Annotated in this window: 51 protein-coding genes and 1 pseudogene (1 of these 52 only partly in view); 28 read left to right on the top strand and 24 right to left on the bottom strand. The window is 74.3% G+C overall.

The annotated features are described in order from the left end of the window. Together Q7T67_RS15850 and Q7T67_RS15845 are read left to right on the top strand one after the other, a co-directional pair. Positions 1–413, top strand: the 3' portion of a protein-coding gene (locus Q7T67_RS15850; protein ID WP_304791743.1) for an ABC transporter ATP-binding protein. The gene continues 493 nt to the left of window position 1, outside the view; the window shows 413 of its 906 coding nt (coding positions 494–906); its start codon lies off the left edge, out of view; the stop codon is at positions 411–413. After that, entirely contained in the window at positions 413–1,282 is an 870-nt protein-coding gene (locus tag Q7T67_RS15845) for an ABC transporter permease (protein WP_304791740.1), read from the top strand. The genes Q7T67_RS15850 and Q7T67_RS15845 overlap by 1 nt, the downstream gene beginning before the upstream one ends. Before the next feature lie 42 nt (positions 1,283–1,324). Here Q7T67_RS15845 and asnB read toward each other — a convergent pair whose 3' ends face one another. Then, the gene (gene asnB, locus Q7T67_RS15840) at positions 1,325–2,908 is read right to left on the bottom strand and encodes an asparagine synthase (glutamine-hydrolyzing) (protein WP_304791737.1); all 1,584 of its coding nucleotides are present in this window, start codon (positions 2,906–2,908) and stop codon (positions 1,325–1,327) included. Positions 2,909–3,054: 146 nt separating this feature from the next. Then, positions 3,055–4,017, bottom strand: a complete 963-nt coding sequence (locus tag Q7T67_RS15835) for an acyl-CoA desaturase (protein WP_304791734.1) — start codon at positions 4,015–4,017, stop codon at positions 3,055–3,057. Between the two features lie 540 nt (positions 4,018–4,557). Between Q7T67_RS15835 and Q7T67_RS15830 the strand changes: the two genes are divergently transcribed. Further along, positions 4,558–5,001: a thiol-disulfide oxidoreductase DCC family protein gene (locus Q7T67_RS15830; protein ID WP_304791732.1), complete on the top strand. Its 444-nt coding sequence runs from the start codon at positions 4,558–4,560 to the stop codon at positions 4,999–5,001. Positions 5,002–5,047: 46 nt separating this feature from the next. Here Q7T67_RS15830 and Q7T67_RS15825 read toward each other — a convergent pair whose 3' ends face one another. After that, complete coding sequence (locus Q7T67_RS15825) at positions 5,048–6,046, bottom strand: hypothetical protein (protein WP_304791729.1); 999 nt, start codon at positions 6,044–6,046, stop codon at positions 5,048–5,050. Positions 6,047–6,187: 141 nt separating this feature from the next. Further along, entirely contained in the window at positions 6,188–6,880 is a 693-nt protein-coding gene (locus Q7T67_RS15820; protein WP_304791727.1) for a hypothetical protein, read from the bottom strand. Between the two features lie 418 nt (positions 6,881–7,298). Between Q7T67_RS15820 and Q7T67_RS15815 the strand changes: the two genes are divergently transcribed. From Q7T67_RS15815 to Q7T67_RS15805, 3 genes are read left to right on the top strand one after another with little or no spacing between them, the layout of a single operon-like run. Next, positions 7,299–8,303 carry a class I SAM-dependent methyltransferase gene (locus Q7T67_RS15815; protein ID WP_304791725.1) on the top strand — a complete coding sequence of 335 codons (1,005 nt, stop codon included), beginning with the start codon at positions 7,299–7,301 and terminating at the stop codon, positions 8,301–8,303. Continuing rightward, complete coding sequence (locus Q7T67_RS15810) at positions 8,300–9,088, top strand: glycosyltransferase family 2 protein (RefSeq protein WP_304791722.1); 789 nt, start codon at positions 8,300–8,302, stop codon at positions 9,086–9,088. The genes Q7T67_RS15815 and Q7T67_RS15810 overlap by 4 nt, the downstream gene beginning before the upstream one ends. 9 nt (positions 9,089–9,097) lie before the next feature. Next, the gene (locus Q7T67_RS15805) at positions 9,098–11,092 is read left to right on the top strand and encodes a hypothetical protein (RefSeq protein WP_304791719.1); all 1,995 of its coding nucleotides are present in this window, start codon (positions 9,098–9,100) and stop codon (positions 11,090–11,092) included. 432 nt (positions 11,093–11,524) lie between these two features. Here the strand turns inward: Q7T67_RS15805 and Q7T67_RS15800 are convergent, their stop codons facing one another. The 3 genes from Q7T67_RS15800 to Q7T67_RS15790 all read right to left on the bottom strand — a co-directional run bounded on the left by Q7T67_RS15800 (position 11,525) and on the right by Q7T67_RS15790 (position 15,824). After that, entirely contained in the window at positions 11,525–13,111 is a 1,587-nt protein-coding gene (locus Q7T67_RS15800) for an acyltransferase (protein ID WP_304791717.1), read from the bottom strand. Continuing rightward, complete coding sequence (locus Q7T67_RS15795) at positions 13,108–14,463, bottom strand: acyltransferase (protein ID WP_304791714.1); 1,356 nt, start codon at positions 14,461–14,463, stop codon at positions 13,108–13,110. Before Q7T67_RS15795 ends, Q7T67_RS15800 begins: the two co-directional genes overlap by 4 nt. 71 nt (positions 14,464–14,534) lie before the next feature. After that, positions 14,535–15,824 (bottom strand): TIM44-like domain-containing protein, encoded by a 1,290-nt coding sequence (locus Q7T67_RS15790; protein WP_304791711.1) that lies wholly within the window; start codon positions 15,822–15,824, stop codon positions 14,535–14,537. Positions 15,825–15,991: 167 nt separating this feature from the next. Here Q7T67_RS15790 and Q7T67_RS15785 point away from each other — a divergent pair, with 167 nt between their 5' ends. Both Q7T67_RS15785 and Q7T67_RS15780 read left to right on the top strand, forming a co-directional pair. Beyond that, a complete protein-coding gene (locus tag Q7T67_RS15785; RefSeq protein ID WP_304791708.1) occupies positions 15,992–17,143 on the top strand; it encodes an aldo/keto reductase in 1,152 nt (383 codons plus the stop codon). A 2-nt stretch (positions 17,144–17,145) separates the two neighbouring features. Next, positions 17,146–17,409 carry a DUF1653 domain-containing protein gene (locus Q7T67_RS15780; protein WP_304791705.1) on the top strand — a complete coding sequence of 88 codons (264 nt, stop codon included), beginning with the start codon at positions 17,146–17,148 and terminating at the stop codon, positions 17,407–17,409. On the opposite strand, the gene Q7T67_RS15775 is transcribed toward Q7T67_RS15780, so the two are convergent. The 6 genes from Q7T67_RS15775 to Q7T67_RS15750 form a co-directional block, all read right to left on the bottom strand. Further along, positions 17,406–17,978: a sugar O-acetyltransferase gene (locus Q7T67_RS15775; RefSeq protein ID WP_304791703.1), complete on the bottom strand. Its 573-nt coding sequence runs from the start codon at positions 17,976–17,978 to the stop codon at positions 17,406–17,408. The genes Q7T67_RS15780 and Q7T67_RS15775 overlap by 4 nt on opposite strands. Before the next feature lie 55 nt (positions 17,979–18,033). Beyond that, complete coding sequence (locus tag Q7T67_RS15770; RefSeq protein ID WP_304791700.1) at positions 18,034–18,330, bottom strand: hypothetical protein; 297 nt, start codon at positions 18,328–18,330, stop codon at positions 18,034–18,036. A 66-nt stretch (positions 18,331–18,396) separates the two neighbouring features. Next, positions 18,397–20,367, bottom strand: coding sequence for an NAD-binding protein (locus Q7T67_RS15765; RefSeq protein WP_304791698.1), 1,971 nt, complete (start codon positions 20,365–20,367; stop codon positions 18,397–18,399). A gap of 192 nt (positions 20,368–20,559) precedes the next feature. Beyond that, positions 20,560–20,898 (bottom strand): 30S ribosomal protein S18, encoded by a 339-nt coding sequence (gene rpsR, locus Q7T67_RS15760; protein WP_022929269.1) that lies wholly within the window; start codon positions 20,896–20,898, stop codon positions 20,560–20,562. A 145-nt stretch (positions 20,899–21,043) separates the two neighbouring features. Then, on the bottom strand, positions 21,044–21,607 hold the full coding sequence (locus Q7T67_RS15755) for a hypothetical protein (RefSeq protein WP_304791692.1): 564 nt from the start codon (positions 21,605–21,607) through the stop codon (positions 21,044–21,046). Further along, entirely contained in the window at positions 21,604–22,335 is a 732-nt protein-coding gene (locus tag Q7T67_RS15750) for a metallophosphoesterase (protein ID WP_304791688.1), read from the bottom strand. The genes Q7T67_RS15755 and Q7T67_RS15750 overlap by 4 nt, the downstream gene beginning before the upstream one ends. Before the next feature lie 80 nt (positions 22,336–22,415). Between Q7T67_RS15750 and Q7T67_RS15745 the strand changes: the two genes are divergently transcribed. Beyond that, complete coding sequence (locus Q7T67_RS15745; protein WP_304791686.1) at positions 22,416–23,897, top strand: ATP-binding protein; 1,482 nt, start codon at positions 22,416–22,418, stop codon at positions 23,895–23,897. After that, on the top strand, positions 23,894–24,610 hold the full coding sequence (locus tag Q7T67_RS15740; protein WP_304791683.1) for a response regulator transcription factor: 717 nt from the start codon (positions 23,894–23,896) through the stop codon (positions 24,608–24,610). The genes Q7T67_RS15745 and Q7T67_RS15740 overlap by 4 nt, the downstream gene beginning before the upstream one ends. A gap of 2 nt (positions 24,611–24,612) precedes the next feature. Here the strand turns inward: Q7T67_RS15740 and Q7T67_RS15735 are convergent, their stop codons facing one another. Together Q7T67_RS15735 and Q7T67_RS15730 are read right to left on the bottom strand one after the other, a co-directional pair. Further along, positions 24,613–25,659, bottom strand: a complete 1,047-nt coding sequence (locus Q7T67_RS15735; protein WP_304791680.1) for a hemolysin family protein — start codon at positions 25,657–25,659, stop codon at positions 24,613–24,615. Then, a complete protein-coding gene (locus Q7T67_RS15730; protein ID WP_304791677.1) occupies positions 25,656–27,017 on the bottom strand; it encodes a hemolysin family protein in 1,362 nt (453 codons plus the stop codon). Before Q7T67_RS15730 ends, Q7T67_RS15735 begins: the two co-directional genes overlap by 4 nt. A 312-nt stretch (positions 27,018–27,329) precedes the next feature. Between Q7T67_RS15730 and Q7T67_RS15725 the strand changes: the two genes are divergently transcribed. Beyond that, complete coding sequence (locus Q7T67_RS15725) at positions 27,330–28,109, top strand: HAD-IIA family hydrolase (protein ID WP_304791674.1); 780 nt, start codon at positions 27,330–27,332, stop codon at positions 28,107–28,109. A 13-nt stretch (positions 28,110–28,122) separates the two neighbouring features. Here Q7T67_RS15725 and Q7T67_RS15720 read toward each other — a convergent pair whose 3' ends face one another. Continuing rightward, the gene (locus Q7T67_RS15720) at positions 28,123–29,604 is read right to left on the bottom strand and encodes an MFS transporter (protein ID WP_304791670.1); all 1,482 of its coding nucleotides are present in this window, start codon (positions 29,602–29,604) and stop codon (positions 28,123–28,125) included. A gap of 121 nt (positions 29,605–29,725) precedes the next feature. Then, positions 29,726–30,604: an aldose 1-epimerase gene (locus Q7T67_RS15715; RefSeq protein ID WP_304791667.1), complete on the bottom strand. Its 879-nt coding sequence runs from the start codon at positions 30,602–30,604 to the stop codon at positions 29,726–29,728. A gap of 360 nt (positions 30,605–30,964) precedes the next feature. On the opposite strand from Q7T67_RS15715, the gene kdpA reads away from it, so the two are divergent. The 5 genes from kdpA to Q7T67_RS15690 all read left to right on the top strand — a co-directional run bounded on the left by kdpA (position 30,965) and on the right by Q7T67_RS15690 (position 37,786). Further along, positions 30,965–32,827 carry a potassium-transporting ATPase subunit KdpA gene (gene kdpA / locus Q7T67_RS15710; RefSeq protein WP_304791664.1) on the top strand — a complete coding sequence of 621 codons (1,863 nt, stop codon included), beginning with the start codon at positions 30,965–30,967 and terminating at the stop codon, positions 32,825–32,827. A gap of 90 nt (positions 32,828–32,917) precedes the next feature. Beyond that, positions 32,918–33,652, top strand: coding sequence for a potassium-transporting ATPase subunit C (locus Q7T67_RS15705; RefSeq protein WP_304791661.1), 735 nt, complete (start codon positions 32,918–32,920; stop codon positions 33,650–33,652). Beyond that, complete coding sequence (gene kdpB, locus Q7T67_RS15700) at positions 33,649–35,748, top strand: potassium-transporting ATPase subunit KdpB (protein ID WP_304791658.1); 2,100 nt, start codon at positions 33,649–33,651, stop codon at positions 35,746–35,748. The genes Q7T67_RS15705 and kdpB overlap by 4 nt, the downstream gene beginning before the upstream one ends. Positions 35,749–35,751: 3 nt before the next feature. Then, the gene (locus Q7T67_RS15695) at positions 35,752–37,119 is read left to right on the top strand and encodes a histidine kinase (protein ID WP_370695409.1); all 1,368 of its coding nucleotides are present in this window, start codon (positions 35,752–35,754) and stop codon (positions 37,117–37,119) included. A 28-nt stretch (positions 37,120–37,147) separates the two neighbouring features. Further along, on the top strand, positions 37,148–37,786 hold the full coding sequence (locus tag Q7T67_RS15690) for a hypothetical protein (RefSeq protein ID WP_304791655.1): 639 nt from the start codon (positions 37,148–37,150) through the stop codon (positions 37,784–37,786). Positions 37,787–37,813: 27 nt separating this feature from the next. Here the strand turns inward: Q7T67_RS15690 and Q7T67_RS15685 are convergent, their stop codons facing one another. Further along, positions 37,814–38,299, bottom strand: coding sequence for a hypothetical protein (locus tag Q7T67_RS15685; RefSeq protein WP_304791652.1), 486 nt, complete (start codon positions 38,297–38,299; stop codon positions 37,814–37,816). A 126-nt stretch (positions 38,300–38,425) separates the two neighbouring features. On the opposite strand from Q7T67_RS15685, the gene Q7T67_RS15680 reads away from it, so the two are divergent. The 9 genes from Q7T67_RS15680 (at position 38,426) to Q7T67_RS15640 (ending at position 47,281) form a co-directional block, all read left to right on the top strand. Beyond that, on the top strand, positions 38,426–39,037 hold the full coding sequence (locus Q7T67_RS15680; RefSeq protein ID WP_304791650.1) for a GNAT family N-acetyltransferase: 612 nt from the start codon (positions 38,426–38,428) through the stop codon (positions 39,035–39,037). A 185-nt stretch (positions 39,038–39,222) separates the two neighbouring features. Beyond that, complete coding sequence (locus tag Q7T67_RS15675; protein ID WP_370695411.1) at positions 39,223–40,185, top strand: ABC transporter ATP-binding protein; 963 nt, start codon at positions 39,223–39,225, stop codon at positions 40,183–40,185. A 74-nt stretch (positions 40,186–40,259) separates the two neighbouring features. Continuing rightward, positions 40,260–40,970 carry an ABC transporter permease gene (locus Q7T67_RS15670; protein ID WP_370695410.1) on the top strand — a complete coding sequence of 237 codons (711 nt, stop codon included), beginning with the start codon at positions 40,260–40,262 and terminating at the stop codon, positions 40,968–40,970. Positions 40,971–41,041: 71 nt separating this feature from the next. Continuing rightward, positions 41,042–41,785 carry a CHAD domain-containing protein gene (locus Q7T67_RS15665; RefSeq protein ID WP_304791641.1) on the top strand — a complete coding sequence of 248 codons (744 nt, stop codon included), beginning with the start codon at positions 41,042–41,044 and terminating at the stop codon, positions 41,783–41,785. Further along, on the top strand, positions 41,782–42,405 hold the full coding sequence (locus Q7T67_RS15660) for a CHAD domain-containing protein (protein ID WP_304791640.1): 624 nt from the start codon (positions 41,782–41,784) through the stop codon (positions 42,403–42,405). The genes Q7T67_RS15665 and Q7T67_RS15660 overlap by 4 nt, the downstream gene beginning before the upstream one ends. Positions 42,406–42,420: 15 nt before the next feature. Beyond that, entirely contained in the window at positions 42,421–44,622 is a 2,202-nt protein-coding gene (gene ppk1, locus Q7T67_RS15655) for a polyphosphate kinase 1 (protein WP_304791637.1), read from the top strand. A 268-nt stretch (positions 44,623–44,890) separates the two neighbouring features. After that, positions 44,891–45,475: a TetR/AcrR family transcriptional regulator gene (locus tag Q7T67_RS15650; RefSeq protein WP_304791634.1), complete on the top strand. Its 585-nt coding sequence runs from the start codon at positions 44,891–44,893 to the stop codon at positions 45,473–45,475. A gap of 173 nt (positions 45,476–45,648) precedes the next feature. Then, positions 45,649–46,641 (top strand): diiron oxygenase, encoded by a 993-nt coding sequence (locus Q7T67_RS15645; protein ID WP_304791632.1) that lies wholly within the window; start codon positions 45,649–45,651, stop codon positions 46,639–46,641. Positions 46,642–46,687: 46 nt separating this feature from the next. Then, positions 46,688–47,281: a TetR/AcrR family transcriptional regulator gene (locus tag Q7T67_RS15640; RefSeq protein ID WP_304791630.1), complete on the top strand. Its 594-nt coding sequence runs from the start codon at positions 46,688–46,690 to the stop codon at positions 47,279–47,281. Positions 47,282–47,350: 69 nt separating this feature from the next. Here the strand turns inward: Q7T67_RS15640 and Q7T67_RS15635 are convergent, their stop codons facing one another. Both Q7T67_RS15635 and Q7T67_RS15630 read right to left on the bottom strand, forming a co-directional pair. Continuing rightward, complete coding sequence (locus Q7T67_RS15635) at positions 47,351–49,333, bottom strand: SDR family oxidoreductase (protein WP_304791627.1); 1,983 nt, start codon at positions 49,331–49,333, stop codon at positions 47,351–47,353. A gap of 194 nt (positions 49,334–49,527) precedes the next feature. Beyond that, complete coding sequence (locus tag Q7T67_RS15630) at positions 49,528–49,800, bottom strand: hypothetical protein (protein ID WP_304791625.1); 273 nt, start codon at positions 49,798–49,800, stop codon at positions 49,528–49,530. Positions 49,801–49,826: 26 nt separating this feature from the next. Between Q7T67_RS15630 and Q7T67_RS15625 the strand changes: the two genes are divergently transcribed. Further along, positions 49,827–50,558 carry an enoyl-CoA hydratase/isomerase family protein gene (locus tag Q7T67_RS15625; RefSeq protein ID WP_304791622.1) on the top strand — a complete coding sequence of 244 codons (732 nt, stop codon included), beginning with the start codon at positions 49,827–49,829 and terminating at the stop codon, positions 50,556–50,558. Between the two features lie 32 nt (positions 50,559–50,590). On the opposite strand, the gene Q7T67_RS15620 is transcribed toward Q7T67_RS15625, so the two are convergent. The 4 genes from Q7T67_RS15620 to Q7T67_RS15605 form a co-directional block, all read right to left on the bottom strand. After that, positions 50,591–51,409, bottom strand: a complete 819-nt coding sequence (locus Q7T67_RS15620) for a GNAT family N-acetyltransferase (protein ID WP_304791619.1) — start codon at positions 51,407–51,409, stop codon at positions 50,591–50,593. A gap of 49 nt (positions 51,410–51,458) precedes the next feature. Continuing rightward, positions 51,459–52,106: a rhomboid family intramembrane serine protease gene (locus Q7T67_RS15615; RefSeq protein WP_304791617.1), complete on the bottom strand. Its 648-nt coding sequence runs from the start codon at positions 52,104–52,106 to the stop codon at positions 51,459–51,461. A gap of 81 nt (positions 52,107–52,187) precedes the next feature. Then, complete coding sequence (locus Q7T67_RS15610) at positions 52,188–53,306, bottom strand: YbdK family carboxylate-amine ligase (protein ID WP_304791614.1); 1,119 nt, start codon at positions 53,304–53,306, stop codon at positions 52,188–52,190. Between the two features lie 261 nt (positions 53,307–53,567). Then, positions 53,568–54,902: an RtcB family protein gene (locus tag Q7T67_RS15605; RefSeq protein ID WP_304791611.1), complete on the bottom strand. Its 1,335-nt coding sequence runs from the start codon at positions 54,900–54,902 to the stop codon at positions 53,568–53,570. Positions 54,903–55,124: 222 nt separating this feature from the next. On the opposite strand from Q7T67_RS15605, the gene Q7T67_RS15600 reads away from it, so the two are divergent. Continuing rightward, the gene (locus tag Q7T67_RS15600) at positions 55,125–55,268 is read left to right on the top strand and encodes a hypothetical protein (protein WP_304791608.1); all 144 of its coding nucleotides are present in this window, start codon (positions 55,125–55,127) and stop codon (positions 55,266–55,268) included. Positions 55,269–55,282: 14 nt separating this feature from the next. Beyond that, a pseudogene (locus Q7T67_RS15595) lies at positions 55,283–56,340 on the top strand (hypothetical protein); the annotation flags it as partial.

Raw genomic sequence — 56,340 nt, 5'->3', positions numbered from 1 at the left:
CGGTGGGACTCGATCCGCAGGTGCGCCAGGAGCTGTGGGCGCTGATCGACCGCCTTCGTTCCGAGGGGGTGTCGATCCTCATGAGCACCCACTACATCGAGGAGGCCGAGCGCCTCGCCGACACCGTCACCGTGATGGCCGAGGGACGCGCGGTCGCGACCGGCCGGCCGAAGGACCTGATCCTCGAGCACGCGGGGCGCACCGTCCTGGAGGTCTACGGTCCGCCGGAGCACCTGCGGACGGTCGAGACGGCGGCGCAGGACGCCGGCCACGACCACCGGCGCACCGGGACGAGCGTCGCGATCCTCCGGGCGGAGGGCCTGGGCGGGTCGCTCGCCGGCCACGCCGGGCACGAGCGCGCGGCCAACCTGGAGGACGTCTTCGTGGCGCTGACCGGCGAGGAGGTGGCCTGATGTCCGCCGGCCCCGAGACCCCGCCGGGCTCCGGCTCCGATCGCGACGGCGGAGCGGCCGCCGGCGCCGTGGTGCCCGCGACGGCCGGTCCCCGCAGGCGCCTGGGTCGCCTCGAGCGCCTGGCGATCGAGGGGGTGATGACGCGGGAGGTCATCAACTGGCTCTCGTTCTGGAAGAGCTCGACGTTCTCCTCGACCGTCGAGCCGACGATCTACCTGCTCGCGTTCGGCTTCGGCTTCGGCTCGATCGTCTCCGAGATCGACGGGTACGACTACGTCGACTACGTCGGCACGGGCACCGTCGCGACCTCGGTGCTGTTCGGCAGCGCGTTCTCGGCGATGTTCGGGTCGTTCGTCAAGCGGGAGTTCCAACGCACCTACGACGCGATCCTCGCCGCGCCGGTCGACGTCGAGGAGCTCGTCACCGCCGAGGCGCTGTGGATGGCGATCCGCGCGTCGGTCTACGGCTGCTTCCCGCTGCTCGTGGCCATGATCTTCGGCCTCGATCCGGCGTGGGGGATGCTGCTCGTCCCGCTGCTCTGCTTCCCGTGCGCGTTCGGCTTCGCGTCCTTCGGCCTGCTGATCTCGGCGATCGTGCGGTCGATCGACTCGTTCTCGTACTACCAGTCGCTGATCCTCACGCCCCTGTTCCTCGTCGCCGGGACGTTCTTCCCCCTCGACGGGCTGCCCCGCGGCATCCAGATCGCGTCGGAGCTCAACCCGCTGCACCACCTCGTCGAGCTCGTCCGCGGCGCGGCGTTCGGCTTCGACGGCTGGCACGACGTCGCCCGGTTCGCCGCGCTGATCGTCTTCGCGCTGGTCATGTGGCGCCTGGCGATCCGGCAGAGCACCAAGCGGCTGATCACCTGACCCACCCCGGTCCGTGGGTCGCGGCGGCGGCCGGGCGACCGCTCAGCTGCGCGCGAAGCGGCTCATCGTCTTGTCCGGCCGGACGCCGCCGAGGTGCTTGGCGTAGATCCGGTGGTAGGCGAGCTCCTCGTGGGTGCGCAGCGGCGGATCGACGATCGTGCGCTCGAGCTCGAACTCCTCCGGGGTGATCGAGCTCTCGAGCGCGCCCTGGAGCACCTCGGCGGCGCCGGACCCGTCGCCGAACTGCTCCTTCGGACGCCAGAGGATCGCCTCGGGCAGCCAGCCGTCGAACGCGTGGCGCAGGACGCGCTTCTCGAGCTGCTGGGGCTTCGTCGTATCCGACGCCTTCCAGCCGGGGGCCAGCGAGAGCGCCTGGGCGATCACCTCGCGGTCCAGGAACGGTACGCGCGCCTCCAGGCCGTGGGCCATCGTCACGCGGTCCGCGCGCTGGAGGTTCAGGTCGTGCAGGCCGCGGATCGTGCGGACGAGCTCGCCGTGGAGGTCCTCGGGCTCCGCGAAGTCGTCGTGGTAGTAGTCGTAGCCGGCGTAGAGCTCGTCGGCGCCCTCGCCGGTCAGGACGACCTTGACGTGCTGGGCGGCCAGGCGTGCGAGGAACCAGTTGGGCACGGACGACCGGACGAGCGACGGGTCGAAGGACTCGATCGACCGGATGACGTCGTCGAGCGCGGCCGCGGCGTCCTGCGCGGTGTAGAGCGCCTCGTGGTGCTCCGTGCCGAGGTGCTCGGCGACGACGCGCGCGGCGAGGATGTCGGAGGAGCCCTCGGTGCCCACGGCGAAGGTCTTCAGCGTGCGGCCGCGGGCCTTCAGGAAGTCCTGGGCCAGCGCCGCGATCAGGCTGGAGTCCAGGCCGCCGGAGAGGAAGACGCCGACGTCGACGTCGGCCATCATGTGCCGGTCGACCGAGTCGGCCAGCGTCTCCCGGGTCGAGCGGAGGATGTCCTCGGGGATCGGCGCGCCGGGCTCCTTCGGGCCCGGCAGCTTCGGGACCTGGATCGACTCCGTGGGCACCGCGTCGGCGAACCGCACGAGACCGTGCTCGGGCGTCCAGGCGCAGCCCGGGGGGAACGTCTCGACGGCCCAGCGCCAGTCCTCGTCGAACGCGCGGATCTCCGACGCGAAGCGGACCTGGCCGTCGCGCCGGGCCCAGTAGAGCGGCTTGATGCCGATCGGGTCGCGTGCGGCGAGGAACGTGATCCAGTCCGGCCTGCCCGCGGGATCGGGGTTCTCCGGGCCGGCGAGGCAGATCGCCCACATGCCGCGCAGCTCGGCGAGCGCCTCGACGCCCCGTTCGACGACCAGGTGCAGTGCGACCTCGTTGTCGGAGGCGGTGTCGAACAGCGCGCCGTCGAGGGTCTGACGGACGTCGTCGTGGTTGTAGACCTCGCCGTTGCCGACGAGCCAGAGGGTGCGGTCGCCCAGCGGCTGCCGCCCGCCGGCGAGGTCGACGATGGAGAGGCGCGTGTGCCCGAGCCAGCTCGTCTCGCCGACGGCCACCTGGCCGATGTCGTCGGGCCCGCGGTGGGTCAGGCGGGAGAGCATCCGGACCCCGGCCTCGGCGTCGACCCGGTGGTCGGTCGGGGCATAGACCGCGGCGATTCCACACATACGACGACGCTACGGCACGCGGGCGGTGTGGCGTTTGGACACCCGGCGAAGCCCGGGTCGCGGCGGACGCCCGGAACGACGAAGGCCCGCGTCGGGGACGCGGGCCTTCGGGCGGGGCGGGACCGGAGGCGCCGGTCCGGGGGAGGTCAGTCCGCGGCGACCGCGGAACTCTGGGCGGCGCGCGCGCCCACCAGCGCGGCGTCCTGCTTCTCGCGGCTGATGTAGACCGGCTTGCTCATCAGGCCGACCTTGACGAAGCCCTTGATGACGAGGGCCGAGAGGTCGACCTCGTACCAGCGCATGCCGTGGGAGGCCGAGCGCGGGAACGCGTGGTGGTTGTGGTGCCAGGACTCGCCGAGGCTCAGGATGGCGAGCGCCGGGTTGTTGCGCGAGTGGTCGTCCACGTCGAAGCGGCGGTAGCCGGAGAAGTGGCAGATGGAGTTGATGCTCCACGTGACGTGGTGGATCAGGAAGACCTTCACCAGGCCCGCCCAGATGTAGGTCTGCAGGCCGCCGGCGACGTTGCCGTAGTAGGCCCAGCCGGCGAAGAACGGGATGGCCAGTGCGACGATCGCGATGATCGGGAAGGCCTTCGAGATGCGGACGAGGCCCTTGTCGCGCAGCAGGTCCGGCGTGTGCTTGCGGGGCCAGCCGCGCTCGATCTCGGTGGACCAGAGCCAGCCGACGTGCGCGTGCCAGAGGCCGCGGAGACCCTCGCCGCCCCCGATGTGCGGGGAGTGCGGGTCGCCCTCCTGGTCGGTGTGGGCGTGGTGCTTGCGGTGGTCCGCCGCCCAGATCAGCGCGGGACCCTCGATCGCGGTGGACCCCGCGATCACGAAGGCGTAGCGGACCCACGGCTTGGCCTGTACCGCGTTGTGGGTCAGGAGCCGGTGGTAGCCGATCGTGATGCCGAACGCGGAGATGAGGTACATCCCGGCGAGCATCGCCACGTCGAACCAGGTGATCGCCGAGTTCCAGAGCAGGACGGCGGCGATGAGCAGCCCGACGAACGGGACCGTCACGGCGACGATGTTGATCCACCTCGTCGCCCGCGACATGGTCTTGTGCTCACGCACCACCTGGTTCTGGGAATCGCGCACTTCGGCCATGGCATTGAGGGTATGCGCGGAGCGCGCGGGATTCTGTCCCCCGGCGCGAGAACCGGGACGGCGTTTTTCATCACGTCGTGAGCATTCTGCGGGATCAGGCGCCGGACGCCCGCGGATCCGCACGTCGGATCCGCGCGGGGGAGGTCGCCGATCGGGGGGACCGGTCCCGTGGGCGGGTCGGGGCCGGGGTGGTCGCTGGTCGGCGGGGCGGGGGGCGGCGGTGGCCGCTCGTCGGCCGGGCCGGGGCGGGGTGGGGCGGACAGGCGTGTCGGCACGGATCCGGGTCTCGGCCCGTCGTCCGGGGCGAGACGCGGATCGGTGTCCCCGGGCGACCCCGATCGCGGTCTCGCGGGACGGTGCCCGGCGAGACCTGGATCGTGGACGGCCGCTCGCCCCGGCCCGGTAGGTGGACCGCGGCCACACGGCCCCGATCCGTGGACGCCGCCGCACGGCCTGATCCGCGGACTGCCCCCCGCGCCGGCCCGATCCGTCGACCGCGGTGGCACCGGTCCCGATCGCCGGAGCGGGTATGAAGGGGGAGTGTCCGATCCCGCCCTGATCTTCTACGACCGCGAGTGCCGGTTCTGCGTCTGGGGCGTCGTCGGGCTGGCCCGCCGGGCGCGGCCGGGGACGCTGCGGCTCGCCGCCATCCAGGGCCCGCTCGGCGACGAGCACCTGGGCCACCTCGACGAGCAGACCCGTCTGGCGACGTGGCACCTGTGGGACGGCGAGCGCCTCTTCAGCGGGGCCGACGTCCTCGACGCGCTCGGCCGGTACCTGGACCCGGCCGGCCTGCGGGCCGCCGTCGCGGTCGGCCGTGCCGTCCCCCGACCGCTGACCGCGTTCGCGTACCGGCAGATGGCCGGGCACCGGGTGCTGATCTCGCACCGCATCCCGGAGTCGCTGAAGCAGCGCTCGGCCGACGCCCTGCCCGGCTACGCGGCCGACACCGGGGCACCGGGCTCGGGCGTCCGGGACGCCTGACCCGGGGACCACCGTCGGCGATCCTTCGTCGGTCGGCGGCGGTGCTCTAGAAGACGACGAACTCGCGCGCGAGCGGGCTCAGGCGCGTCTCGAAGAGCAGGGCGAGGAGGCCCTGCTCGAACTCCTTGGCCAGGCGGCGGACGTCGCGGAAGCGCGGGTCCTCCGCGGCCGCCTCGCGGGTCAGGCCGCGCAGGTGGGCGCGGGTCTCGGCGTCGTCGAGCAGCCCGATCCAGCGGTCGTAGGCGCCGAGCGCCCGGACCCCCTCGTCGACGGCGTCGTAGCGCAGGAACGCGTGGGCCAGGCGGTCGGTGGGCGGGGCCTGGAGCGCGTCGAGGAGGAACGCGCGCTGATCGTCCTGGCGCTGCAGGTGGCAGAGCAGCACCGGGACGAGCCCGCCCGCGAAGAGGAGCTTGCGGTTCAGGCGCAGCTTCGCGTTGCGCATGCCCCACTTCTGCTCCTCCGCCCGCGCCTTGCCGGCGAAGTCCACGCAGATGGTGCGCCAGTAGCGGATCAGGTCGTTCAGGAGGAACCGCGGGGGCCGGTAGTCCTTCGCCTGTCCGGCCAGGTAGCCGTCGACGACCTGCTCCAGCGAGCGGCGGTAGGACTCGCGCCCGACGACCGGCACCGACTCCAACAGCAGCAGCATCCGCTGGGTCAGGTTGGCGTTCGTGTCGTCCTGCAGGCCGATGTGGCGGACCATCGGTCCGACGAACACCTGCTGGCCGAAGATCCCCTGCGTGCCGGGCTTGGCCTCGCCCAGGCCGAGCAGGCTCTCCAGGCGCTCCAGCTGCGGCTCGGCGTCGGGGCGGCGCTCGCCGTCGACGAGCACGAGGAAGTCGTCGTCGGACCCGGAGGTCCGCTCACGTCGGCCCCACGAGCCCATCATCACCACCGCCGTCGTCCCGTCGCGGGGGACGTCCGACAGGCGGCGGCGCAGGTCGTCGAGGTCGCGCTCGGTGCGGTCGCGCGCGGCGACGAGGTGGGGGAACCCGCTGCGGGAGTGCGCCGCGAGCTCGAGCAGCGCGTCCTGGGGGGTGTCCGTCACGCCGGGGACGCTACCGGCGGGAACCGGCACGACGGGGTGCTGCAACGGCGACCCCACCCCGGGCGGCGGTCGGCCCGGCCACGCGGGCGGCGGACCGGGCGGCGGCACCGGGGTCCTCCGGCGCCCGGGCGGCGGTGCCCGTCAGCGCCGCGGCAGGTCCGCCTCGAGGATCCACGGCACGTCGCGGCAGCGGGCCAGGACGGGGCCGAAGGCCTCCTCGTCCTCCGCCGTCAGCGGCAGGTGGTGGCAGTCCTCGTCGACGGAGGAGACGTGTACGTGGCGCAGGCGCTCGCCGAACGCGTCGAGCAGGTCGTGGGCGACGCCCATCGACGGGTCGATCGAGCCGGCGTGCGGGACGTCGAGGCAGAACCCGGCGTCGGGGAGCGCGGCGAAGTACGGCTCGAGCTCCGCCGCGGTGCGGCCGGTGCCCTTGCGGCCGTCCATGTTCTCGATGACCAGGGTGCGCCCGAGCGCCGCGAACCGCTCCGGGCGCTCCAGGACGTCGGGATGCACGACGATCGCGTCGACCACCGGGGGCAGCGCGAGCAGCAGCTCGACGAGGTCGGCCTCGGGCAGCGCCAGCTGCTTCGTCGGGGCGTGGACGCTGAGGAACCGGAACGGCAGGCCCCGGCCGGCGTCCTGGAGCCAGTCGCAGAGGCTGAGGAACTCGGGCTCCGAGAGGGCGGCCAGCTCGACCGCGAGGGTCGAGACGTCGAGCGCGCGACGGACGAGCAGGTCCCACTGGCCGCGCAGCTCCACGACGTGGCCGGTGGAGGTCCCCAGGGGGTGGTGCGCGGTGATCGAGCGGGCGTCGACGATCGCGTGGGAGACCATGGGATCCACGCTAGGGGCCGTCCCGGACGCGACGGGAACGGGCCCGGCAAGTCCCTGCAAACGGGCGGGACGGGCACCCACGGGGTGCTCCTGGTCGGTCGGTCGGTGGGCGTCGGCGGGCGGCACGGCGGTGGGGTCGGGCGGGGTGCTCGGGCACCCGGGCGGTCGCCGAGGGTGACACACGCGGCGCGGGGGCGACGGAGGTCCTCCCGCACCTTGCGGGAAACGCCGGTGGCCGGAGGCGCGCGGCCGGGGTCTTGGGCGCGCGGGGCGTCGCGGGGCCCGGACGGGGGCCTCCCGGGCCGTGCCGGGCCCCGGAGGCGCACCGAGCTCGGCGGGGCACGCCGGACGACCGCCCGCCCCGGTCGCCGCGGGACGGGGCGCGGGCGGTGGGCCCCCGCGGTCTAGGATCCGCGCCGTGCCGTCGTCCCCCCAGCACGCCGCCGCCCCGGCCTCCGCGGCCCACGGGGCGCCCACGCCCGGGAGCGGCCCCGCGGCCTGCCCGTGGTGTGCCCGATCGACCGACGACGTGGTCCCCACCGGCGCCCGCCGCGTCCGCTGCCGCGGCTGCGGGGTGCAGCTCACCTGGCCCTGGCCCGACGCCGCCGAGCTCGACCACGCATACGCCGACTGGTACCGGCCGGAGGGCGGGCGCTTCTCCGGTCCGGGCGACGCGATCCTGCGGGTCACGCGCGGGAGCACCGCCTGGACCGTCGACCGGATCGCCCCGGACGGCGTGGTCATCGACGTCGGCGCGGGCGACGGGCACCTGCTCGACGCGCTGCACCGCCGCGGCAGGGAGGCGATCGGACTGGAGCGCGACACCGACACCACCGCGCGGCCCGACCTGCGCGACGACGCGCTCGACGAGCTCGAGCGGCCCGACGGCGGCGCGGCGGCTGTCGTGCTCTGGCACGTGATCGAGCACCTGCCCGAGCCGCGCGCCGCGGTCCGCGAGGCCGCCCGGCTGCTGCGGCCCGGCGGCGTCCTCGTGCTCGCGTGCCCCAACGCCGACAGCCGCCAGGCGCGGTCGTTCGGCGACCGCTGGCTCGCGTGGGACCAGCCGCGCCACCTCGTCCACTTCACGCCCCGGGCGCTGGAGGAGGGGCTGCGCGCCGAGGGCTTCGAGATCCGCCGGCGCGGCCACCTGCGCGCCGGGCAGTCGGTGTTCTGCGCCCTCCACGGGCTCGTGGGGCGGGTGCCGTACGCGGGGGACCTCTACGATGCGATCCGTCAGCCGGACGCCCGGCAGGCCCCGCTCTCCGGGGTGCGGCGGGCGTACACCGCGCTGGTGGCGGGCGTCCTCCTGCCGGTCGCGGCGGCCGCGGCGGTGGGGGAGGCCCGGGAGGGTCGCGGGGCGAGCATCTACCTCGAGGCCGTCCGCACCGCCGTCACCCCCACGAGCGATCGCCACGCACGATGAGCAAGGCCCACCCGAACCACCGCACGATCGTCGTGATGCCCGCGCACAACGCGGCGCTGACGCTCGAGGCCACCGTCGGCGGCATCGCGAAGGACTACGTCGACGAGCTGCTGCTGGTCGACGACTCCTCGACCGACGACACCCTCGCCGTCGCCGAGCGACTGAAGATCTCCACGGTCTGGCACCCCCACAACGCGGGCTACGGCGCCAACCAGAAAACGTGCTACCTCCACGCCCTGCAGCGCGGCGCGGACATCGTCGTGATGCTCCACCCCGACGGCCAGTACACCCCGGACCTGATCCCGGACATGGTCGCGCCGATCGTCGCCGGCGACGCGGACCTCGTCCTCGGCTCGCGGATGCTGCCCAACCGGCGCAGCGCGCTCAAGGGCGGGATGCCCTGGTACAAGTGGCTCGCCAACCTGGGTCTGACGCGGATCCAGAACACGCTGATGGGCGCGCACATCACCGACGGCCACACGGGCTACCGCGCCTACAGCCGCCGCCTGCTGCTGGAGCTGCCGTGGCTGCGCAACTCGCTCGGTTTCAGCTTCGACTCCGAGGTCCTCTACCAGGCGGCGCACCTCGACTTCACGATCGCCGAGGCGGCGTGCACGACGAAGTACTTCGACGACGCGTCGTCGATCCGGCTGAAGCCGGCGACGGTCTACGCGCTCCTGACCCTGTGGACCGGGGTGCGGCTGACGTTGCACCGGGCGGGGATCAAGTCCGACCGGCGCTTCCTGCCGGCACCGCGCGTGGTCGACCCGCCCGACGGCCGGTAGGCCCCCGGCGTGTGGGTGCTGCACAGCGTCGTCGGCCTGCTGGTCGTCGCGGTCCTCGCGGCGGCGGCGTGGCGGCTCGCCTCGCGGCTGCGCACGGACGACCCCGTGGTGCGGGGGCTCGCCGCGGTCGTCTGGTGGTGGCTGGGCGTGCAGGTCTCCGGCCTGGCGACGCTGCTGCCGCTCGGGGTCGGCCCGGGGCCGGTCGGCGCCGGGGCGGCGCTCGCGCTGACGGTGCTCGTGCTGCGGTTCGTCCCGCGGGGGACGCCGACCGCGGCGCCGGACCCGGCGACCCGCACGCTGCTGGCCGTCGTCGGGGTCGGGGTGGTCGCGCTCTGCGCGGTCAGCCTGTCGGCGCCGGTCATCGGCTTCGATGGTCTGCTCTACCACCTGGCCGTCCCCGCGGCCTGGATCGGCGACGGCCACCTCGCGAGCCTGCCCGGGGTCGTCGAGGGCCTCCCCGTCGAGGCCTACCCCGTCGGCACGGAGCTGACGATCGGCTGGCTGATGACCGTCGTCGGCTCGACGGCGGTCGCGCTGCTCGTGACCCCGACGGCGCTCGGCGTCGTGGCGCTGGCGGTCTGGACGTCGGTGCGACGGCTCGGCGGGACGGCCGCCGCGGGCTGGGGCGCGGTCGCCTCGACCGCCCTGGCCCTGCCGTTCCTCGCCCAGGCCAGCCAGGTCTCGACGGACCTCGCGGGCGCGGCGATCATGGCCTGCGGGGCGACGATCGTGCTGCACGCTGCGGCAGGCCGGGGGACGGAGACCGCGACGGCGTCGGCGGGCGCAGGGCCGGGGGAAGCGACCGAGGGAGCGGAGGCGGCCGCACGGGGGCGGTCGCGTGTGTCGGCCGACGTCGCCGGGCTCCTGACCGGGCTCGTCGGCCTGCTGCTCGCCCTGGGCGTCAAGACGACGGCGGCGTGCGGCGGCCTGCTGTTCCTGCTTCTCGCCTGGCCCGCGCGCCGGGAGCTCCTCGGGCGCCTGCGGGCCGTGCCGTGGTGGGGCCTCGCGGTCGTCGTCGCCGGCGCCTGCGGTGGCGTCTGGCTGACCCGCAACCTGCTGCTGCACGGCCACCCCGCCTGGCCGCTGCTGTCGAGCCCCTCCGGCGATCCGGTGCCCGAGATCCTGCGCCCCACCGTGAGCCGGTTCGTCGACCACCCCGGCGAGGTCCTGCGCGTCGGCGGCACGACCTACCTCGACCTGGCGTGGGTGATCCTGCCGCTGTTCGCGATCGGGCTGCTCGCGATCGTCCGCGGCGGGCTCGTGCGGCTCGTCGCCGTCTGCGGCGTCCTCGGGGCCCTCGCGTGGTTCGTCGCCCCGGGCACCGGCACGACGTCCGATCCCGCCCTGGCGGCCGGGGCCACGCGGTACCTCATGCCCTGCTGGGTCCTGCTGGCCGTCGCGGGCTGGGCGACGCTGTCGCGCCTGGCCGCCGGCCGGCCCACATGGGCGCCGCGGGCGCTGGCGGGGGCCGCGGCGCTCGTCGCGGTCGCGCAGCTCGTGGTCGCCCGGCGCTACGCGGCGGACCTCCCCGAGGGGGAGCTCGTCGACCTCGACCGCCTGCCCATCGAGCACGGCCTGACCGCCGCCCTGATCGCGGTCGTCGTCCTGGTCGTCCTGGTCGTCGCCGGGAGCCGCGCGGGCCGCGTCCTGGCCCCGGTGTTCCGCCCCCGCGTGGGTGCGGGGCTCGTCGTCGTCGCGGCGGTGCTCGTCCTGGTCGCGACCCCGGGCCTCTGGGACCGCCACGCGACGACGCTCGAGACCGGCCGCCCGCCCGAGCCCGACGACGTCGTCCTGGCCCTCGGTGCGACCCCGGCGTGGGCGCTCGGGGCGCACGGTGCCCCGGGCAGCCGCCTCGTCGCGGACTGCGAGGCCCTCCGCGGCGGTCTGGCCGCCGGCCGCGTGGTGACGATCGGCCCGGGACGTCCGCAGGACGCCCGCTGCGACCTGCCGGGCGAGCCGACCGAGGTCGACGGCTTCCTGGTCTGGACGCCGCCGGGGAGCTGAGGGCGCGGCCGGGCGCGGGCGGCGGTGGTCGTCGGCGGGTGGGCGGGGCCGGTGGGCGGCCGGGCCGAAGAGCGGCTCGTGGTACGGCGGCGGCTCGTGGCGCGGCGACGGCTCGGCGCGGCGCGGCGACGGCCGGGCCGGCGGGTGGCGGGTGGCGGGCGGCTTCTCGGCGGGGTCGTGTTCCCGATTCGCGATCCGGTGGCACGCGTTCTTGGAACGCGGCAGGCGCGGTGGGTGGCGGCCGGGTCGTGTTCCCGATCGGCGATCTGGCGGCTCGCGTTCTGGGAACGCGGCAGGCCCGCGTTGCCCGGATCGCGCACTCTGGCGACGTGACTCCGGAACGCGACGGGCGTCCGTGGGGGGCGGCGGCCGCGGTACCTGGATCGCGCACTCCGGCGACGCGATTCCGGAACGGGACGACCCGGCGACGGCCTACCCGCGTCCGCCTGCCGGATGCTCCCCGCCATCGGAGGGCGGGCCATCCTGCGGCGTCGTCCCATCCGCCGCGGATACACCGCCCGCCGCGGACGCACCGCCCGCCGCGGACGCATCACCCGACACGACCGACCCGCCACCCGGCGCCGGCCCTCCCTCACGCTCGCCGGCCACCGGCCCCGCCCGATCCGGCGCGAGCTCGCCGCGCCACGCCTGCGTGACCTGCGGGCTGGGGGCGACCGAGAGCGGGCCCGGGGGGCGGCGACCGGTCAGCCGGGAGGCCAGCAGCATGCCGGGCATCTCGACGTACCGGAACAGCACGACGGTCAGGGCGAGCGAGAGCGCGAACGCCGCGAGGCCCAGGCCGATCAGGCCGAGGTAGCCCTTCTGGCCCGGCAGGACGTGCGGCATCAGCAGGCCGAGGACCGCGAAGTGGACGAGGTAGAAGCTGTAGGACCGCTCCCCGAACCACCGGGGGATCCTCCGGTCCAGGCCGAGCGGCGGCCGCCCGCCCTGCCACTCCAGCGCGATGAAGCAGAGGAGCATCCCGGTGGCCCCGACGAACTGCATCGGGATCGCGACGACCGCACCCCAGCGCAGCGCGCCGGAGACCTCCGCGCCGCGGGCGAGGATCTCGTCCTGGGTCGCGTTCGCCGGCAGCGGCACGAGGCCGAGGTTCTCGACGAGGTGGGTGATCAGGCGCGCGGAGACCGGCTCGGAGCCGCAGAGCAGCAGGAACGAGATGAGCAGCGCCCACAGGGTCGCCTTGCGGCCCCGCCGGGCGATCCACTCGCGCAGCGGGTCGTACGCCTCGACGACGGCCACGGTGAGGCCCGGGAGGAACAGCCACTGCAGGAGCCCCGGGCCGGCGAGCGCGGGGTTCGAGATCAGCCGGACCGCGAGCGTGACGGTCAGGAGCACCACGATCCCGCCGGTCAGCCCGCGGAAGCCCCAGCGCCGGGTCGCCCAGAACCAGCCCCACGCCACCAGCGGCAGCAGCGCGTAGCCGAGCACCTCGACGCGGACGGTCCACGCCGTCTCGATCGGGATCGTCCACGTGTGGTGGAACCCCGCGTCGCGCAGGCCGCCGTCGAGCAGCAGCATCGTCTTGGCGATCTCTCCCGGCGTCGTCGCGTGGTCGTCCCGCAGGACGACGAGCCACAGCAGCACCAGCGCGGTGACGACCCAGTAGGCGGGCATGATCCGCAGCACCCGGCGGACGTAGAACTTGCCCGTCGCCGGCCGCGAGGTCCGGTCGAGCGCCCAGGCGATGAACGGCCGGGCCAACAGGTACGCGGAGAAGGCGAAGAAGAGGTTGACCAGACGTGCGGGCGCGAAGAACGTCCGCCAGCCGACCTCGCCGCCGAAGAGGTCGTAGAGGTCGCGGCCGGGCAGGTCGGGGAACCCGGCGCCGCGGTAGGTCATCTCGGCCGTCGCGATGTGCGAGACGAAGACGAGCAGCGCACCGAGACCGCGGGCCCCGTCGCCGCCGAGCCACGGGCGACGCCACGCGGGGCGTTCGGGTGGGGTCGCCGGCCCGCCGGCGTCGGCGGGTGCGGTCGGCGGGACGGCGGTGGCGCTCACCGGTCGGTCCCGGCCGGGGTCGGGGTGCCGGAGGTGTCGTGGACCTCGGGCGCCGGTGGTGCCCCGGGCGCCGGCGGTGCGGACCCCGTCGGGGTCAGCGGCACGGCGCCGGCCATCGCGGGGGTCGGGGTCGTCCCGACCGTCGGGGCGCGGGAGCCGATCCGGCGGACCGGTCCGCCGCCGAACAGCGGGCGCTCCCCGCGGGCCAGGCGGGTCGAGGGCTGCTCGACCAGGGCGTAGAGGATCGCCCCGTAGAAGATCGAGACGGGGATGGCGGCGAGGACGAGGACGAGGAACTGCTTGCCGACGGTGTCCTGGTCCGAGCCGACGGACTGCAGCTGAAACAGCGCGATGCCGTGCATGAGGTAGATCGAGAACGACCGCTCGCCGACCCAGCGCGGGAACCGCCACATCATGAAGGGCCAGGTCTTCCGGCCCGTGAGCTGCCAGAGGACGAAGCCCGCGAGCATCGCGCCGGCGGCGATCGTGATGATGTTGCGCTCGCCGACGCTGCCGCCCTCGGCCAGGCTCGACTGCTTGAACGCGAGCAGCACGCCGAAGACGACGAGCCCGATCGCGACGAGCGGTGCGGGCCTCCAGCGGCCGAGGCGGTCGCCCCAGCGGACGTCGGCGACGGCGATGAGGATGCCGGGGATGAAGGTCAGCAGGCCGCCGATGACGGACTGCGACGGGACGGTCGTGGCGGGCAACCAGGTGTTGGCGAAGATCCACGCGAAGACGGCCAGCGCGGTCATCGGCAGCAGGGCGTACCAGCCGGCGAACCGGCCGCCGCGCAGGTAGATCCACGCGGACGCCGCCGCGATGACCGGCAGCGCGATGTAGAACGCCATCTCGACGTTCATCGTCCACGCCTGCAGGATGTTCTGGTTGAACGGCGCCGCGGTCCACGTCTGGCTGAAGAGGAAGACCGCCGCGATGTCGATGCTGCGCGAGCCGTCGATCCCGAACAGCGCGATCGTGATCAGGACGACGGTCCAGAACAGCGGGACGACGCGGCCGAGGCGGTGCCGGGCGTAGGTCCGCAGCTTCGGCGCCTGCCTGTCCTCATCGAACATCGCGGCGATGTACGGCCGCGCCAGCAGGTAGGCCGAGAGGGCGAAGAAGAGGAAGACGACGAGCTGTGTGGCGAGGATCGCCGCGCCGGCCTGCCGGCTGTCGAAGAGCCGCTCGAACCCCAGGTCCTGGGTCTGCTGCCGCCGCAGCAGCTCGGCCGGATCGCCGTTGAGCAGGGAGTAGAGCAGGGCGGTGGTGCCGCTGTGGCCGATGACCACGAGCAGCACGCCCCACCCGCGGATCGCGTCGCCCGCCTCCAGGTACCGCATACGGCGCATGGGCGGAAGCATGCCCGTTCGGGGCTCCCCGGTGTCCCGTCGCCCGTTCGGGGGGTGGCGCCCCGTGCCGCTCAGCCGCCGACCCGCACGAGCCGCCAGGGGTTCTCGGCGTCGTCGGTCAGGGCGAACGTCCACGAGTTGCTGCGCCGCGTCTCGGTCCGCTTGTCGCCGGAGAGGACCGCGGCGGTGTCGCGATCCTCCCGGTACCAGCGGGCGCGGTACCGCAGCCGCACGACCATCTCGCCGCGCTCCCCGGCGTCGGTCACGGCGATGATCGTCACGTCGTCGACCTGGGGGCCGCGGACGACGGTGCGGGTCTTGCCCGTCGTGTCGGGACCGTGCAGGAGCCAGCGCACGGCCTCGGGGTCCGCGAGGCGGTCGAGGTCGTCGTCGGGGCCGTCCACCGCGACGGCCCATGCGGCGACGGCGCGATCCACCGCGATCCGCAGCACGTCGGGGCTCCAGCGGTCGTCGACGAGCGCCAGGTCCAGGGCCGCCGCGCGCGCGTCGTCACGGAAGCTCGTCGAGACGAAGCCGGCGACGGAGTGGGTGGGGGCGTCCTCCGTCGCGATCTCGGTGCGGGAGGCGGCCGCCAGCTCGGGGTCCTCCGCCGGGTCGAGGATGTTCCGCGACGTCAGGTGGTGGCCGCCCTCCACGTCGCCCTCGATCGAGACGAGGCGCCACTCGTCGCGGTGCTTGGCCATCGTCCAGTACTCGGAGAGGGTGGTCGAGGGGCCCTTCTTGCCGGTGGCGTACTTCTTGCCCTCCGGGCTGTCGACCCACGCATCCATCTCGAGCGTGAGGTGGAAGACGACGCGGTCGTCGGCGTCCTCGCGGCGGTTGACCAGGGTGATGAGGCGGATCTCCGGCTCGCCGGTCAGGACGACGCGGTTGTGCCACTTCTTCTCGTCGAAGTCGTCGAGGCGCCGTACCCACTCGTCGAGCAGGTCGCCGCCGATCAGCCGGCCCAGCGCCTCGCGGTCGCGGGCGTCCCACGCGGTCTGCACGGTCACGACGAGGTCGGTGGCGGTCGCGACGAGCCCGTCGGCGTCGAAGTCCGGGTCGTCCTCGGCCGCCACCACGGCTCCGGCGCGCGCCTCGCGGTCGCGCGCCCGCTGGGCCTGGCGACGCCTCTGCACGGTCCACCACCGCAGGACCGCGCCGCCGACGACGAAGAGCAGGACGAGCACGATGATGATCAGCCCGACCGTGCCGTCGCCCTCGCCCGCTCCCGAGGAGCCGGACGATCCGCCGGAGAACCCGCCCCCTCCGCCCCCTCCGCCGCCGCCCGAGAACCCGGACGACCCGGAGCCCGCCTGGGCGACGAGCGGGTGGGTCAGCAGGGACGCGAGGACGGACACGCGGCCATCATGGCCCGCCGCTCGGCGGGAGTCGAGCCCCTCGGCAACCGGCAGCCAGGTGCGTCCCGGCCGGGGCGATCCGTCTGGCACGTCCCGACCGACGCGTCGGACCGCGACCCCGGGCGGCCCGGCGACCCCGCCCCTCCCGCGCGTCGTACCCTGACGGCATGGTCGACTTGGGACACGCGGCGCTCGGCGCCTGGAGCGGCGGGCGGTTCATGCACTACGGGCAGGAGCTGTCCGCGGACGAGCTCGTGGAGCTGCTGCGACCCGAGGGCCGGCTGCGCACGATCGTCACGGCCGACGTCTACGGCACCGGCGAGGCGGATCGTCTCGTCGCCCGGGCGATCGAGGGGGAGAAGCGCTCCGACGTGCGGATCGTCGGCGCGGTCGGCCACGACTTCGTCGACGGGGAGCGCCGCGGCGCGAAGGGCTTCCCGCGCTTCACCGACCCCGGCCTGCGCGGCCCCGACGGCTACGCGGACTACCTCCGTCGCGCGACGGAGGCCAGCCTCGAGCGCTGCGGGACCGACCGGTTCGACCTGCTGATGCTCCACAACCCCGACCACGTCGGCTACACGTCCGAGGTCGTCTGGGACGCGATGCAGGCGCTGAAGGACGACGGGCTCACGAGCGCGATCGGCGTCGCGCCGGGGCCGGCCAACGGCTTCACCCTCGACATCCTCGCCTGCCTCGACCGCTTCGGCGATCGCATCGACTGGGCGATGCTCATCCTCGGCCCGCTCGAGCCGTGGCCGGGCCGCCTGGTGCTCGAGTCCTGCGAGCAGCACGAGGTCGACGTCCTCACCCGCGTGGTCGACTACGGCGGCATCTTCTGGGGCGACCTGCGGGCCGACACGCCGATGGGCGACCACGACCACCGGCGGTACCGGCCCGACGGCTGGGTCGAGCGCGGCCTCTCGATCGTCGACAAGGTCGCGACGGTCGGCAAGGCCCGCGGCCTGACCCCGATGCAGACCGCCGCGCAGTGGGCGCTCGCCCAGCCGGCCGTCGCGTGCGTCGTGCCGACGCTGATCCAGGAGCTGCCGGGCAGCGTCGACGTCGCGCCCAAGCCGATCGGCGGCAAGAAGCTCGAGCTGGCCGCGCTGCCCGCCGAGATCCGCCTCTCCCCGACCGAGATCGAGCGGATCACGCACCTGGGCGACAACTCCGGGTCGATGGCGCTGAAGGGTGCCTCCCCGGTGTTCGAGGGCGACGCCGAGCTGCCCGACGCGTGGGCGATCGGGACCCCGGAGCTGCAGGCCGCCCGGCGGTGGGGGATCGATCCCGACCAGCAGCTCGTCAAGACGACGGCCTGAGCGTGCCGGCCGAGGGCGGGTCGACCGGGGCCCCGGACGACGGGGCGCCCGTCGCCCCGGGCCGGTACCGGCACTACAAGGGGCCGGAGTACGAGGTGCTGTTCGAGGCGCGCCACAGCGAGACCGAGGAGCGCCTCGTCGTCTACCGCCAGCTCTACGGCGAGCACGGCACCTGGGTCCGCCCGCGGACGATGTGGCTGGAGACCGTGACCGTCGACGGCCGGACCGTCCCGCGGTTCGCGCCGGTCGACGTGCCGCCCGCCTAGTCCTCGACGGACCGCAGGACCCGGGCGGGGTTGCCGACCGCCACGACGTTCGCGGGCAGGTCGCGGGTGACGACGGATCCGGCGCCGACGACCGTGTTCTCGCCGATCGTCACGCCCGGGCAGACGACCACGCCGCCGCCGAGCCAGACGTTGTCGCCGATCGTGATCGGTCGGGCCGCCTCCCACTTCTGCCGCCGCGGCTCCGGCGCCACCGGGTGCGTCGGGGTCAGGAGCTGCACGTTCGGGCCGATCTGCACGTCGTCGCCGATGGTCACCCGGGCGACGTCGAGGCACATCAGGCCGTAGTTGACGAACGTGCGCGCGCCGACCGTCGTGTGCGCGCCGTAGTCGACGAAGAACGGCGAGCGGATCTCGGTCTCCTCGCCGATCCCGCCGAGCAGCCGCTCCAGGAGCGCCCGGCGGGCGTCGGCGTCACCCGGGTCCGTGGCGTTCAGCTCGTGGGCGAGGCGCTGCGCCGCGATCGCCGCGGCGTGCAGGTCGGGGTCGTCGGCGATGTACTGCTCGCCCGCGAGCATCCGCTCGCGCATGGTCGGATCGGTCCCGGTCATGGGTCCCAGCCTACGACCGGCCGCCCGGGCGGGCGTCGTCGGGCGACGGCCCGTCTCAGCGTCGCGACGCGCGTGGCCGCGCGTGGACGAGGCGGACCTCGACGCGCGCGGGGCGCACCGGGGTGCGCATCGAGAGGAAGTCGCGCAGCCGGCCGTCGTGGGCGCAGACCGGGCACATCAGCGGCTGGGCGGGCGACCGGGGCCCGGGGCCGGGGGAGACCGGGGCGTCGCACTCCGGGCAGGCCAGCGTGCCGTGCCCGAGCAGGCCGACGTGCTGGTCGCGGCGGTCCGCCCGCGCGCGGGCCTGCCGTCCCACAGGCTCGGAGTCGGAGAACCCGCGCTCGATGCTCACCCTTCGAGTGTAGGCAGGCCCGACGCGCGGCCCGGCGGTACGGGCCCGGCGGTACGGGGCCGGGGGTCAGTCCTCGGCCAGGACGACGACGCGGTCCGCGGCGTCGGGGGAGAGGACGAGCGACTTCGGCGGGTTGACCCGCACGCCGTAGGCCAGCTCGGCGTTGCGGGCCTCGCTCGCGTCGCGGTAGCCGATCGCGGTCTCGCCCCGGCGGCGGGCGGCGTCGACGACGGTCGCGTAGCTGACCTCGCCGCCCAGGGCGACGTAGTCCCCGGCGGGCCGGAGGTAGATCTCGGAGCCGTCCGCGTCCAGCAGGTCGGTGAAGACGGCGTCCAGTCGGGCCTCCTCGGAGATCTGGGCGAGGATCAGGCTGAGGATCTCGTCCGACACGATCACGTCGTCGACCTCCGCGACCTGGGCGAGGGCGCGGTTGCGGTCGTCGAGCATCTCGCTGACGATCGCCGGCTTGCGGCCGTGCTCGTCCGCGACGGCGAGCTCCCGCAGGTGCAGCAGGGTGACGAGCGTGCGGGCGTCGGCACGCTGGATGTCGAGGTCGTCGGAGTAGCAGAGGACGATGACCTGGTCGTGGGCGACGACGTCCAGCCCCTCGAGCGTGGCGCGGTCCGTCGTCCGGCCGGAGCGCACGTCGACGGCGAGGTTCTGGAGCTCGGGGACGACGGGGTCGCCGAACTCCGAGACGATCGACAGTCGCGAGTTCGGCGACGCGTACTCGTCGAGCTCGCGCACGACGCTGGGGGCGCGCTCGTTCCAGCCCAGGACGAGGATCCGGGACGGCGGCTCGGGCCGCACGGGCGCGGCGACCACGGCCGCGTCGTCGACCCGGCCCGCCGCGGCGGGGGCGCCGACGAGCGCGGAGTCGTCCTCGGCGATCACGACGAGCGTGCGGCCGTCGAGCGGGGTGTCCATCGGCGGGTTCAGGCGGACGGTTCCGTCCTCCTCCGCGAAGCCGATGACGGAGCAGGACTCGTAGCCCAGCAGCGTGTCGCCGTAGGTCCCGGCGGACAGGCGCGGCTCGTCGTGGAAGTAGATCTCGTCGCCCTCGAAGTCGAAGAGCTCCGTGTAGACCATCGCCGCACCGGACTGGCGCGAGGTCTGCACGATCAGGCGGGCGACGGTCTCGCGCTTGTTGACGATGACCACGCCGGTGCCGGCGACCATGCGCGCGGCCTCGAGCGACGCGGGGTCCTCGATCTCGACGACGACGTGCAGCGGCCGGTCGCCGGACCGCGGCAGGTGGGTGAGGGCCAGCAGCGTCTTGATGACCTCGCTGTCGGGCTCCTCGCCGTCGGGGGAGAGGACGATGATCGACCGGGCGTCCTCGTGGCTGCCGATCCGCAGGTCGGTCACGTCGATCGGCGACCCGGTGCGACAGATGACGCGGGTGCCGCGCAGATCGCCGGCGCGCTCGCGGATCTCCTCCTCCATCTCGACCTTGTCGCGCGGGGCGAGGATCACGACCGCGGGCCGCTTGCGGCTCTCGTTGGCGATCGAGAGCTCGCGGAGGATCGTCATCACGGCGTCGGACCAGCCGAGGATCAGCGTGTGGTCCTGCTCGAGCACCCGGGAGCGGCCGCGGCGGAGCTCCATCAGACGCGTGTCGATGGCGGTGGCGATGACGCCGATCAGGGCGCTGACGACGAACAGGCCCGCGATCGTGAGCGCGAGCATCGTCAGCAGGAACCGCCACGACCCGGTGTCGCCCGCTACCGTGCCCGGGTCCAGGGCGTGCATCAGGCTGTTGAAGAGCTGTTGACGGACGCCCGGGCGGTCGCCGTCGTCGGTCGACGGCGCGATCTGCGTCACCAGCACGATGAGGCTGAAGACGACGATCAGGACGAGCGTGACGACCGCGAGCCACCCGACGAGCGCCGACGGGCCGCGCGACATGCTGTTGTCGAAGCGGTAGCGCAGCCGCTCGCGGAGCGACCCCCGTCCCTCGGGTTGACGCGGGCGCTTGACGCTCGTGCCCGCGTCGGCCGGCGGGGGACCCGCGTCCTTGGCCGTGCGCGTGGTCATGCGCTCTCGTGTCTGACGGCCCGTTCGCGACATCGGCGCATCACCCTACTGACGCCCATGGTCCGCGGGGGATCGGTGTTCACCCCCTCTGGACGGGTGGCGGCGGGGAGGGCCCGGAACGACGAACGCCCGGCACGAGGTGCCGGGCGTTCGGGTGCTGCTGAGCGGCGGGGCCGCTCGAAGGCGCTGGACCTAGCGGTCGTCGCGGCGGCCGCGGCCGCCACGCTCGGGCTTGTCCTCGCCGCGGTCCTCGCGGCCCGGCATGGAGATCATGCGGGGGTGCGGGTAGGGCAGCAGCGCGAGCTCGCGGGCCTGCTTGACGGCGCGAGCGGCGTGGGCCTGGTCGCGGGCGTTGAGACCGGTCGCGCGGCGCGAGCGGATCTTGCCCTTCTCCGTGACGAGCGCGCGGAGCGCGTCGACGTGCAGGTGATCGATCTGCGCGACCTGCTCCTTGGTGAGCTTGGGGGTCCGGCGGGGACCGCCCTTCGGGGAGCGCCGGCCACGGGCCGGCTTCGTGGAGGGTCGAGCCATAGACAGGGCATGATGGCACAGGCCCGTCGGCCGGTGCCTCCCGGTCGGGACGTCCCGACCGACCCCGGTCGGGCCCCGCGCCCGCACCCGCCCCGAGGGACGCCGGCCGGCCCCGGGGCCCGCACCCGCCGCGCCGGCGCGGCCCTCAGGCCAGGGTGGGCACGTCCGGCCAGCCGGTGGGCATCGGGAAGACCTGGTCCCCGACCCCGAGGACGATCGGCTCGCCGGCGTCGGGCGACTGCGCGGTGATCGAGAAGGCCACGCCGGGCCGGGTCGTGTCCCACGCCAGCTGCAGGACGCTGCCGGCCGGCAGCTGGGCCGCGGTCTCCGCGACCCCGATCGCCCGGTGCTCCACGCCGCCCAGCGGCGCCGCGACGTCGCCGGTCTCGGGATCGGCGTCGAAGACCGGCAGGTCCTTGAACGGGAAGAGCGTCGGCAGCACGACGTCGAGCGGGCCGGAGTGGGCGAGGTGCACGACCTCGTCCCCGCGGGCCACCTCGATCGGGGCCAGGCGCGCGACGTCGACCACGGCGGGCTCCTCGGCCCCGGTGGCCGGGACCACCGCGGTCGCCCGGACGGCGGAGGCCACGTGCAGCAGCTCGCGCAGCAGCGCCACGACCGGGTCCAGGGGGCCGACGGACGCGACGAGCGCGATGCGGTCGTCGACGGGCTCCCCGTCCCCGGCGGCGGGCTGGTCGGGCGCGCTCACGAGGGGTTCTCGATCCGTGCGGTGATGGAGGACGGCCGGCCGGTGCGGTAGGTCTCGGCGACGGCCCGGGCCCACGCGGCGTCGCCCCAGCGGGCGGCCTGCTCGGCGACGGCGCGCTCGGCGTCGTACTCCACCCGTCGCAGCTCGACCGCCCCGTCGTCGTCGAGCAGGCCGTAGGCCGCGCGCGGGTCGCCGTCGAACGGCAGGCCGACGCTGCCGGGGTTGACGACGGTGGTGGTGCCGCCGTCGGTGCGGACGACCTCGCGGCGCAGCTGCACGTGCGTGTGGCCGACGACGAGCAGGTCGGGGGTGCGCTGCTCCAGCAGGCCGGCGTCGTCGTCGGAGGGCTCGGCCCCGAAGCCGTCGACGTCGGAGCGGGGCGAGGCGTGCCACGCCTCGCCGCCGGGGACGCGCTGCCACGGGCTCGTGGCGTAGAGCTCGGCGACCGTCGCGGGGCCCAGGGCCTCGCGGGCCGCGACGACGCCCCCGCGGGCGAGCGGGACGTCCGGGACGTCGGCGGTCTCGACGGCCCAGCGCTCGTGGTTGCCGCGGATCCACCGGGCGTCCTGAAGCCCCCGCAGCCGTCGCAGCGCGTCGACGGGCCAGGGGCCGAAGGCGCTGACGTCACCGCCGACGAGCCACGCCGTGGCACCGGCCGCCTCGGCGTCGTCGATCACGGCCTCGAGCGCGGCGAGGTTGCCGTGCACGTCGTAGAGGAGGGCGAGCACCGGGCCACCGTACCGGGGCGCCGGGTACGGCACCAGCGGGGCGCGGGCTTCCGGCGGGCGCGCGCCGTAGCCTGCGCGACGTGCCGCCCGTCCCCGTCGAACCGCCGAGCGGTCCCTCCGTCTTCCGGGCCCACGCGGGCGGTCCCGGCCGGGGGCACCTGGCCGCGGCAGGGGTCGCGGTCGCCGGTGCCGCGGTGGCGAGCCTGGCGATCGCGGCGCTCGACGGCGAGGCGCCGGTCGTCTCGCTCGGCGTCCTCTACGTGCTGCCGGTGCTGTTCGTCGCCACCCGCCACGGCGCGGTGGCCGCGAGCGGTGCGGCGGTGCTGTCGGTGCTGGCCTTCAACTGGTTCTTCCTGCCGCCGACGGGTCGGCTGGCGCTCGCCGACTCCCGGCACTGGGCCGTCGTGGTCGTGCTGCTGGTCGTGGCGGTCGCGGCCGCGCGGATCGCCGAGCGGGGCCGGCGCGACGCGGCCCGGGCGGACGCGGCCCGGCGCGAGGCCGACCTCGTCGCGACGCTGACCCGGGCCGTGCTCCTGGCCAGCCCGGTGCGGGCCGCGCTCGACGCCGCCGCCGCGCGGCTGGCCGAGCACCTCGGGGTCCCCGTCGGGCTGCGCCCGTGGTTCCCGGGGGACGAGCCCCCGGGCGACCGCGGCCTGCTGCTCGAGGGACCGGCGGGCCCCGTCGGTGCGCTCTCGTGGGACGCGCCGTTGCCGCCCGCCACCGAGGCGGAGCTGCGCGAGCGGACGGCTCCGGCGCTGGCCGCCGCCGTCGCCGCCGCGGTCGAGCGGGAGCGGCTGGCCGAGGAGGCCGTCCAGGCCGCCGGGCTCCGACGGGCCAACGAGGTCGCGACCACGCTGCTGCGGACGGTCGGGCACGACCTGCGCACCCCGCTGACCCAGATCTCGGTGGCCGCCGCGGCGCTGCGCTCCTCGTCCGTCTCGTCCGCCGAGCGCGACGAGCTCGCCGCCGGGATCGTCGAGGGCAGCGACCGCCTGGCCGGACTGATCTCGAAGCTCCTGGACCTCTCGCGCGTCCAGGCCGGCGCCGCCGCGCCACGGCCCGACGACGTGCCGCTCGACGACGTCGTCCGGGACGCGCTGGACGAGATGGCCCGCACGCACCCCGAGGCCGGGGCGGTCCGGTTGGAGACCGAGGACCCGCCGCCCCGGGCGCGCGTGGATCCCACGCAGATCGCGCGGATCGTCGCCAACCTCGTCGAGAACGCCCTGGTGCACGGGCGCGACCCCCGGACGGGACGCGCCGACGTCCTGGTGCGGGTCGCGAGCCGGCGCGGGCACGCGGTGGTCCGGGTCGTCGACGGCGGTCCCGGCCTCGGGCCGGCCGACCGCGACGAGCTCTTCCTGCCGTTCCGTCGCGGCGACGAGGCCGCCGGTCCCGGCAGCGGCCTGGGTCTGGCCATCGCCCGCGGCCTGGCCGAGGCCAACGGCGGCGCGCTGCGCGCCGAGAGCTACCCCGGGCAGGGCACCGCGTTCGTGCTCGAGCTGCCGCCGGCGACCGACGACGCCGCGCCGGCGCGCGGGCGGAGCGGGGGCCCGGCGTGAGCGCGGGTGGACGCACAGTGCTGGTCGTCGACGACGAGCGGCAGATCGTGCGGGCCCTGCGGGTGCTGCTGCGCGACGCGGGCTTCGAAGCGTTGCCCGCGGGGGGCGTGCAGGAGGCCCTCGACCTCGCCGCGCTGCACGCGCCGGAGGCGGCGATCGTGGACCTGATGCTGCCCGACGGCAGCGGGGTCGAGATCTGCCGGGGCCTGCGCGAGTGGACGCAGATCCCGATCCTCGTGCTCTCGGCGGTCGACGAGGAGGCCGAGAAGGTCCGGGCGCTCGAGGCCGGGGCCGACGACTACGTGACCAAGCCGTTCGGGCCCGACGAGCTGCTCGCCCGGCTGCGGGCGGCGCTGCGCCGGGCCGCCCCGGCGGTCGACGAGGCGGTCCTCCGGGTCGGCGACCTGGAGATCGATCTCGCCGACCACCGGGTGCTGCGCGCGGGGGAGGAGCTGCGCCTGACGCCGATCGAGTTCGCGCTGCTGCGTACCCTGGTCCGTCACCGCGGGCGGCTGCTGACGCACGGCGCGCTGCTGCTCGAGGTCTGGGGCGCGGCCTACGCCGACGACACCGCGACCCTGCGCACGCACATCGCCAACCTGCGCCGCAAGCTCGAGGCCCCGATCCCGGGCGAGGAGGGCGAACCCGCCGGCGCCCGCGGGGCGCGGCTGATCCGCACCGAGACGGGCGTGGGCTACCGCCTCGTCGGCTGACCTCAGCCGACGGCCCGGCGGCTCTCGTCGCGGACCTCGCCGACGAGCTCCTCGAGCACGTCCTCCAGCGCGACGACGCCCAGGGCGCGATCCTCCGCGTCCACGACGCGGGCGAGGTGCGCACGGGAGCGCTGCATCGTCTGCAGCACCGTCCGCAGGCGGTCGCCCACCCCGACGGTCGGGAGCGTCCGCCGGTCCCGCGCGGGGACGACCTCGTCGCGGGCCCGGTCGTCCTCGGCCAGCAGGTCCTTGAGGTGCAGGTAGCCCGAGAGCGACCCGTCGCCCAGCACGACCGGGAAGCGCGAGTAGCCCGTCTCGCCGGCCAGGCGCTCGACCTCGGCACGCGTCGTGCGGATCGAGACCGTCACGAGCTCGTCCATCGGCAGCAGCACGGCCTGCGCGGTGCGGTCCTCGAACTGCAGCGCGTCGAGCAGCAGGCGGCCCTCGCCGTGCTCCAGGAGGCCCTCGCGGTGGCTCTCCTCGACGAGGTCGGCGACCTCGTCGCGGGTGAACGCGCTCGTGACCTCGTCCTTCGGCGTGACGCCGACGCTGCGCAGCGTGATGTTCGCGACGCGGTTCAGTGCGGCGATGAACGGCCGCAGGATGCGGACGATCAGGACGAGCGGCGGGCCCAGGACGAGCGCCGCGCGGTCGGGGCCGGCCAGCGCGATGTTCTTCGGGACCATCTCGCCCACGACGACGTGCAGGAAGACCACGAGGGTCAGGGCGATGGCGAACGAGATGGGGTACTGCAGCGACTCCGAGACCCCGAGGTCCGCGAAGACCGGCTCGAGGATGTGCGCGATCGCGGGCTCGCCGATGTAGCCCAGGCCGAGCGAGCAGATCGTGATGCCCAGCTGCGCGCCGGCCATCATCAGGGAGACGTTCTCCATCGCCCCGAGCGTGATCTTGGCGACGCGGGAGCCCGCGTCGGCCCGCGGCTCGATCTCGGTCCGGCGGGCGGAGATCAGGGCGAACTCCGCCCCGACGAAGAAGGCGTTGAAGCCGAGCAGCGCGACCGCGATGAGGACGCCGACGAGGTCGCTCATCGGTCGTCCTCCTCGTCGTCGTCGCCGGGACGCTCGACGTGCTCGACGACCACCCGCAGCTCGTCGACCCGCAGGCCGTCCATGGTGTTGACGGTGAAGAGCACGCGGTGGTGCGGGTCGTCCTCGTCGGGCACGCCGAGGTCGACGACGTCGCCGACGTCCGGGATGCGCTCGAGGTGCAGGGCGACGAGGCCGCCGAGCGTCTCGTAGTCCTCGTCCTCCGGGACGGGCACGCCGATGATCTCCTCGGCCTCGTCCGGGCGCAGGAGCGCGGGCAGGAGCCACGAGCCGTCGGCCTGACGGCGCGCGACGGAGCTGCGGTCGTCGTGCTCGTCGAGCACCTCGCCGACGATCTCCTCGATCAGGTCCTCCAGCGTCACGATGCCGTCGACGCCGCCGAACTCGTCGACGACGACGGCCATCTGCAGGCCGCCCTGGCGCAGCACGGTCATGAGGGGGTCGAGCTCCAGCGACGAGGGGACGACGACCGGAGGGACCATGACGTCGCCGACGAGGACCTCGCCGCGGCGGTCGAAGTCGACGGCGACGGCGTGGCGGATGTGGACGATGCCGGCGATCTCCTCGGAGTCCTCGACCTCGACGGGGAAGCGGGAGTGCCCGGTCTCGCGGGCGAGGTCGAGGACGGCGGCGACGGACTCGTCCGCGTCGATGGCCTTCATGCGCGTGCGGGGCGTCATCACGTCGTCCGCGCGTCGCTCGCCGAACGCGAGCGAGCGCTGCAGCAACGTGGCCGTGTTGGTCTCGAGCGTGCCCTGCTCGGCGGAGCGCTGCACGAGCGAGGAGAGCTCCTGGGCCGAGCGGGCGGAGGCCAGCTCCTCCTGCGGCTCGATCCCCATGCGGCGGAGGATCCAGTTGGCGGAGCCGTTCAGCACGCGCAGGGGCCAGGCCATCCCGTGCGTGAAGCCGCGCTGGAAGCCGGCGACGGCGCGGGCGGTGGCGATCGGGCTGGAGATCGCGAGGTTCTTCGGGACCAGCTCGCCGAAGACCATCGTCACCGAGGTGGCGAGGACCAGCGCGATGATCACCGACACGCCCTTCGACGCGGTGTCGCTGAGCCCGAGGGACTCGAGCGGACCGTCGACCAGCCGGGCGATCGCGGGTTCGGCGAGGAAGCCGATCGCGAGGTTCGTGACGGTGATCCCCAGCTGCGCGCCGGAGAGCTGCGACGACAGGGTGCGCAGCGCGTTCGAGACGCTCGTGGCCCGCCGGTCGCCGTCGGCGGCGAGCTTGTCGACCGCGTTGCGGTCGACGGTGATGAGGCTGAACTCGGCCGCGACGAAGCCGCCGCAGGCGGCGACCAGTGCGAGCGCCACGAGGATCAGGAGGACCTCGGTCATCGGACCGGGACCCCGTCGTGGTGGAGGGTCTCTCGGAGGAGGACGCGCGCTACGGCGCGCCCGGCACCTCGAGGAGGATCGTCGTCGGCGTGCGGGGCGGCACGCTCAGGACTGGAGGACTCGTCGTCCACGGGGGGTGTCATTCACGACCATGGTACGGACGTGGGCGCGGAATGCCACCACGACCCCGCGGCCGGTGCCGGGCGGGTGGGGTCCGGCCCGACGGGCGTACGACGTGCGTGACCGGCCTCCGGCGCGCGGACCGTCCACGCGCCCCGGCGCGGCGGTCGGGCGCCGCTACGCTGGCCGTCGATGGCGACGCGCGAGATCACCTCCTGGCTCATGGACATGGACGGCGTGCTCGTCCACGAGGAGCGGATGGTGCCCGGTGCCGACCGCTTCCTGGAGCGCCTGCAGGAGCTCGGTCGGCCGTTCCTCGTGCTGACGAACAACTCGATCTACACGCAGCGCGACCTCTCCGCCCGCCTGCAGGCCAGCGGCCTGCAGATCCCCGAGACCGCGATCTGGACCTCGGCGCTGGCCACCGCGCACTTCCTGGCCGACCAGCGCCCCGGCGGCTCGGCGTTCGTGATCGGCGAGGCGGGCCTGACCACCGCGATGCACGACGCGGGCTACACGCTGACCGAGCGCGACCCCGACTACGTGGTGCTGGGGGAGACCCGCACCTACAGCTTCGAGCGGATCACGCAGGCGATCCGGCTGATCGACGCGGGCGCCCGGTTCATCGCGACCAACCCCGACAACATCGGGCCGTCGCCGCAGGGCTCGCTGCCGGCGACGGGCTCCGTCGCCGCGCTGATCAGCCGCGCGACGGGGGTCGAGCCGTACTTCGTCGGCAAGCCCAACCCGCTCATGATGCGCTCGGCGCTCAACCGCATCGACGCGCACTCCGAGACGACCGCGATGATCGGCGACCGGATGGACACCGACGTCGTGTCGGGCCTGGAGGCGGGGCTCGAGACGGTCCTCGTCCTCACGGGCGTCGCCACGCGCGAGACGGCGGGGCGCTTCCCCTACGTCCCCACGCGGATCGTCGACTCGGTGGCGGACCTGGTCGACCGGGTCGTCTGAGCCCCGGGCGGGCTCAGGCGGGGCTCTCGACCGCCCGGGCGACGGGCTCCGCGGGCGGCCCCTGCGGGGTCAGCCGTCGCGGCAGGACGAACGTGGCGATCAGGAAGCCGACGGCGAAGAGCACCGTCGCGAAGGTGAACGCCGAGGTGTAGCCGTGCACCGCGGCGTCGGAGGCCAGGGACGCGGTGGCCGCGTGGGTCTCCCGGTAGGACTGCGACGCCTGGGTGAAGATCGTCGACAGCACGGCCGTGCCGACCGCGCCGCCGACCTGCTGCGACGTGTTGACCATCGCGGAGGCCACGCCGGCGTCGGAGCGGTCCACGCCGAGGGTCGCCGTCGCGAAGGACGGCGCGAAGACGCACGGCATGCCGATCCCCAGCAGGATCAGGCCCGGCAGGACGTTCGCGGCGTAGGTCGAGGACGGCTCGAGCTGCGTGAAGAACAGCAGCATCGACAGGAAGCCCAGCGTCATGCCCGTCATCACGATCGGGCGGACGCCCACCCGCGGCAGGATCTTCGTCTGGATCGTCGGGGCCATGATGAAGATGGCCGCCGTCATCGGCAGGAACGCGACGCCGGTCTTCAGGGGCGAGTAGCCGAGGTTCTCCTGCAGGAAGTACGTGAGGAAGAGGAAGACGGCGAACATGCCCGACGCCGCGACCACGATCGACAGGTACGCGCCGCCGCGGGCGCGGTGCAGGACGATGTGGAGCGGCAGCAGCGGGTTGGGCACGCGCCGCTGGGTGGTGACGAAGGCGGCGAGCAGGAGGACCGCCGCGATCAGCGAGACGATCGTCGTGGTGGCGCTCCACGAGTTGCGCTCCGCCTCGGAGAAGCCGAAGACGAGCGCGAAGAGGCCGGTGCACGCCAGCCCGGTGCCGACCCAGTCGATGCGCGGCCGGTGCGGGTTGCGCTCGGCCGAGAGCAGCCGCAGCGCCACGATGGCGGCCGGGACGGCGATCACGAGGTTGACGTAGAGGCACCAGCGCCAGGAGAGCGCGTCGGTCAGGACGCCGCCGAGCAGCAGCCCGACGGACGCGCCGGCGGTGGCGACGGCGGCGAAGATGCCGAACGCCTTCGGGCGGTCGGGCGAGTCGGCGAAGGTGACCGTCAGGAGGCCGAGCGCCGCGGGGGCGAGCAGCGCGCCGAAGACGCCCTGGAGCACCCGGGCGAAGACGAGGACCCCGAAGGACGGGGCGAGCCCGCCGATGAACGAGGCGACGGAGAAGCCGATCAGGCCGCCGATGAAGGTCCACTTGCGGCCGAACAGGTCGCCGAGCCGACCGCCGATCAGCAGCAGGCTGCCGAACGCCAGGGCGTAGGCGGTCACGACCCACTGGCGGTTCTCGGTCGAGAAGCCCAGGTCCCCCTGGGCGGAGGGCAGGGCGATGTTCACGATGGTCGCGTCGAGGACGACCATCAGCTGCGCGACGGCGATCAGGCCGAGGACGGCCCAGCGGTTGGGTTCGGAGGTGCTTGCAGGGGCGGAGGCCATAGGTCGAGAACCTACAACCGGAACGGTCGATCCGCTTAGGCACGGGGGTTTCGGCCCGGCCACGCGTCGGGCGGCCGTCCGGGACGGTGTCCACAGGCGGGTGTGGACGGCGTCCCCGCCGCTAGCGGCGATCCGCCACGACCTCGACCACGAAGGTCGAGGAGGTCGTCGCACCGGGGGCCACGAACTCGAGCCCGTCGCCGGTCACGAGCGCGTTGGTCGGCGCCGTCATCGGCTCCCACGCCACGAACGACTCGCCCTCGGGGGCCCAGGCGTGGCCGACCGGGAACTCGGGCGACCCGAAGCGGACCGTCAGGCGCCGGCCGCCGCCCCGCAGGACGAAGGCGCCGTCGATCACGGGGTACTCCGCGTCGAGCGTGCGGTCGCCGAGCGGCCCGTCGGTCCAGTGCGGCGGGTGCACGCGCCCCGTCGGGATGCCGCGGTCGTCGAGCGTGCTCTCCCGCACCACCGGCAGCGTCACGTCGAGGTGCTCCCGCGCGACGCCCGGGAGCGTGAACAGCGGGTGCCAGCCGAAGCACCGCGGGACGGCGACGTCGCCGGTGGCGGTCAGCGAGGTCGTGACCTCCATCGTGTCGGGCGACAGGCGCACCGACACGCGCAGCGCGTGCGGGAACGGGAAGACGGCGAGGACCGGCTCGTCGGCCTCGAACGACGCGACGAGCCAGTCGCCGGACTCGTGCTCGACGACCCACTCGCGGCCGGCCATCGCCCCGTCCTTGGGCAGCCCGTTCCCGTCGAGCTTCACGCGTTCGGGGTCGAGGACCACCTGGCCGTGCGAGCTGGGGTAGGTCAGCCCGGAGAGCCGGTTGGCCCACGGCGCCAGCAGCGGGATCCCGAACGCGGAGCCCTTCGCGCGGTAGGCGTCGAGGCCGCCGCGCTGGCCGAGCAGCTCCTCGCCCTCGTGCGTCAGGGACGAGCCGACCATGCCGACGTCGGGGCGCCAGACGGCGGTGAGGGGTCCCGCGCGCAGCTCGGTCATGCGGACAGGATGACGGCGTGGGGGCCGCCGCGCGAACGACGGTCGTGGATCGCCCCCGACGGCTGCAGGAGGGGCGGCCGCCGTGGTCCTCCCGCGGCTGCGTGACGGGGCTCCGCCGGGCCTTCACACCTTCTTGATGCTCGGGCCCCGACCCCCCACACGGGGTTGACGGGGGCGGGCGCACCCTGGAGACATGGATCTCCTCGCCGTCGGCATCGCGGTCGTCTTCTTCGCCGCGATGCTGCTCCTCATCGAAGGGCTGGACCACGCATGAGCGGTTCAGCCGTCCTCGGCCTGCTCGCCGCGTTCCTCGTCGGGGCGTACCTCCTGTACGCCCTGCTGCGTGGGGAGGAGCTCTAGATGGCCTGGGTGCAGCTCGCGCTGCTCCTCGCGGTCGTCGTGGCCATCACGCCGCTCCTCGGCGGGTACATGGCGAAGGTCTTCGCCGGTGAGCGGGTCTTCCTGAGCCCCGTCGCCGGACCGCTGGAGCGCCTGCTCCTGCGCCTGGTGCGGGTCCGCCGCGAGGTGAAGCAGATCGGGCCCCACCCCGTGCGTCCCGGGTCTGATCCGGGAACAGCTTCGGCAGGGCACGGGGCACCCGTGTACGGCCCGGTCGGCCAGGACTGGAAGTCCTACGCCCGGAGCGTCCTGCTCTTCTCGTTCGCCTCGTGGCTCGTCCTCTACCTGCTGCTCCGGCTGCAGGGGTCGCTCCCGTCCGCGGGATCCGGCGACGTCGGAGCCTCCGCGGCGCCGTGGGACGTCACCTTCAGCACCACCTCGTCGTTCGTCACGAACACGAACTGGCAGTACTACGCCGGCGAGACGACGCTGACGAACGTCTCGCAGATGGCGGGCCTGGCGGTCCAGAACTTCGTCTCCGCCGCCGTCGGCATCGTCGTCCTGATCGCCGTGGTGCGGGGCATCGCGGCGCGGAACACCGACCCGGCCGATCGACGCAGCGGCAGCCTCGGCAACTTCTGGGTCGATCTGGTCCGCGCGGTCGTCTACGTCCTGCTGCCGATCTCGATCCTCGCGGCGCTCGTCCTCGTCACGCAGGGTGCGCTGCAGACCCTCGGCGGCCCGACCGACCTGACCACCCTCGCCGGCGGGACGCAGACGCTGGTCCGCGGCCCGGTCGCCTCGCAGGAGGCGATCAAGCTCCTGGGCACCAACGGCGGCGGCTTCTTCAACGTCAACTCCGCGATGCCGTTCGAGAACCCGACGGCGTTCTCGAACCTCTTCTCGATGGTGCTCGTGCTGGCGATCCCGGCCTCGCTGACCTCGACCTACGGCCGCATGGTCGGCAGCCGCAGGCAGGGCTGGGCGGTCTTCGGGGCGATGGCCCTGATGTTCGTCGCCCTGGCCGTGGTCGTCACCGTCGCCGAGCAGCACGGCTCCCCGGCGCAGCACGCCGCGGGCCTCATCACCTCGTCCTCGGACGGCTCCGCCGGCGGGAACCTCGTCGGCAAGGAGCAGCGCTTCGGGACCGCGGGATCCGGCCTCTTCAACACCGTCACCACGGTCACCTCCACCGGCGCGGTCAACAGCTCGATGGAGTCCTACACCGGGCTGGGCAGCCTCGTCCCGATGGTCGGCATGGGGACCTCCGAGGTGATCTTCGGCGGGGTCGGCTCCGGCCTCTACGGGATGCTGCTGTTCATCATCCTCGCCGTCTTCATCGGCGGGCTGATGGTCGGCCGCACGCCGGAGCTGCACGGCAAGAAGATCGAGGCGCGCGAGATCAAGCTCGCGATGCTCGGCGCGCTGTACATGCCGCTGGCGGTGCTGACGACCACCGCCCTGGGCGTGGGCACCGACCACGGGAAGGTCTCCAACTACAACGGTGGGCCCCAGGGGTTCTCCGAGACCTTCTACGCCTACCTCTCGCAGGGCAACAACAACGGCTCGGCGTTCGCCGGCTACACCGGCTACGTCCAGCCGGACGGCACCAACGACGGGGCGTTCGGGATCACCTTCGCCGACCTGCTCGGCGGGCTCTCGATGCTGTTCGTCCGGTTCTTCCCGATGCTGATCGTCCTGGCGATCGCGGGGTCGCTCGTGAAGAAGAAGGCCGCACCCGCCGGGCCGGGGACGCTGCGCACCGACAGCCCGACCTTCGTGGTCCTGCTGATCGGCGTGATCGTCCTCGTCGGCGCCCTGACGTTCTTCCCGGCCTTCCTGCTCGGCCCCGTCGTGCAGTCCCTGACCGGCGGGCTCTACTGATGCCCGGCCCGCGCATCCCCGGGGCCCTCGCGCCCCCGTCGGCCGCCACGCCGACCCCTCCGTCCGCCGTCTCCGAAAGGGCCTGAGCGCATGCGCAAGGACGCCATCACCTCCCTCCTCGCCGTCGTGGTCCTCACGGTCCTCCTCGGCGTGCTCTACCCCCTGCTCGTCACCGGCGTCAGCCAGGTGGCGATGCCGGACCGCGCCGACGGCTCCGTCGTCGAGCGCGACGGCAGGGCCGTCGGGTCCTCGCTGATCGGCCAGGACTTCCGGCGCGCCGCCGTCGGCGCCGACGGGAAGCCGAGGCTCGACGCCGACGGCGAGCCGGTCCTCGTCGCCGAGCCGCGGTACTTCCAGTCGCGACCGTCCGTCACGGGCTACGCCCCGGACGCGACGGCCTTCTCGAACCTCGGCCCCAACGGCAAGGACACGAAGGAGGCCATCGACGCGAACGTCGCCGCCTACCTCGCGCTCGAGAAGCCCTACGACCCCGACCTGACGGTCGGCCGGATCCCCGTCGACGCGGTGACGGACTCCGCCTCCGGCGTCGACCCGCAGATCTCCCGCGCCAACGCCCGCATCCAGGCCAGGCGCGTCGCGAAGGTGCGCGGCCTCCCGCTGGACCGGGTCCTCACCGCGATCGACGACCACACCGCCGGACGCGGGCTGGGCGTCCTCGGCGAGCCGGGCGTGAACGTCCTGGAGCTGAACCTCGCCCTGGACGGCATGCGCGGCGCGACCGCGTCCGTCCCGCGGTCGGCGGCCGGCACCACGCGCCCCGCGACGACCTCCTCCTCCAACACCACCACCGAAGGCACCCGATGACCGAGCGTCAGGACCGCTCTCTGCTGGACCCCAGCATCCTCCGACCCGCCCTGGTCCAGAGCCTCGTCAAGCTCGACCCGCGGGTGCAGGTCCGGAACCCGGTGATGTTCGTCGTCGAGCTCGGCGCGGTCGTCACGACGGCGATCTGGATCGCGCAGGCCACCGGCATCTCGTCCACTGATGCGGTCCCGCCCGACCCGGGCTCCCAGCCCGCGTGGTTCGCGTTCGTCGTCGCGCTCTGGCTCTGGCTGACGGTCGTCTTCGCCAACGTCGCCGAGGCGCTCGCCGAGGGCCGCGGCAAGGCGCAGGCCGACGCGCTGCGCGCCATGCGCACCGAGACGAGCGCCCGCATGGAGGACGGCTCGGAGAAGGCGGCCGGCGACCTGCGCCCCGGCGACGTGGTGGTCGTCGACGCCGGCGACGTCATCCCCGGCGACGGCACCGTCGTCGAGGGCATCGCCTCCGTCGACGAGTCCGCGATCACCGGCGAGTCCGCGCCGGTCATCCGCGAGGCCGGCGGCGACCGCAGCGCCGTCACCGGCGGCACCCGCGTCCTCTCCGACCGCATCCTCGTCGAGATCACGCAGGAGCCGGGCGGCTCGTTCCTGGACCGGATGATCTCGCTGGTCGAGGGCGCCGCCCGCCGCAAGACCCCGAACGAGGTCGCGCTGGGCATCCTCCTCGCCGGGCTGTCGATCGTCTTCCTGATCGTGGTCGTCACGCTCCGGCCGTTCGTCACCTTCTCCGGCTCGACGGTGTCGGCGACCACGTTGATCGCCCTCCTCGTGGCGCTGATCCCGACGACGATCGGCGCGCTGCTCTCCGCGATCGGCATCGCGGGCATGGACCGCCTCGTCCGGCGCAACGTCCTGGCCCTGTCGGGTCGCGCGGTCGAGGCCTCCGGCGACGTCGACGTGCTGCTGCTCGACAAGACGGGCACGATCACGCTCGGCAACCGGCAGGCGACGGAGTTCCTGCCGATGCCCGGCGTCGGGATCGAGGAGCTCGCGGCCGCCGCCCGGTTCTCGTCGCTGTCGGACGAGACGCCCGAGGGTCGCTCGATCGTCGCGCTCGCCGAGGAGCACCACGGTCTCGCCGAGGCCGCGTATCCGGCGGGGCACATGGAGTTCGTGCCGTTCACCGCACAGACCCGCATGAGCGGGGTCGACGTCGAGGCGCTCGACGGCACGATCCGCTCGCTGCGCAAGGGCGCCGGCGACTCGCTCGTCAGCTGGGTGCGGGAGGCCGGCGGGGCGATCCCCGACGACCTGCAGGCCACGCTCGACCACGTCGCGGGCGAGGGCGGCACGCCGCTGGCCGTCGCCGAGGACGGCCGCGTCCTGGGCGTCGTCTACCTGAAGGACATCGTCAAGCCGGGGATGAAGGAGCGCTTCGACCGCCTGCGCGCGATGGGCATCCGCACGATCATGGTCACCGGTGACAACCGCCTGACCGCCGCGAAGATCGGCGCGGAGGCCGGCGTCGACGACGTCCTGGCCGAGGCGACCCCGGAGCGCAAGCTCGCGCTGATCCGGGAGCAGCAGGCCGGTGGGCGACTCGTCGCGATGACCGGCGACGGCACGAACGACGCTCCGGCGCTCGCGCAGGCCGACGTCGGCGTCGCGATGAACACGGGCACCCAGGCCGCCCGCGAGGCCGGGAACATGGTCGACCTCGACTCGAACCCGACGAAGCTCATCGAGATCGTCGAGGTCGGCAAGCAGCTCCTCATCACCCGCGGCGCGCTGACGACGTTCTCGATCGCCAACGACATCGCGAAGTACTTCGCGATCCTCCCGGCCATCTTCGCCGGCGTCTGGCTCGTGAACCCCGGGGATTCGGAGGGCCCGCTCTCCAAGCTCAACATCATGGACCTCGGGACCCCGGAGTCGGCGATCATCTCGGCGATCGTCTTCAACGCGGTCGTCATCCCGCTCCTGGTGCCGATCGCCCTGCGCGGCGTGCAGTACCGGCCGGTCGGTGCGAACGCGCTGCTGCGGCGCAACATGCTCGTCTACGGGCTCGGTGGCATCGTCGCCCCGTTCGTCGGCATCAAGCTCATCGACCTCGTCGTCCACGGGCTGCTGGGGGCGTAGCTCGTGGGACCCCCGGGCGACGGCGGCGCGGTGCAGGGCGACGGCGGGCCTCGAGCGGCCCGTCCCGACCCCGGCGCCCGCGCGTCCGGGGCCGATCCCGGGAGGTCGCCGGACCGGGGACGCCACACCGTCCTCCTGGGGATGGCGCCCGGGGTCGGCAAGACCTACCGGGCGCTGCAGGACCTGCGTCGTGCCCGGGACGCCGGCCGGGACGCGGTCGTCGCGGTCGTCGAGGCCCACGGCCGGGCCGAGACGGCGCTGCAGGTCGAGGGCCTCGAGGTCCTGCCGCGCCGGACGCTCGAGCGCCGCGGGATCGTCCAGCACGAGCTCGACCTGCCCGGCCTCTTGGCGCGGGGCCGGGACGCCCGGGCCCGTGCGGGGGCGGGCGAGGACCCGGGCGGCGGTCGCCTGCTGGCCCTGATCGACGAGCTCGCGCACACCAACGCGCAGGGCACGGAGCACGAGAAGCGCTGGCAGGACGTCGACGCGGCGCTCGCGGCCGGGATCGACGTCCTCTCGACCGTCAACGTCCAGCACCTCGAGTCGCTGAACGACCAGGTCATGGAGCTCACCGGGGTCCGCGTCCGCGAGACCGTCCCGGACCGCGTGCTCGTCGACGCGGAGGACGTCGTGGTCATCGACCTGCCGCCCGAGGCCCTCCTGCAGCGGCTGCGCGACGGGCAGATCTACCCCGTCGAGCGGGTCCCGGCGGCGCTGAACAACTTCTTCCGGGTCGAGCGCCTGACCGCCCTGCGCGAGACCGCGCTGCTGCAGGTCGCCGAGGAGGTCGGCGCCCGGCGGCTCTCCGCGAGGCCGCCGCGCGTCCGGGACGACGTCGGCGGACCGGTCGGGACCCGCGGCGAGCACGCCGACGGTCCGCGCCTGGGGGACGACGTCGTCGACGCGGTCCGCGAGCGGATCCTCGTCCTCGTCTCCGCCAACGGCAGCGGGCAGCGCGTCCTCCGGCGCGCCTGGCGCTCCGCGCGGCGGCTGCGCGCCCACGTCGACGTCCTCCACGTCCAGCGCCCCGGCCGTTCGCCGTCCGCGGCCGAGAAGGACCGGCTGCGCGGCCTCCGCAGCCTCTGCGGGCTGCTCGGCGTCGAGCTGCTGGTCGTCGAGGACGACGAGGTGGCCGTCGCCGCCGCCCGCGTCGCCCGCGACCGGGGCTGCACGTACGTCTTCGTCGGCGTTCCCAGACCGCCGGCCGGTCTGCGACGCGTGGCCGCGTGGCTGCCACCGGCCCTCACCGGCGCCCGGGCCCCGCTGCCCGAGCTGCTCTGGCGGCGTCTTCCCGGCGTCGACGTCCGCGTCGTCTCCGACCGCCGCGACCGCCCGGAGCGCCTCGCCCCCCAGGACCGGGGCGACCGATGACCCCCGACCCCCACGACCTGACCGACCGATGACCGCCGACCTGCTCGCCTTCTCGTTCCTCGCCCTCCCGCCCGCCGCGGAGGCCGTCGCGGTGCTGCTGACGCTCGGCGTCGGCGGAGCGGCCGGCGCCGGCGTGGTGGCGTGGATCTCCAGCCGCCGACGGGCGCGGCGGGCGACGCCTCCGGGCCGCATCCTGCTCGCGCTCACCGGCGACGGCCTGCCGTGCGCCGCGATCGACGCCGCGGGCCGCCTGGGGCGGGCGGACCACGCCGTCGTCGTCCCCGCGGTGCTGCTGCCCACGCCCTACGGCCTGGCGCTGGACCGCGCCTCGCCCGACGCCGGATCGCGGGCGCTCGACCTGCTGGAGGCCGTGGAGCGTCGCCTGACCCGCGCGGGGGTGCAGGTCGACGGCCGCGTGGTGCAGGGCCGCACGCGGCGCCACGCGATCCGGCGCCTCGTCGAGCAGGAGCGCCACGACCGGCTCGTCGTGCCGGCCGGCGGCCCGGAGGAGGGCGGCCTCTCGGCGGACGACGTCGGCTGGCTGCTCGCCCACGTCGACGGCGAGGTGCTCGTGCTGCGGGCGGGCCCCCACGGCCGGGTCGCCACGCCGACCGGGGAGCGGCCGGCGCGCGACGTCGCCCCCGGGCCGGCGTCGACGGCGGCCTGAGGCGACGCCGCCCGCCGCCCCGCGCTCCTAGTGGAACGCGGTGAGCACGCCCAGCGCCGCGCAGGCCGCGTCGGCGTCGTCGTGCATCGCCCGGGGGTTCCCGTGGCAGTAGACGCCGATCGCGTCGTCCGAGACCAGGCGCTCCACGAGCCGCTCGCCGCGGAGGCGCACGGGGATGCCGGAGCGCAGGACGTGCTCGAGGTCGGCGAGCCGGCCGCGGGCCGCGAGGACCTGCAGGCGGTGGGCGCGCTGGGGTCGGGTGTCGCACGCGCGCATCCGCGAGGCGTCGAGGACCAGGGCGTGCAGGCGGTCGGCGAGCCGGGCGCGGTGCGCGAGGTCGAGCTCGCCGGGCGCGCGGTCGGCGGCCGGGCCGCGCGGCACGGAGCGGCTCAGCGCGGTCGGCTCGGGGGCGCGGACGGCGGGCACCGCGGGGCGGTCCGTCGCGGCGGGGAGCGCGCGCAGCCGTTCGAGAGGGTCGTCGTGGTCGACGGGGGAGGGGAGGGTCGTGGCCATGCACCGAGGATGCGGCCGGCGCCGTGCGGGCAGGATCGAGATCGGGCCCGCGGGTGTGAAGGACGCGTCAAGACCGGGCGGAGGCCCGCCGACCCCGCCCCACCGCCCCGGTAGGCTCGCCCGCCGATGCCCTTCGAGCTGCGCGGCCCGACCCTGTCCCTGCGGATCCCGACGGAGGACGACGCCGAGGCGCTCCTCGGCCTGGCGTCGGACCCCGAGGTCACCCGGTGGTTCTCGTGGGGGCCCTACACCGACGTCGCCCAGCCCCGTCGGTTCCTCGCCGGCCTCGAGAACGAGCGGCTGCGGGGGGAGAAGCTCGACCTGCTGGCGGTCCACCACGAGCGCGGCCCGGCGGGCGTGACGGGCCTCTACGAGTTCTCCGTACGCGACCGGCGCTGCGTCTGCGGCACGTGGTTCGGGCGCGACTTCTGGGGCACCGGCGCCAACCGCGAGTCCAAGGCGCTGCTCCAGCACCTCGCCTTCGCGGTGCTCGGCATGCACCGGTTCGGCTCGTACTCCAACCCGCTGAACGAGCGGTCGACCCGGGCGCTGGTCGGCGTGGGCCTGCGCCACGAGGGCGTGCTGCGCGGGTACCACCGCCACGGCGACCACCACCTCGACGTGAACATCTTCGGTCTCCTCCGCGCGGAGTGGGAGTCCTCGGCGCTGCGGGCCGAGTTCGCCGGCGCGATCGAGGTCGTGGGCAGCCCGCCGCCCACGTTCCTCGCCGATCCGTGAGCCGTCCCGGCCCGACCGGCCCGCCCGTGTTCCCCGCCGACCCCCGGGCCACCGCGGGCCGGCCGCGGCGCCGGGCGGGGTGAGGGTCCCCTCACCCCCGGGGACGCCTCGTCCCGGGGGACCGATCGGGCATCATGGTCGGGTTGCGCCTCAGCCACGCCCGAGCCCCTGAAGTCGACGCCCCCGTGGCGACGGCGCCGGCGTCACCGGCGCCCGACGCCCCCGTCGCCGGGCCCGCGCTGGTCGTCGACGGTCTCGTCAAGCGCTACGGCGACCGCGTGGCGGTCGGCGGCGTCTCGCTCCGCGTGGAGCGCGCACGGGTCCTCGCGCTCCTCGGACCCAACGGCGCGGGCAAGACCACGACGATCGAGACCTGCATCGGCTTCCGCCGTCCGGACCGCGGCACCGTGCGCGTGCTCGGGCTGGACCCGCGGGCCGACAACGCCGAGCTGCGACCCCGGATCGGCGTGATGCTCCAGCAGGGCGGCGTCTACCAGTCCGCCCGCTGCGGCGAGATGCTGCGGCTCGTCGCCTCGTACGCCGCCGACCCGCTGGACCCCGACGCGCTGCTCGAGCGCCTGGGCCTCGCGTCCGTGCAGCGGACCCCGTACCGGCGGCTCTCCGGCGGCCAGCAGCAGCGGCTGTCGCTGGCGATGGCGCTCGTCGGACGTCCCGAGATGGTCTTCCTCGACGAGCCGACGACGGGCCTGGACCCGCAGGCGCGCCACGAGACCTGGCGCATCGTCGAGGCCCTGCGCCGCGACGGCGTCTCCATCGTGCTGACCACGCACGACATGGAGGAGGCCGAGCGGCTGGCCGACGACGTCGTGATCGTCGACCACGGCGAGGTCATCGCCGCCGGCACCTGCGACGAGCTGATCCGCGGCCAGTCCGAGCACGAGGTCCGGTTCCAGGCGGTCCCCGGCCTCGACGTCGCCGCGCTCACCGGCGCGCTGCCGGAGGACTGCGACGTCCGCGAGCCCGCGCCCGGCACCTACCTCGTCGTCGGTCCGGTCACGCCGCAGCTCGTGGCGGGCATCGCGACGTGGTGCGCGGCGCACGGCGTCCTGCTCGGCGGACTGCAGGTCAAGCAGCGCACCCTCGAGGACGTCTTCCTCGAGCTGACCGGCCGGGAGCTCCGCGCGTGAGCGTCGTGACCCCCGTCTCGGCCGCCGACGCCGGCGAGTTCACGCCCCGCCCCGGTCGTGCCGGCCTCGGCCGGATGATCCGGGCGCAGGTCTGGATGGAGCTCAAGCTCATGCTCCGCAACGGCGAGCAGGTGCTGCTCTCGCTCATCGTGCCGCTCGGTCTGCTCGTCGTCTGCACGAAGCTCTCCTTCATCTCCGTCGACGGCCGTCGCGCGGACTTCTTCGTCCCCGGCGTCCTGGCCCTGGCGATCATGTCCGCCTCCTTCACGGGGCAGGCGATCGCCACCGGCTTCGACCGGCAGTACGGGGTGCTCAAGCGCCTCGGCGCGACCGCGCTGCCGCGGGGGGTCCTGCTGCTCGGCAAGACGGGCGCGGTCCTCGTCGTGGAGACCCTGCAGGTCGTGCTGCTCGTGGCCGTCGGCCTGGCGCTCGGGTGGGAGCCGCGCGGCGATCCCCTGTCGGTCCTGCTGCTCATGGCCTTCGGCACCGCCGCGTTCTGCGGCCTGGCGTTCCTGATCGCCGGCGCGCTGCGGGCGATGACGACCCTCGCGCTGGCGAACGTCCTCTGGTTCGTCCTGCTCGTCTTCGGGGGCATCATGTTCCCGCTCTCGGAGCTGGGCGGCGCGGCCGGCGCGTTCGAGCTGCTGCCCAGCGGCGCGCTCTCCTCGGGCCTGCGCGAGGTCCTGCAGGACGGCGGCCACGTGCCCTTCGAGCACCTGATCGTGCTCGGGCTGTGGGCGGTGGTCTCCATGACCGCCGCCGCGGCCACCTTCCGCTGGGAGTAGCCGGACGGGGACGCCCCGCGAGGTTCACCGGACGGTCGCATCCCCGCGCGGACGGCGGATACGCTCACGGGGTGGTCAAGGCCCTGCCGATCCCCGGCCTGCGGGCCGACACGCCCTACGGGCTCGCCGCCGCCGCGACGGTCCGCGTCCGCGCCGACGAGCTCGTCGCCCAGGCGGCCGGCGTCCTCGACACGGGGCACATCGAGCGGGTCCACGGCATGCGGGTGGCGACCCGCCGCCTGCGAGCCGTGCTCGAGATCTACGCGCCGTGCTTCCCGCCCGCGGAGCTCAAGCGGACGCTCCGCGAGGTCAAGGCGCTCGCCGACGCCCTGGGCGCCCGCCGCGACCCCGACGTCCAGCTCGAGGGCCTCGACCGCTTCGCCGCGACGCTGCCAGAGGCCGATCGCCCCGGGATCGAGGGCTTCATGGGCGTCGTGCGCGAGGACCAGGAGGCCGGCAACGTCGTCCTGGCCGCGGCGCTCGAGCGCCTGGACCCCGCCACCCTGCGCGAGCGCATCGAGGTGCTCGTCCGCGCCGCCGAGGACGCGGTTCCCGACGCCCTGCGCGGGACGGGGGAGGACGACGGGTCCGGGGCGGACGACGAGGTGGCGCCGGACGCCGGCGGCGACCCGGTCGAGGGCGGCTCCCCGGAGGACGGCGTGGGGGACGGGTCCGCGGCCGACGCAGTGGGTGCGGCCGACGCGGCCGACCCGTCGGGCGTGGCCGACGCGGCCGACCGGGCCGGCGCCGTGGGCGCGGCCGACCCCGGATCCGCCGCGCAGGACGTCCCCGGCCGACCGGAGGGGCAGGCATGAAGGCCGGCCGCGTCAAGGGCCTCGACCCGTCCGCCCCCCTGGCGGACAACGCCGAGCGGATCGTCCGTCTGCGGCTCGACGAGCTCTGCGGCTTCATCCCGGCGGCGCTCGACGTCACCGAGGTCGAGGCGCTGCACGACATGCGGATCGCCGCCAAGCGCCTGCGCTACGTCCTCGAGGTCACGGCCGCGTCCTGCTTCGGGCCCTACGCCCGCACGGCCGCCAAGCGCACGCGCGACCTGCAGGACCTGATCGGCGAGATCCACGACTGCGACGTCGCCCTGCCGCGGGTGCGGCGCGTCGCCGACGACCGGCGCGAGGCCGACGCGGCGGCGCTGCTCGAGCGCGTCGACCCCGAGGCCGTGGACCTGGCACCGGACCTGGCGGTCGACCTGCCGCACGCCGACGAGCACCGCGGCCTGGTCACCCTCCAGACGTACCTGCGCGCCCGGCGCGCGCTCCTCCACGGGCGCTTCCTCGTCCTGTGGCAGGAGCTGGAGCGCGAGGGGTACCGTCCGCGACTCGAGTACGCGCTGGCCGAACGGCCCGTGGCGCCCGGCACCCCGCCGTTCACGCCGCGTTCACCGGACGTTGACCTGGGCGTCCCCGACCGACCGTAGGCTGCGAGACCCTCCATGCTCGACGACCACGCCCCCGACAGCCCCGACGCCCCGACGGATCCAGGTGGCACGGCCGTCGGCGTCCCGCCGGTCCCGGACCCCACGGCACCCGAGTTCTTCGTCAACCGCGAGCTCTCGTGGGTCGACTTCGACCGCCGCGTCCTCGAGCTGGCGCAGGACCCGACGACCCGCCTGCTCGAGCGGGCCAAGTTCGCCGCGATCTTCGCCTCGAACCTCGACGAGTTCTTCATGATCCGCGTGGCCGGCCTGCACGCGAAGGTCTGGGCCGAGAACCGGCGTCGTGGGGCCGACGGCCGGACGGCCGACCAGGTCCTCGACGAGCTGCGGGCCAAGCTCGACCCGCTCGTCCAGGAGCACGCCCGCACGGTCGACCGCGACATCCTCCCGGCGCTGCGCGAGCACGGCATCCGCATCGCCCGGCACGACGAGCTCACGCCGGATCAGCAGGCCGTCGTCAAGACGCGCTTCGAGAACCGGATCTACCCCGTCCTGACGCCGCTGGCCGTCGGTCTGGGCCGGCCGTTCCCCTACATCTCGAACCTCTCGCTGAACCTCGGCGTCCTGGTCCGCGACCCGGACACCCGGCAGACGGTCTTCGCCCGCATCAAGCTGCCGACGGAGGTCGTCGACCGGCTCGAGGAGGTCGCCTCCCCGGACGCCACGGTGAGCGAGGAGGGGACCCCGATCCCCGCCGACGAGCGCGTCTTCGTGCCGCTGGAGGAGATCGTCGAGGCGCACCTCGACCAGCTCTTCCCGGGCATGGAGATCCTCGACCGCGGCATGTTCCGGGTCACCCGCGACGCGGACTTCGAGATCTCCGACGACGCCGACGACGTCAAGCGCGCGCTCGAGGCCGAGCTGCGAAACCGCCGCTTCGGCGAGATCGTCCGCGTCGAGCTCGACGCCCGCGTCTCGGAGGCGCTGCGCACCGAGATCGTCGAGCAGCTCGGCGTCGAGGAGCGCCAGGTCTACGACCTGCCCGGCCTGCTCGACCTCACCGCGCTCTGGCAGCTCGTCAAGGTCCCCGGCCACAACGAGCTCCTGGACGACCCGTGGCGCGCGGTCACGCACCCGCGGCTGCGCGAGGGCGACGACCAGACCGCCGACGTCTTCGCCGCCATGCGCCGTGGACCGGTGCTCGTCCACCACCCGTACGACAGCTTCCACACGTCGGTCGAGCGGTTCCTCGACCAGGCCGCGGCGGACAAGGACGTCCTCGCGATCAAGATGACCGTCTACCGCACCAACGCGGACTCGACGCTGCTGCCGGCCCTCGTCCGTGCGTCGGAGAAGGGCAAGCAGACCGTCGCGCTGGTCGAGCTGAAGGCGCGCTTCGACGAGCAGGCGAACATCAAGTGGGCCCGCGTCCTCGAGGACACGGGCGTCCACGTCGTCTACGGCCACCCCGCGCTGAAGACCCACGCGAAGGTCATCCTCGTCGTCCGCCGCGAGGGCGAGAAGGTGCGCCACTACCTGCACATCGGCACGGGCAACTACCACGCCAAGACGGCGAACCTCTACACCGACTTCGGCATCTTCACCCGGGACCAGGTCCTCGGGCAGGACGTCGCGGACCTCTTCAACCAGCTGACCGGGTTCGCGAAGCCCGGCCGCTTCCGCAAGGCGCTCGTCGCGCCGAACAGCCTGCGGGACGGGCTGCTGGAGCAGATCGACCGGACCGTCGAGGCGCACCGGGCCGGGCAGGAGACGCGGATCCAGCTGAAGATGAACGCGCTGGTGGACCGCGCCTCGATCCACGCGCTCTACCGCGCCTCGCAGGCCGGCGTCCCGATCGACATCAACGTGCGCGGCATCTGCTGCCTGCGCGTCGGGGTCCCCGGCCTGTCGGAGACGATCCGGGTGCGCTCGGTCCTCGGGCGCTTCCTCGAGCACTCGCGCATCTACGCCTTCCAGCGCGGCGAGGAGCGCATCGCGCTGATGGGCTCCGCCGACATCATGGAGCGCAACCTCGACAACCGCGTGGAGCTCGTGATCCCGGTGGACGACGAGTCGGCCCGCGACGAGCTGCTGGACGCGCTCGACCGCGCCTTCCACGACGAGGACGGCTCCTGGGAGCTCGGCGCCGACGACGACTGGCACCGCGTGCGCCCGCAGGACCCCGAGAACCCGCGCGGACTGCAGCGCGGACTCATGGAGCTGCACGCGGCCCGCGCCAAGGAAGCGGACCAGGAGTAGGGGACCGAACAGACTCGACCACGTCCGACCGCGCACCCTGGACGCGGTCGGCGCTGGAACATGGAGTCCACCGACGGGCCCGCATCGTCAGTGTCCAACGGGCGAACACCGTGTCGACGTCGTACGAACGTCTGGCGCGTCGCTGCGTACGGCGAACGAACGGGCGCGAATCGGTACGCTGCATCGGGTGCTCGACGATTCGGTTTCGCAGTCAACCACTCCCGCCCCGCGTGCGCCCCAGGCCGAGCGCCTGAGCCGCACCCTCGTCGTGGACGCAGCGATCACGATCGCCCGTCGCGACGGACTCGATTCCCTCTCCATGCGACGCCTGGCCGAGGAGCTCGGCGTCTCGACCATGGCCGCCTACCGACACGTCGCGGGCAAGGACACCCTGGTGGACGACGTCCTCGAGGCCGCCCTCGGTGGCATGGACCACCACTCGGGCGAGGACACCTGGCAGGAGCAGATCGCCGAGCTCGCCCAGCGCAGCTACGAGGTCTTCCTCTCGGTCCCCGGTCTCGCCGACCACCTCCACGGTCGCGCGCTGAGCCGCCCGGGCATCGTTCAGTGGCTCGAGGCCCTCGCCCGTCCGCTGGCCGAGGCCGGCATCTCCGAGGAGGACCGCGTCGGCTTCGTCCCCTCGCTCATCTGGCAGCTCCGTGGCGCCGCGCGCCTGGACGCCGAGTGGTCCGAGACGCTCCAGTCGCTCGAGCAGGTCTCCGCCGGCGGGGCCGAGGACGCGCCGATCACCCGCGGCGGTCGCGAGGAGCTCGGGGACCGCGAGGCGTCCGACCTCTTCACCGCCGCGATCCAGCTGCTCACGGACGGTCTCGCCTCCCGCGTCGCCGTGTAGGACCCCGGACGCCCGCCGCGCCGGCGGCCGACGCGCCACGAAGGGCCGCTCTCCAGCGGCCCTTCGTCGTTCCGCGGGCCCCGGGATGTACAGGAGTGAACATCTGCCGTAGGCTATGTGCAGACGTGTACATCCGCGCGGCGATCGCCGCGCGCCCCCGCTGGAGATCCGCCATGTCGTCTTCGACGCTGACCCCCGACCGCTCCGAGGCCTACGAGGCCATGCTGGCCACGCTCTCCGAGGGGTCCGTGCACGTGCACTTCGACCCCTACGAGGACATCGCCTGGGACTCGCCCGAGCTCGCGATCGACCAGGACGACCCGCGGTGGATCCTCTCCGCCACCGCCGACCCCCTCGGTGCGACGGCGTGGTACCAGGCGCAGCCGCTGGATCGCCGGATCGAGATCGGCAAGGCGCGCATGATGAACACGATGAAGGTCGGCGCGGCCTTCGAGAGCATGCTGATCCGCGGGCTCATGCAGTACGCCTTCGCCCTCCCGCACCGGTCGCCGGAGTTCCGGTACTGCATGCACGAGATGACGGAGGAGTGCAACCACATCCAGATGTTCATGGAGCTCGTCAACCGCACCGACGTCGAGGTCCCCGGCATGCGCAGGCGCCTTCGTCGGGTGTCCCCGTGGCTGGCCGGCGCGCTCGCGACCCGCCCGGTGCTCCTGATGGTCGCGATCCTCGCCGGCGAGGAGCCGATCGACCACTTCCAGAAGGCGCTGCTGCGCGACGGCGGCCACCTGCCGCCCGCGGTCCTGCGCACGATGGAGATCCACATCGCCGAGGAGGCCCGCCACATCTCCTTCGCGGACGAGTTCGTCAAGCTGCGCGCCCCGCGCCTGCCCCGCGGCCAGCGCCTCGCGCTCTCGCTGCTGTTCCCCGTGATCATGCGGACGGCGGCCGAGGAGATCATGACCCCGCCCCGCTCGCTGGCCCGTCGGCTGGGGATCCCGGACGAGGTCTTCGCGGAGGCGTTCTGGAAGGGCCCCGCCTCGCGGCGGATCATGGCCTCGTACTTCGGCGAGATGCGGGCGCTGGCCGCCGATGCGGGACTGATGAACCGGATGAGCGCCCGCGTCTGGCGCTGGTGCGGCATCGCCGGCGAACCCGCGCTGTACCGCGGTGCACCGGACCGCCGGGCCGAGGTCGTCGCCTAGCCGGGATCTGGCAGGCTGGGGGGCGATGGCGGCGACGACTCGACGGATGGCCCCGGAGGCCCGGCGCGCCCAGCTGCTCGACGTGACCTCCGACCTGGTGCTCCGCGAGGGCTACGCCGCCGTCTCGATCGACCGGGTGGCCCGCGAGGCCACGATCGCGCGGACCGTCGTCTACGCGCAGTTCGGCAACCTGCAGGGCCTGCTGGAGGCGCTCCTGGAGCGCACCCAGCAGCGGGCGATCGAGCAGGTGCAGGCCGTCCTGACCGGTACCGGGGTGCGGCCGGACCGTGCCGACATCGACGGGTTGATCGTCGAGGCGGCACGGACCTTCGGCGAGATGGTGCTCGCGGACCCCGGGACCTGGCGCCTGGCGCTCCTGCCCTCGGACGGTGCGCCGTCGACCCTGCGCGAGCGCACGGAGGAGTCGCGACGGGCGATCCGCGCGATCGTCCAGCCCGTGATCCGCTGGATCACCGTCGAGCGGGGAGGGCTCGAGGGCGTCGAGGACGAGCTCGCCGCGCGGGCGATCGTCACCCTCGGTGAGGACGCCGCGCGGCTGATGATCGCCGACCCCGAGGCCTATCCGCCGGAGCGGATGGCGGCCTTCACCGGGGCCCTGCTGCGCACGCTGCGCTCCTGACGGCGATCGCCCGCCGTCGTGCGGCGCTCGCAGGACCGAGGGCCGCCCGGGAGCGGCCCTCCGCGGGCCCTACCAGTGCATCCCGCGGGTCAGCGCGGCCAGCACGCGCATCTCGACGCCGGTCCGCTCGTCCGGGTTCTCCGCGCCGCGGGCGGCCGCGGAGTCGGGGAACACGCGGTAGCCCATGTTCAGGATGACGTCGGAGACCCGCGGCGCGACGGCGTAGAGGACCTCGCCGGCGGTGCCCAGCAGCGTGTTGATCTGCTTGGGCCGGTCGATCATGGCCTTGGCGACGAGGTCGGCGGCCTCGACCGGGGTGATCGTCGGGACGCGGTCGTAGAGCTTCGTCGGCGCGATCATCGGCGTGCGCACCAGCGGCATGTGGATCGTCGTGAACGTGACCTTCGCGCCGAGCATCTCGGCGGCGACGATGCGGGTCCAGGCGTCCAGCGCCGTCTTCGACGCGACGTAGGCGGAGAACCGCGGCGGCCAGGTCTGCGCACCGATCGAGCTGATGTTCACGACGTGCCCGCCGCCGTGCTCGACCATGTGGGGCACGACGCCCATGATCAGGCGGATGCAGCCGAAGTAGTTCAGCTGCATCGTCCGCTCGAAGTCGTGGAAGCGGTTGAGGCTGAGCTTCAGCGACCGGCGGATGGAGCGCCCGGCGTTGTTGATGACGATGTCGACGCGGTGCTCGCGCGTCACCGTCCTGGCGAGCTCGTCGATCGCCTCGAGGTCGTTGAGGTCGCAGGGGTAGACGTACGCCGTGCCGCCGTGGGCCTCGATCTGGCGCTTGAGCGCCTCGAGCTTGGACCGCGTGCGGGCCACCAGGAGCGGCGTGCCGCCGGCGAGCGCGACCTTCAGCGCGGTGGCCTCGCCGATGCCCGACGACGCGCCGGTGATCAGCACGGTACGCCCGACCATCGACTCGCGGAGCTTCGTGTCGTTGTGCAGCGCCGGGTCGAGGTTGCGCTCCCAGAAGTCCCAGAGGACCGCGGCGTACTCCTTGAAGCGCGGCAGCGTGACGCCCGAGCCGACGAGCGCCTGCTCGGCCCGGCGCGCGTCGAACACGGGCACGAAGCTCATGTGCGGCAGGACCTCGTCCGGGATCCCGGTGGGGGAGAGGAGGATGCGGCGCAGCGGGGCCAGGGCGGGGGCGCGCAGCGCGGCGCCGAGCACGCCCTTGTGGACGTCGACCGGCGGCATGCCGGGCGGGCGCAGCGACAGGCGCGGCGCCCGGGCGGCCTTGGCGACGAGGTTGATGACCTCGACGAGCGGCTGCGGGCGCGGGGCGGTCAGGTGGAACGCCTGCTGGTCGAGGCCGGGCTCGTGGGCGATGTGGTCCATCGCGTCGACGACGTAGTCCACGGGCACGAAGTTCGTCGCCCCCATGTCCGGCGCCATCAGCGGGATGAAGCCCGGCAGCTTGCGCATCGCCTTGATCAGGCCGAACGTGTAGTACGGCCCGTCGATCTTGTCCATCTCGCCGGTCTCGGAGTGCCCGACGACGATGGCGGGGCGGTAGACGCGCCACGGGACGAGCGTCTCGCCGCGGGCGATCCGCTCGGACTCGAACTTCGTGCGGTGGTACGGCGCGGGCAGCGGCTGGCCCTCGTCGAACATGTCCTCGCGGAACACGCCCTCGAAGTCCCCGGCGACGGCGACGGACGAGACGTGGTGGAAGCAGCCGGTCTCGAGCACGTTGGCGAGCTCGACGGCGTGGCGGGTGCCCTCGACGTTCAGCGTGTCGTTGCGCTCCGCCGAGGCGGTCATGTCGTAGATCGCGGCGAGGTGGAAGGCGTGCTCGACGTCTCCCCGGTGCTCGTCGATCCACGCCGGATCGACGCCCATCGCCGGGCTCTCCAGATCGCCGACGACGACCTTGACGCGATCGGCGGCGCCCTCGGGCCACCCGGCGATCAGGCGGTCGACCTTCGGCTGTGACGCGTCGCGGACGACGAGGTGGATGTCGCCCTCGCGCTTCTCCAGCAGCGTCGCCACGAGATGACGCCCGATGAACCCCGTTGCCCCGGTGACCAAGTAGGCCATGCCCGTCCCTTCTGGGCGCGCGGCGGCGCACCCGATCGACCGGCGCGAGCGTACCCCACGAACGGGGGAGCCGTGGGACGTTGACGCGCCCGTCACGCCACGGCCCGATGCGGACGCCCCGGGAACGACGGACGCCCGGCGGGACCGGGCGTCGGGTGCTGCGTGGTGTCACCGGGCGGACCCGGCGGCGGCTGCTACCAGCCGAGGCGCTTGTCGCTGGTGGCCTTGCGCTGACGGGCGGCGGCGAGGCGGGCGTACTTGCGCTTGTCGAGGCGCCACTGCAGGAGCGAGGCGAGACCGGCGAAGGCCGGGATGGCGAGCAGGATCGCGAAGCCGAAGAGCGTGACCATGAGGTCGTTGTTCTCTCCGACGAGGCCCTGGCCCGAGTCGATCTTCGCCGAGGCTGGAACGACGGTGGCCGAGAGCGCAGCGAGCGTGGTCGCGGCGAGGACGATGAGGCGGCGCATGGGTGCCAATCGTATAGAACCCGCCGATGACCGGACTGCAGCGTGCACGGGTGAGCGACGGCGTGGAGGTCCTGCGCCTGGACCGCCCGGAGCGGCGCAACGCGATGGACACCGCGTCGCTGGACGAGCTGCTCGTCGCGCTCGAGGACCTGGCCGCCGACGCGGAGCTGCGCGCGGTCGTGTTCTCGACCACCTCGACGCGCGCGCTGTGCGCCGGTGCGGACGTCGCGGAGGAGCTCGACCGCGAGGGCGGCATCGCCCGGATGGAGCGCTTCGCCCGCGTCTACCAGGCGCTCACGGACCTGCCGGTGCCCACGGTCGCGGTCTGCGTCGGCAACGTCGTGGGGGCCGGGGCCGAGTTCGCCGCGGCGTGCGACCTGCGGGTGGCGGGGGAGAACCTGAAGCTCGCCTGGGCGGGCGCGAAGCTCGGCGTCCCGGTCGGGCCGGCGCGCCTGGTGCCGCTCGTCGGGCTCTCGCGGGCGAAGGAGCTGATCTTCAGCGGTCGTGCCGTCGGCGCCGAGGAGGCCGGGCGGATCGGCCTGGCCGAGCGGGTGGTGCCGGAGGCCGAGGCCGAGGCCGAGGCGATCGAGCTGGCCCGGCAGCTCGCGACGCGTCCCGGGGAGGGGCTGCGCCGCCTCAAGGCCATGTTCCGCGACTACGAGGACCTCTCGGGCCGCACGGCCCGCGAGAACGCGACGCTGCTGGACTGGCAGCGCTACGGGGCCGGGTTGCCCCAGGGCGGCATGAAGGCGGGCTGAGCCCGGCCGGCCCGCGGCGGTCCCGGGCCCGGTCAGTCGGCCGCGTCGCGGTGCGCCTGGGTGGTGCCGCCGACGTGGCGGAACCCCAGGCGCCGGTACCAGCCGGCCGCGTAGGAGTTCGGGTCGGCCAGGAGCGTGATCCCCGCCACCCCGCGGTCGAGGGCCATCGCCGCGGTCGCCCGCAGGATCGCGGCGCCGACGCCCGAGCGCTCGTGCGCGGGGTGGGTCAGCACGTCGTCGAGCTCGAGGTGCAGGCTCGCGCGGTGCACCACGGCGCAGCCCACGGCCTCGCCGACGTCGGAGCGGGCGACGAGGTGGGCGGCGCCCTCGGCGGGCGCCAGCGACCACTGGGTCGCGACCTCCTCGCGCTCCCGCTCGCTCCGGGACGTCTCCATCGCCCCCGCCGCGCGGCGGACGTCGAGCCCGGCGCCCGGGCCGTAGGGGGCCACCGCCCAGCGCCGACCGGGGCGCGGGCGGGTGGCGGTCGACAGCGCCCCGGGCTCGGCGACCAGCACCTCGAGCTCCTGCACGACGTAGCCGGCCGCCCGCAGCACGGCCCCGAGCCGGCGGGCGTCGCCCTTCGAGCGGACGTCGATGGCGCGGTGCGCGAGGCCCGCGGCGTCGTGCGCGGCCTCGACGGCGGTGACGGTGTCGGCGGCGTCCAGGCCACCGGCCCCGGGGATCACCTGCGCACGGTTGACCGCCCAGACGTGGGGTGCGGCGGGGGTCTGCAGCATCCAGCCGAACGGCGTCCGGCGGGCGTCCGCGGCGCGGGCCCGCACGACGCCGGCCGCGTGGCCGATCGTCAGCTCGGCCCACCAGTCGTCGCTGCGTCCCGCCGTCCCCTGCACCGCCGGGACGCTAGAGCAGCGGCCACGGCGGCACGCTCCCGCCGGCCGGCTAGAGCACGTCGACGGGCGTGCGGTGCGGGGCGCGGACGTCGCGCTCCTGCGAGCGGTCCTTCGTCAGCAGCCACGCGGCGACCACGCCGGCGATGCCGCCGCACAGGTGCGCCTGCCAGGAGACCCCGTCGCGCGGCACGAGGCTGCCGAGGACCATCCCGCCCCAGAGGACGGCGACCACGCCGCCGAGGACGAGCTCGAGCAGCCGGCGGCTGAAGATGCCGCGGGCGATCAGGTACGTGGCGTAGCCCATGACCACGCCGCTGGCGCCGATGGTCACCGAGTTCTCCGGCGCGATGAGCCACGTGCCCAGGCCGCCGAGTCCGGCGACGATCAGGGTGACGAGCGCCACGCGCGCCGCGCCGTTGAACGCGATCACCGCACCCAGCAGCAGGAACGGGATCGTGTTGCCGATGAGGTGCCCGAAGCTGCCGTGCAGGAACGGGCTGAAGACGATGCCGTCGAGCCCGTCGACCTGACGGGCGACGATGCCGTACTGGTCCAGGCGGTTGTCGGCCAGCTGGTCGATGACCTCGGAGACCCACATGACCGCCGCGAGGATGCCGACGAGCAGGAAGCCGTCCGTCCGCGAGTCGCGGCCCTTCGTCGCGTGGCCGGAACCGCCGTGTGATCCGAGGGTGCTCATGCGCCAAGGATGACCCATGACCCTTGCCGTCGCCTAATCCCCGCGTCGGTCGGGACGAGCGGCGGCGCGCCACGCGGGGCGTCAGTCGTCGACGGTCAGGCCGGTCATCTCGACCATGACCTCCGTGAGGTCGGAGTTGGCGTCGTAGACCAGCACCTGCCGGTCGCCGCCGGTCCCGCGCTCCAGCAGGTCGGAGAGCCCGTCGAACTCGGCCTCCGAGCCCAGCTCCTGCGCGTGCTCGCGCAGCCGGTCGATGAGCCGGCGGGCCAGGTCGGGGGCCCGGACGCGGTCGCTTGACGGCAGGTCCACGAGTTCGCCGTGCAGCCCGTGGATGGCGGCGAGGTACTTGTTCTCGTCGAGGATCTGCCACGGCACGTCGCCGAGCGGCAAGCCCTCGTCGTGGTGCGCGGCCAGCTCGTGGACCATGGCCTGGATCAGCGCGGTCAGCGCGAGGGTGTGCTCCACGCGGGTCTGTCCGTCGCAGACGCGGACCTCGACGGTGCCGAAGGTGGGGTGGGGGCGGACGTCGTGCCAGACGTACGTGGGGTCGGCCATGACCCCCGAGCGGATCATGAAGTCGGTCTCGCGCTCGTAGCGCTCCCACGAGCCGTACGCGGTCGGCACGCCGACGCGCGGGAAGGCGCGGAAGATCGAGGTGCGGGTCGACATCAGGCCGGTCCGGTCGCCCCGCCAGAACGGCGAGTTGGCCGACAGCGCCAGCAGGATCGGCAGGTGGACCCGCATCCCGTCGGCGACGTGGATGGCCTGGTCGGGGTCGTCGAGGCCGACGTGGACGTGGAGGCCGAAGAGCAGCTCCTGGCGGGCGACGAAGCGCAGGTCGCGCAGGAGCTCCCGGTAGCGGTCCCGCGCCGAGATGCGCTGGTCCTCCCAGAGGGCGTAGGGGTGCGTCCCGGCGGAGGCGATCGCGAGGCCGTGCTCGGCGGCGCGCCCGGCGACGTGGGCGCGCAGGGTGCGCAGCTGCTCCCCGGCGGCCGCGGTGTCCACGCACGGCTCCGTGGCGATCTCGAGGACCGACTCCATGAGCTCCGGCTTGACCTCGCCCACCGGGGCGTCGCCCAGCAGGCGCTCGATGGCGTTGACGAGGTCGTGCCCGTTCTCCGGGTCGACGATCATCAGCTCCTCCTCGACGCCGATCGAGAAGGGCGTGCGACCGGGGGCCTCACGGAAGGCGTGCTCCATGGCGCAGGACCCTAGAGAACGGGGCGGCGCACGGAGGTCACCGGACGGTGACGGCGGCGGGGGCGATCGGGGTGGCGCGGCGGCATCGCCCCGGCGACTGCCCGGGCACCCCGGCGTCCAAACCGCGGGGGACGGTCGGCCGCTGCGGATCGGTGTCGCGGGACGACACGGATTCGCATCACGCGGCGGGGACGGACGGCCGCTGCGGATCGGTGTCGCGGGACGACCCCGATCCGCAGCCCTCCGTCGGCCCGCCGCCCGTCAGTCCTTGTAGGGGTCGACCGTGTCGGCCGGGGCCATCGCCACGCCGATCGGCACGAGCCGGTGGAGGACCTCGACGGAGTCCGCGTGGGCGGCCAGGACCTCGTCGAGCCGCTTGTACGCGCCGGGCGCCTCGTCGGCCGCCCCGCCGCGCAGCTCGATCCCCTCCGTGGTCAGCGCGGCCTGCACGGCGGAGAAGTCGATCGACCCCTCCTTCACGCGGCCGCGCCGCTTGACCATCTTCCCGCTGGGGTGCTCCGGGCACAGCGTGAACCGCCCGTCCTCCGCGCCCGCCCGCTCGCGGGCGTCGCGGAACTGGCCCATCGACACCCAGAACGGGCAGTTGCGATCGGAGCACTCCATGCGGTTGGCGATCCGGCCGGCCGCCTGCGTGCGCGACATCAGCCGCCCGGCCCCGTGGACCGTCGACGCGAGCAGCTCGTCGGTGTCGACGCCGTCGCGGCCGCGGAGGATCACCGACGCCTCGCCCATCGTCGCGCCGACGAAGCCCTCCTGGCCCGGGAACGCCGGGGTGCAGCCCTTGCGGACGACCCAGGCGTCGACCCCGTGGTGGGTCTCGCGCCACGCGTAGTTGTGGTGGTTGTGGACCGTATGGGTGGCCTCCGCGCCGAGGATCTCGAGGACCTTGTCGACCACGACGTCGCGCCCGGCGTACGCGTACGCGCCGGCGAGCTCCATCGCGGAGAGGTAGGCCTGTCCGAGCTCGGAGTCGAGGGCGAAGAGCACGGGCGGGCCGTCCATCTCGCCGTCCGGGACCTTGTCCTTGAACCCCCGGCCGGCCGCCATCGCCAGGAACCCCGAGGCGGTCTTGTGCCCGAAGCCGCGGGACCCGAAGTGCACGCCGACCCAGAGGAACCCGTCGTCGCCCGCGAACAGGTCGACGTAGTGGTTGCCGGCCCCGACGGTGCCGAGCTGGTTGGCGGCGCTCTGGACCATCGACCGCTGCGCCCGGAAGTCCGCGTGGCGGATCTGCTCGAGGACCGGGTGGTCCACGGGCTCGTCGTTCTTGCGACCCATGCCGAAGGAGATGCGGTCGACGATCTCGTCCATCACCCGCGGCAGGTCCGCCCGCACGTCGTCCGTGCGCAGGTCGGTGCGCACGGCCTTGTTGCCGCAGCCGATGTCGTAGCCGACGCCGGAGGGCGAGAGGTGGTCGGGGTAGGCGATCGCGCCGCCGATGGGCTGCGAGTAGCCGACGTGGCCGTCGGCGCAGAGGACGCCGGCGACCGCGTTCCCGGCCTCGGCACAGCGCCGCAGCTGGGCCACGGCACGGTCGTCGACCACGCCCCGGACGGTGATGGGGATCTCGTTCATGCCCCGAGCATGGCGCGACGGGACCCCGGCCGTCCCGAGGCGAGGACGGCGTCCGCGGACCGCCCGGGGTTCGACCCCGGGGGCTCGTGCGGCGACGCCGAGCCCGTCCGGTGCAGGCCCGCACCGGACGCCGTGACCGTCCGACGAAGGGTTCGAACCCTCGGGCCCGTGGCGCGCCGGCGCTTGCGCGGCGCCGGCGGGGCGGCTAGGTTCGACGACGTCATGTCCACCACCTGGCAGAGCACCACGCGCTTCGTCGACGCCCCCTGCGGCGTCTCGAACACGTACGCCCTGGTCGGGGACATGCAGCCGCAAGAGCAGAAGCTCCGGCACGCCCACCCCGCCTTCATCACGCACAACCGCTAGCGAGAGAGACCCACATGGCTCCCGCGACGGTCGCGGGGGTCACGGTCCGGAGGGGCCCGTCCACGGGGACGGGTCGGAGCCGGGTCGAGTGGTCTCGCGACACGATCATCAACGCGATCCAGGAATGGGTCGCCACATACGACGAGCCGCCCCGCGCGGCCGACTGGAACCCCTCGTCCGCGAAGTGGTCCGGCCAGACGTGGCGCATCGAGCGCTACCGGGCCGGCCGCGCCGACGGGTCGGCCTGGCCCTCGCTGAACGCCGCCAAGCGGCCGTTCGACGGGTCGCTGTCCGTGGCCGTCCGCGCCGCGGGGTTCGAGCCGTCCAAGCCGGGACCGCGTCGCCGTCGTGACGTCGAGCCCGCCCAGGCCGACCGGCTGCAGATGTCGCCGGACGTCCGGGTGCTGCTCGACGCCGCGCTGGCGGCCGCTCGCGACGCCGATCGCCGGGCCGACGCCCTCGACGAGCGGCTCGGCCGTGCGCGGGAGCGTGCGGCCGGGCTGACCGACGAGCGCGACGCCGCCCGGCGGCGCTCCGCCGGGGCCGACGCCCGGGCGCGGGCGTCGGTCGAGGCCGCGCTGCGGCGTGCCGAGGTCGAGCTGCACCGGTCCCGCGAGGGAGCGGAGGCGGCGGTGACCGCGGCCGCCGACGCGCGGTCCCGGGCCGAGCGGCTGGCGGGCCGGCTGGCCGAGCTCGAGCGCACGGGCGTCCGGGTCCGTGAGGAGCGCGACGCGCTGCGCGAGCGGCTCGACCAGGCGATCGCGGAGACGGAGGCGCAGGCCGAGCTCGTGCGTGTTGCGCGGGCCGAGGCGGTGCGCGTCCCGACGACCCGGCCGGCCGGTCCGGTCGCGTCGACGGGCGGCCGCACGGCGCCCGTCCCGGCGTCCGTGTCGGCGGCGCTCCGGGACGCCCGGGCCGATGCGACGGAGGCCCGACGCGCCGCGGACGCCGCGGAGCGCCGGGCCGTCGTCGCCGAGCGGCAGCTGCGGGACCGGGTCGCCGGCGAGCGGGCCGGAGGGGGAGGCCCGACCCCCGAGCAGACCGTCGCCCTGCGCGAGGGCGCCGCGGTCGG

Origin of the sequence: Patulibacter sp., assembly GCF_030655195.1 — a bacterium.
Taxonomy (GTDB): Bacteria; Actinomycetota; Thermoleophilia; order Solirubrobacterales; family Solirubrobacteraceae; genus Patulibacter.
This window is presented reverse-complemented; position numbering and strand designations above follow the sequence as displayed.

What these genes read in the sequence shown, in the direction of transcription:
- Q7T67_RS15845 (WP_304791740.1), top strand. Translation starts at nt 413, where the DNA reads ATGTCCGCCGGCCCCGAGACCCCGCCGGGCTCCGGCTCCGATCGCGAC.
- asnB (WP_304791737.1), bottom strand. Translation starts at nt 2,908, where the DNA reads ATGTGTGGAATCGCCGCGGTCTATGCCCCGACCGACCACCGGGTCGAC.
- Q7T67_RS15835 (WP_304791734.1), bottom strand. Translation starts at nt 4,017, where the DNA reads ATGGCCGAAGTGCGCGATTCCCAGAACCAGGTGGTGCGTGAGCACAAG.
- Q7T67_RS15820 (WP_304791727.1), bottom strand. Translation starts at nt 6,880, where the DNA reads ATGGTCTCCCACGCGATCGTCGACGCCCGCTCGATCACCGCGCACCAC.
- Q7T67_RS15810 (WP_304791722.1), top strand. Translation starts at nt 8,300, where the DNA reads ATGAGCAAGGCCCACCCGAACCACCGCACGATCGTCGTGATGCCCGCG.
- Q7T67_RS15795 (WP_304791714.1), bottom strand. Translation starts at nt 14,463, where the DNA reads ATGCGCCGTATGCGGTACCTGGAGGCGGGCGACGCGATCCGCGGGTGG.
- Q7T67_RS15785 (WP_304791708.1), top strand. Translation starts at nt 15,992, where the DNA reads ATGGTCGACTTGGGACACGCGGCGCTCGGCGCCTGGAGCGGCGGGCGG.
- Q7T67_RS15775 (WP_304791703.1), bottom strand. Translation starts at nt 17,978, where the DNA reads ATGACCGGGACCGATCCGACCATGCGCGAGCGGATGCTCGCGGGCGAG.
- Q7T67_RS15765 (WP_304791698.1), bottom strand. Translation starts at nt 20,367, where the DNA reads ATGACCACGCGCACGGCCAAGGACGCGGGTCCCCCGCCGGCCGACGCG.
- rpsR (WP_022929269.1), bottom strand. Translation starts at nt 20,898, where the DNA reads ATGGCTCGACCCTCCACGAAGCCGGCCCGTGGCCGGCGCTCCCCGAAG.
- Q7T67_RS15735 (WP_304791680.1), bottom strand. Translation starts at nt 25,659, where the DNA reads ATGAGCGACCTCGTCGGCGTCCTCATCGCGGTCGCGCTGCTCGGCTTC.
- Q7T67_RS15730 (WP_304791677.1), bottom strand. Translation starts at nt 27,017, where the DNA reads ATGACCGAGGTCCTCCTGATCCTCGTGGCGCTCGCACTGGTCGCCGCC.
- Q7T67_RS15725 (WP_304791674.1), top strand. Translation starts at nt 27,330, where the DNA reads ATGGCGACGCGCGAGATCACCTCCTGGCTCATGGACATGGACGGCGTG.
- Q7T67_RS15720 (WP_304791670.1), bottom strand. Translation starts at nt 29,604, where the DNA reads ATGGCCTCCGCCCCTGCAAGCACCTCCGAACCCAACCGCTGGGCCGTC.
- Q7T67_RS15715 (WP_304791667.1), bottom strand. Translation starts at nt 30,604, where the DNA reads ATGACCGAGCTGCGCGCGGGACCCCTCACCGCCGTCTGGCGCCCCGAC.
- kdpA (WP_304791664.1), top strand. Translation starts at nt 30,965, where the DNA reads ATGGCCTGGGTGCAGCTCGCGCTGCTCCTCGCGGTCGTCGTGGCCATC.
- Q7T67_RS15705 (WP_304791661.1), top strand. Translation starts at nt 32,918, where the DNA reads ATGCGCAAGGACGCCATCACCTCCCTCCTCGCCGTCGTGGTCCTCACG.
- kdpB (WP_304791658.1), top strand. Translation starts at nt 33,649, where the DNA reads ATGACCGAGCGTCAGGACCGCTCTCTGCTGGACCCCAGCATCCTCCGA.
- Q7T67_RS15690 (WP_304791655.1), top strand. Translation starts at nt 37,148, where the DNA reads ATGACCGCCGACCTGCTCGCCTTCTCGTTCCTCGCCCTCCCGCCCGCC.
- Q7T67_RS15685 (WP_304791652.1), bottom strand. Translation starts at nt 38,299, where the DNA reads ATGGCCACGACCCTCCCCTCCCCCGTCGACCACGACGACCCTCTCGAA.
- Q7T67_RS15680 (WP_304791650.1), top strand. Translation starts at nt 38,426, where the DNA reads ATGCCCTTCGAGCTGCGCGGCCCGACCCTGTCCCTGCGGATCCCGACG.
- Q7T67_RS15670 (WP_370695410.1), top strand. Translation starts at nt 40,260, where the DNA reads ATGATCCGGGCGCAGGTCTGGATGGAGCTCAAGCTCATGCTCCGCAAC.
- Q7T67_RS15660 (WP_304791640.1), top strand. Translation starts at nt 41,782, where the DNA reads ATGAAGGCCGGCCGCGTCAAGGGCCTCGACCCGTCCGCCCCCCTGGCG.
- ppk1 (WP_304791637.1), top strand. Translation starts at nt 42,421, where the DNA reads ATGCTCGACGACCACGCCCCCGACAGCCCCGACGCCCCGACGGATCCA.
- Q7T67_RS15645 (WP_304791632.1), top strand. Translation starts at nt 45,649, where the DNA reads ATGTCGTCTTCGACGCTGACCCCCGACCGCTCCGAGGCCTACGAGGCC.
- Q7T67_RS15640 (WP_304791630.1), top strand. Translation starts at nt 46,688, where the DNA reads ATGGCCCCGGAGGCCCGGCGCGCCCAGCTGCTCGACGTGACCTCCGAC.
- Q7T67_RS15635 (WP_304791627.1), bottom strand. Translation starts at nt 49,333, where the DNA reads ATGGCCTACTTGGTCACCGGGGCAACGGGGTTCATCGGGCGTCATCTC.
- Q7T67_RS15630 (WP_304791625.1), bottom strand. Translation starts at nt 49,800, where the DNA reads ATGCGCCGCCTCATCGTCCTCGCCGCGACCACGCTCGCTGCGCTCTCG.
- Q7T67_RS15625 (WP_304791622.1), top strand. Translation starts at nt 49,827, where the DNA reads ATGACCGGACTGCAGCGTGCACGGGTGAGCGACGGCGTGGAGGTCCTG.
- Q7T67_RS15615 (WP_304791617.1), bottom strand. Translation starts at nt 52,106, where the DNA reads ATGAGCACCCTCGGATCACACGGCGGTTCCGGCCACGCGACGAAGGGC.
- Q7T67_RS15610 (WP_304791614.1), bottom strand. Translation starts at nt 53,306, where the DNA reads ATGGAGCACGCCTTCCGTGAGGCCCCCGGTCGCACGCCCTTCTCGATC.
- Q7T67_RS15605 (WP_304791611.1), bottom strand. Translation starts at nt 54,902, where the DNA reads ATGAACGAGATCCCCATCACCGTCCGGGGCGTGGTCGACGACCGTGCC.
- Q7T67_RS15600 (WP_304791608.1), top strand. Translation starts at nt 55,125, where the DNA reads ATGTCCACCACCTGGCAGAGCACCACGCGCTTCGTCGACGCCCCCTGC.